The organism is Bradyrhizobium sp. AUGA SZCCT0105, from assembly GCF_018129565.1.
GTDB lineage: Bacteria > Pseudomonadota > Alphaproteobacteria > Rhizobiales > Xanthobacteraceae > Bradyrhizobium.
In genome coordinates this window covers 396,654-454,324 of record NZ_JAFCMK010000007.1, presented here as the reverse complement: position 1 = coordinate 454,324, position 57,671 = coordinate 396,654, and the positions used below count along the sequence as shown (strand labels likewise).

The following is a 57,671-nucleotide window of genomic DNA, read 5'->3' as shown; positions in this document are numbered from 1 at the left end:
AGCAATAATCTGGTCCCTTGTGTTGCTCTCGATCATCCTCACCGTGGCGACCGTCTTCCCAGATGTGGCTGACAGCACAATTCTGAAAATACTGATTGGCGGCTCTTTGCTGGGGCTTTGCGGGTTCGTCTTTTCGTTCGCAGCACGCAAGCGTAGTTATGACGTGCCCGCTGCCGCATATGGCAACGATCAAGATCACCGCTTCGCCAAGATGACGATGCTCGAGCGCCGGAACTGGCGCATGCCGCCGCTTAATCGGCTGCCTGCCCTGCATATGACGTTGATGACGAAGGTCTGGATGGGCGTGCTACGCGGCTATCTTCTGATTGCTGTCGCGCTGATCGGCTTCAAGGTCTTCGTCGCCGCGACCGGCGTCGAGGTCAGCATCCCCCAGATCGGCGGAACGCCAACCAGCAACGACGCTGCTACAAGCAATACCGGCTCGAAGTAGCACGCAAGAAGGCGGGTGACGACGTTGACGCACGGGCGCGAGCACCGACATGTCCGCAATAGCCTCGCGGACGTTGCTATACCCCGCGTCGTCGCCTGCCAACCAAAACGAAAAGGAAACAATCTGAATAGACAAAACTCTTTTGTTCTAACTAGCTGATGGGGGCGCCTCATGTCTGAACAATTCAAGACTCTTCCCGAACGCATCCAGGCGCTTTCCGATGCAACTTCTTGTAGTTCTTTTTCGCTGACCTCAGTCGAGCAGACCAAGGGCTTTCAGATTATCGCTTTTGTCGACAGCTGTTTCGGCGATTCTCAATGCGAGATCGATGCTTGCGGATTGATCGCCGCTATGCTGATCGCTTTTGCCAAAGCGCGCAGCGATCCGTTCACGTTTCATTATTTTGCAACGCGTGCTCTCCATGACGGACTAGAACGTTGCATCGCTATCCTTGTCCAACGCGGCGAAAGGCTGCCCGTTGTCGCCTATGCGCTCATCGCAAATTATATCCGCTGGACGGCTCGACGCCGAGAGATGGCTTTAGCCGCGGCGTTTGAGCGTCTGCGCCTTTATCCGACACTTCCAAACATGTTGATCTGGCCGCCGAAGCGCACGCCAGGATAGCGTGCCAGCGCCTGAGATTCATCGAACAAAAAAAAGCCGTGGCAGATTTTCTCAAAGGAGACCCAAAACAATGAGTAATCAACTATCGCATTGGCCTCCGCCACTTCGGATCCGCCTTCTGCTTTTTGTGGTGTCTCGCATCGAACACTTTCTCCTCTTAAGGTGTCCGAAAGGTCGCATCAGGCGATTGGGATTGGCTTGGGTCGACCAGATTCATGCGCGCGTGCGCAAAAAGCTCAGCCGTGCAGAGCTACCCGAAACGCGTTGATGTTTCTTCCGCGTTCGATCGCGCGTCAAATAGCCTTGAATCAGCGCTGAATGGTGAGGAAGCCTACAAATCTCTTTCCGCGCCGATCGGTCCGTCACCGTGATCTATAATCGACGAGGGCTTCATTGCGCCGCGCCGGTGTTAAACTGTCAAGGAGGGCGTTGGCCTTCTCAATTACCTTGCTGCCGATCTCGCGCTGTTGCCCTTGATTGGCTTTTCGGGCGCCCTCGGCGAACACCGATTCCGCGGGGAGTACCGCCGCAGCAAATGCGGCGGCGGCCAAAACCGATCTAAGAAACATAGGCTACTCTACTCGGCTGGGGTTCATGGCTGCAAAGATGCTATCGTACGTACCGTCCCGTTCAGCCTAACGCCGTGCATGATCCCGATTAAGAAGGATCTCACCCCCCGGATGATCTCCGCGATCGAGGATGTCCATCACCTCCACAACAAATGCATTGAGCGGTCATTGTGCGAGGATCAGACGCTTGCGCAGAGCCGGTCAAGCTCCGCGAGCGTATTGGCGTATCGTGCGTCCGACACCGCCGTTCTCCTGTATTTGCACGCTACACTACTACGTCGATGAATCTTTGTTGAATCGCCCCGAAATCTGGCCCCTTTAATCATCCCCGTCTGGGGAAGGACTGTATCGGCCCCGATAGAAACGGGGCACTATGACAGCATCACACCACAATTCGGAAGGCCTCGCGCGCGGCGCAAGGATGCTGCGCACTGCGCTCGGTCCTGCAATCGCGCGCTATCTTGATGACGCCAGCATCGTCGAGGTGATGCTCAATCCCGATGGGCGCCTCTGGATCGACCGACTCTCCGAAGGACTTTCCGATACCGGTGAGCGGCTGTCACCAGCGGACGGCGAACGTATCGTTCGCTTGGTTGCGCACCATGTCGGAGCCGAGGTTCATGCTGGTGCTCCTCGGGTATCCGCAGAGTTGCCTGAAACCGGCGAGCGGTTCGAAGGCCTGCTGCCACCCGTCGTCGCTGCCCCCGCATTCGCGATCCGTAAGCCCGCTGTCGCGGTGTTCACGCTCGACGACTACGTCGCGGCCGGCATCATGTCAGCGACGCAGGCCGAGATACTCCGCCGGAGTGTCTCCTCACGCGCCAACATCCTCGTCGCCGGCGGGACATCCACCGGCAAGACGACGCTGACAAACGCGTTGCTCGCCGAAGTTGCGAAGACCGCCGATCGCGTCGTCCTCATCGAAGACACCCGCGAACTGCAATGCGCCGCGCCGAACCTCGTGGCGATGCGAACAAAAGATGGCGTTGCCTCACTTTCCGATCTCGTTCGCTCTTCGCTGCGTCTGCGGCCCGATCGCATACCCGTTGGCGAAGTGCGCGGCGCCGAAGCGCTCGAACTGCTCAAGGCCTGGGGCACCGGCCATCCTGGCGGGGTCGGCACCATCCACGCCGGCAGCGCGATCGGCGCACTGCGCCGCATGGAGCAGCTCATTCAGGAGGCAGTCGTCACGGTCCCGCGCGCATTGATCGCGGAAACGATCGACCTCGTTGCCGTCCTCTCCGGTCGCGGGTCCGCGCGGCGACTCTCCGAACTCTCGCGCGTCGAAGGCCTCGGTCTCGACGGCGACTACCGCATCGCGCCGGCCACCACGGATGGCGACGGCAGCTCGAGCTTGTTCGTCCCAGCACCTGAAGGAGAAAGCCTGTGATCCAACGCCTGCGGCGCGCGCGCCATCATCTCGTCTTGACCGTTTCCATCGCCACTCTGTCGGCGGTGATGGCAGCCCCCGCTCACGCTTCCGGTTCGTCGATGCCGTGGGAACAGCCTCTCCAACAGATCCTGCAGTCGATTGAAGGTCCCGTGGCGAAAATCATGGCGGTGATCATCATCATCGTTACCGGCCTGACGCTGGCCTTCGGCGATACCTCCGGCGGCTTCCGCAGGTTGATCCAGATCGTGTTTGGTCTCTCGATTGCCTTCGCCGCGTCGAGCTTCTTCCTGTCGTTCTTCTCGTTCGGCGGCGGGGCGCTGGTCTGATGACGGGCGCTGTCGATCAGGGCGGCGACGTCCCAGGCTATACCGTCCCCGTTCACCGGGCACTGACCGAGCCGATCCTGCTCGGCGGCGCCCCACGGGCTATCGCCATCATGAACGGGACGCTCGCTGGCGCGGTCGGCCTAGGGCTTCGCCTCTGGCTGGTGGGGATCGCGATCTGGGCGATCGGCCACGTCACCGCGGTGTGGGCTGCCAAGCGCGATCCGCTCTTCGTCGACGTTGTGCGCCGCCATCTGCGCGTCCCCGCACACCTTTCGGTCTGAGGGGAGCGCGGCCATGATGAACCTTGCCGAATATCGCAATCGCAACAGCCGCCTGGCCGACTTCCTCCCCTGGGTCGCGCTGGTGGGCTCCGGCATCGTCCTCAACAAGGACGGCAGCTTTCAGCGCACCGCGCGGTTTCGCGGCCCCGATCTCGACAGCGCCGTACAGGCTGAGCTAGTCGCCATCGCCGGCCGCCTCAACAATGCGTTCCGTCGCCTTGGATCAGGCTGGGCAATCTTCGTCGAGGCGCAGCGGCAAGCTTCGAACCTCTATCCCGACAGCCGCTTTCCCGATCCCGCCTCGGCGCTGGTCGACGCCGAGCGCAAAGCGGATTTCGAGGAAGCTGGCGCACATTTCGAGTCGAGCTATTTCCTGACCTTCACCTATCTGCCGCCGGCCGAGGACGCCGCGCGCGCGGAATCCTGGCTCTATGAAGGCCGGGAAAAGTCGGGCCTCGACCCCAACGAGGTGATGACCGGGTTCGCCGATCGCACCGATCGCATCCTGCGCCTGGTCGAAGCCTTCATGCCCGAATGCCGCTGGCTTGATGACGCGGAGACGCTCACCTATCTCCACGGCTGCGTCTCGACCAAACGGCACCGTGTCCGCGTCCCCGAAACGCCGATCTATCTCGACGCGCTGCTCGCCGACCAGCCGCTCACCGGCGGGCTCGAGCCGCGCCTTGGCGCGTCGCATCTGCGCATCCTCACCGTCACAGGCTTTCCAACGGCGACGACACCTGGCCTGCTCGACGAGCTGAACCGTCTCGCATTTCCGTATCGTTGGTCGACGCGGGCGATCCTGCTCGACAAGACCGACGCGACCAAGCTGCTGACCAAGATCCGCCGGCAATGGTTCGCCAAGCGCAAGTCGATCGCCGCGATCCTCAAGGAGGTAATGACCAACGAGGCGTCCGTCCTCGTGGACACCGACGCCGCGAACAAGGCCGCCGATGCCGACATGGCGCTCCAGGAACTCGGCGCCGACTATGCCGGGATGGCCTACGTCACCGCGACGGTGACGGTGTGGGACGAGGATCCGCGCGCTGCCGACGAGAAGCTGCGCCTCGTCGAGAAGGTCATTCAGGGCCGCGACTTCACTGCCATGGCCGAGACGATCAACGCGGTGGACGCCTGGCTCGGATCATTGCCCGGCCACGTCTATGCGAACGTCCGCCAGCCGCCGATCTCCACGCTCAATCTCGCCCACATGATCCCGCTGTCGGCGGTGTGGGCGGGGCCGGAACGGGACGAGCATTTTGCAGCGCCCCCACTGCTCTTCGGCAAGACCGAAGGCTCCACCCCGTTCCGGCTTTCGCTTCACGTCGGCGACGTCGGCCACACGCTGATCGTTGGCCCGACCGGCGCGGGCAAGTCGGTCCTGCTGGCGCTGATGGCGCTGCAGTTCCGACGCTATGCTCGCGCCCAAGTCTTCGCCTTCGACTTCGGCGGCTCGATCCGCGCGGCGGCGCTCGGCATGGGCGGCGATTGGCATGACCTCGGCGGCGATCTCAGTGACGGCGCGACCGATAACGTCAGCCTTCAACCGCTCGCCCGCGTTCACGACGTGCCCGAGCGCGCCTGGGCGGGCGACTGGATCGTATCGATCCTGACCCGCGAGGGCGTGGCGATCACGCCCGAGGTGAAGGAGCATATCTGGACGGCGCTGACCTCGCTGGCATCGGCGCCCGTCGAGGAGCGCACGATCACCGGCCTGGTCGTGCTGCTCCAGTCGAACGATCTCAAACAGGCGCTCAGGCCCTATTGCGTCGGCGGTCCCTACGGCCGGCTGCTCGACGCTGAACGCGAGTATCTTGGCTCGGCGTTCGTTCAAGCGTTCGAGACTGAGGGGCTGATCGGCACCGGCGCGGCGCCGGCGGTTCTCTCCTATCTCTTCCATCGGATCGAAGATCGGCTCGACGGTTCGCCGACTCTTCTCATTATCGACGAAGGCTGGCTGGCGCTGGACGATGACGGTTTCGCCGGCCAGCTCCGCGAATGGCTGAAGACGCTGCGCAAGAAGAACGCCAGCGTCATCTTCGCCACGCAATCGCTCAGCGACATCGACGGCTCGGCCATCGCGCCTGCCATCATCGAAAGCTGCCAGACCCGGCTTCTGCTGCCGAACGAGCGCGCGATCGAGCCGCAGATCACGGCGATCTATCGGCGCTTCGGCCTCAACGACCGCCAGATCGAGATCATCGCGCGGGCAATGCCCAAGCGCGACTATTACTGCCAGTCGCGGCGCGGCAACCGCCTCTTCGAGCTCGGTCTGTCCGATGTCGCGCTCGCTCTGTGCGCCGCGTCATCGAAGACCGACCAGGCGGCCATTGCCCGCATCGTCGCCGAACACGGCCGCGACGGCTTCCTCGCCGCATGGCTCGATCACCGTGAGGTCGGTTGGGCCGCCGATCTCATCCCCACGCTCACCAACAAGGAGACGTCCCAATGAAACTGCGCAATTCCCGCGCAGCGCGTTTTGCTGCCGCGCTGCTGACCGCTCCCGTCGCGCTCGCGCCCATGCTGGCGACGCCCGCTCACGCCATCATCGTATTCGATCCCTCGAACTATGCGCAGAACGTGCTCACGGCGGCGCGATCGCTTCAGCAGATCACCAACCAGATCACCTCGCTTCAGAACGAAGCGCAAATGCTGATCAACCAGGCACGCAACCTTGCGAGCCTGCCGTTCTCGTCGCTGCAACAGCTTCAGCAGTCCGTCCAGCGCACGCAGCAGCTTCTCAACCAGGCGCAGAATATCGCCTACGACGTCCAGCAGATCGACCGGATGTTCCAGCAGAAGTACGGGAACGTCTCGCTGTCCGCTTCGGATCAGCAACTCGTCACCGATGCCCGCTCGCGCTGGCAGAACACGGTCGGCGGCCTGCAGGACGCAATGCGGGTGCAGGCGGGCGTCGTCGGCAACATCGACACCAATCGCACGCAGATGTCGGCGCTGATCGGCCAGAGCCAGGGCGCGACCGGCGCGCTGCAGGCGACGCAGGCCGGCAACCAACTCCTTGCGCTCCAGGCGCAGCAACTCGCGGATCTCACCGCCGTCGTGGCGGCCAACGGCCGGGCGCAGGCCTTGCAGTCGGCCGAGCAGGCCGCCGCCGCCGAACAGGGCCGCGAGCAGCGCCGGCGTTTCCTGACGCCGGGCTCGGGCTACCAGCCCGGCAATGCCCGCATGTTCCCGAACAGCGGCAACTGAGGCTGGCACGATGGACGGCAAGACCCTCGCTCGCGTCGGCGCCATCGTCTTCGTCGCGGTCGCCATCACGGCGACCGCGATCGAGATGAACCGCAAGGACGTTTCGACGGACGTCCTCGCGACGCAGGGCCGTCCGGTCACAACATCGGATCCTCTCGCCGCCGAATTGCTTCGTTGTTCCGAGATCGGCGAGGCCGGCACGCGCGATCCCAATTGCCTGAAGGCATGGGCAGAGAACCGGCGCCGCTTCCTCGGCCAGCCGGCCCCCGTTTCATCACCATCGCCGGTTGCGCCGACCACGCTGTTTCCAAGCGCGCCCGCGTCGGCCGCTCCCATCCACAAAGACAGTGCGCCAGCGGACGTGACCGGGCCTGCGATGCAGGCCGAGCCCGCTCAGCCAGAGGTTCGCTGACATGGGCGGCACCGGTGTCATCGACCATTTCCTCGAGGTCTTCACTCGCTACATCGACGGAGGATTCGGGCTGCTCGGCGGCGAAGTCGGTTTCATCGCCACCACCTTGATCGTCATCGACGTCACGCTCGCCGCGCTTTTCTGGTCATGGGGCGCCGACGACGACATCATGGCGAGGCTGGTCAAGAAGACGCTCTTCGTCGGTGTCTTCGCCTACCTGATCTCCAACTGGAACAATCTCGCCCGCATCGTCTTCGAGAGCTTCGCGGGCCTCGGCCTGAAGGCTTCGGGAACGGGCTTTGCCGTGAGCGATCTCATGCGCCCCGGCAAGGTGGCGCAGACTGGTCTCGATGCCGGCCGGCCGCTGCTCGACTCCATCTCCAGCCTGATGGGCTACTGGTCGTTCTTCGAGAACTTCATCCAGATCGCCTGCATGTTTTTCGCCTGGGCGCTGGTGCTGCTGGCGTTCTTCATCCTGGCGATCCAGCTCTTCGTCACCCTGATCGAGTTCAAGCTGACCACGCTCGCCGGCTTCGTCCTCATTCCCTTCGGCCTGTTCGGCAAATCGGCGTTCATGGCCGAGCGCGTGCTCGGCAACGTCATCTCCTCCGGCATCAAGGTGCTGGTGCTCGCCGTCATCATCGGCATCGGCTCGACGCTGTTCTCCGAGTTCACCTCGGGCTTCAACGGCGCAACGCCATCGATCGACGATGCCATGGCGATCGTGCTTGCCGCGCTGTCGCTGCTTGGTCTCGGCATCTTCGGTCCCGGCATCGCTAACGGCCTCATCTCCGGTGGCCCGCAGCTCGGCGCCGGCGCGGCCATTGGCACTGGTCTTGCCGCCGGCGGCGTTGTCGCAGCAGGCGCGGCCGCTGCCGGCGCCGTCGTGACAGGCGGCGCTGCACTTGCTGGCGGCGCTGCCGCCGCCGCGCGTGGCGGTGCAGCCCTCGCCGGTGGCGCCTCCACCGCCTACAGCCTCGGCGCGGCCGGCCAGGCCGGCGCATCCGGCGTCGCGTCGGGTCTTGGCAGTGTTGCCAGCACCGGCGCGAAGGCGGCCGTCTCACCGCTGAAGCGCGCAGCCGGTCGTGCCGCCGACAGCCTGAAGCAGAGCTATCAGGCCGGTGGCCAGGCCGCGACGGAGATCGCCACCGGCGCATCCGGTGCTGCGACGACCGCCACCGCGGAGGCCGCATCTCCCGGAGCTGCGTCTTCCACCAGCGACGGGCCGCCGGCCTGGGCGAAACGCATGAAGCGCTCGCAGCAGATGTCCCATGGCGTTCAGGCCGCCGCCCACGCCGTGCGTAGCGGCGACAGCCATGGCGGCGGCTCCTCCGTCAACCTCTCCGAAAGCGACTGACCATGTTCAAGCGACCATCCACCCACTACGGCAAAGCCCCTCAGCCCGAGACTCCCTATCAGCGCGCCGCTCAGGTCTGGGACGATCGCATCGGCTCCGCCCGCGTGCAGGCCCGTAACTGGCGCTACATGGCCTTCGGATCATTGGCCCTCGCGGGCGGCCTTTCGGCCGCGCTGGTCTGGCAGTCCGCCAACGGCTCGATCGTGCCTTGGGTAGTGCAGGTCGACCGGCTCGGCCAGGCGCAGGCGATCGCGCCGGCGACCGCCGACTATCAGCCAAACGATCCGCAAATCGCCTTCTACCTCGCGCGCTTCATCGAGCAGGTCCGCTCGATCCCGTCCGACGCCATCATCGTGCGGCAGAACTGGCTGCGCGCCTACGACTTCACGACACAGGGTGGCGCGCTCGCGCTGAACGATTATGCGCGCGCCAACGACCCCTTCACCAAGGTCGGCAAGCAGCAGATCGCGATCGAAGTGTCGTCGGTGATCCGCGCCTCGCCGTCGAGCTTCCGCATCGCCTGGATCGAGCGACGCTATCAGGACGGCTCACTGGCCTCCACCGAACGCTGGTCCGCGATCCTCACCGTCGTCGTGCAGCCCCCACGCGACGCCGACACGCTGCGGAAGAACCCACTCGGAATCTACATCAACGCCATCAACTGGTCGAAGGAGCTTGGACAATGACGCCCGCACTCCGCAAAGCCGCCCCTTGGAGTGCAGGGCTCCCGGCTTTGCTCATCCACGTAGTTCCGGTTTTCCGCAAATCCGCTTTGCCGGGAATCTTGCTCGCCGGTTCGGCGCTGGCAGGGTGCGCCACTCACACCCCGCCGCCGGAGATTTCCTACGACAATGCGGTGCCGGCTGTGCAGACCTCCGATCCGCCAGCGCCCGTCCGGGTGGTGGAGCTTCCCAAACCGCTCCCGCTGCCTGGTCAGTTGAAGCCCATCGGCAAGGACGGCAAGCCCGAGCCGGAACCGTCCGATCCCGCCGCGCGCGTCAACCAGGCCAATGCCGCAGCGCGCGTCCAGCCCGTCCGCAACGGCTTCATCAACTCGATGCAGGTCTATCCCTTCGTCGATGGCGCGCTCTATCAGGTCTACGCCTCGCCGGGGCAGATCACCGACATCGCGCTTCAGCCCGGCGAGCAGCTCGTCGGCTCCGGTCCTGTCGCCGCTGGCGACACAGTGCGCTGGATCATCGGCGATACCGAGAGCGGCGTTGGCGCGGCCAAGCAGGTCCATATCCTCGTGAAGCCAACGCGGGCCGAGCTGATGACCAATCTCGTCATCAACACCGACCGGCGCACCTATCACATGGAGCTGCGCGCGACGCCATCGACCTATATGGCATCGGTGTCTTGGCAATATCCGCAGGACCAGCTCATCGCGCTGCGCCGCCAGAACAGCCAAGCCGAGGCCGCGCAGCCGGTGTCGGGCGGCATCGATCTCGCCCGTGTCAATTTCCGCTACGAGGTGACCGGCGACCGCGCACCGTGGCGGCCGCTGCGCGCCTTCGATGACGGCAAGCAGGTGTTCATCGAATTCCCCCGCGGCATCGGACAGGGCGAGATGCCGCCCTTGTTCGTGGTCGGACCGGAGGGCGACACCTCCGAGCTGGTGAACTATCGCGTGCGCGGCAACTACATGATCGTCGATCGACTGTTCGCCGCCGCCGAACTGCGGTTCGGCGCGGGCAAGAACCAGAAGCGTGTCCGCATCTCCCGCACCGACGGGAGGCCGGCATCGTGAGCGACGAACGCGATCCCGAAAAGGAGGAAGGCCGGACGCCCGGTTCGGCGCCCCAGCCTCAGCCGACCGACGACGACGCTCGGCCGCTGACCGGCGAGCCGGCCGCGACCATGCGGCTGCGCGCCGAGCCGCCGCGTGTGACCCGCCTGTCCCGCAAGGTGCTGGCCGGTCTGGGTCTTGCGGCAAGCCTCGGTGTCGGTGGGGCGCTGATCTATGCGCTCCAGACTCGTCACAGCGGCCAGGGTCAGGAGCTTTACTCTACGGACAACCGCTCGACACCGGACGGTCTGGCTGGATTGCCGAAGGATTATTCCGGCGTCCCGAAGCTCGGCCCGCCGCTGCCCGGCGACCTCGGTCGCCCGATCCTCAACGCGCAGAACGGTGGCACAGTGCCGCCGATCGGCGCACCGGCATCAGGTCCGACGGGACCGAGCCCCGAGGAACAGCGCCGGGCGCAGGAACTGGAGGCGGCTCGGACCGCACGGCTGTTCGCATCCACCGAGACTCGGCCCGCTACGGCTGGAGCTTCGACACAGCCGACTGCGACCGCCACGCCGTCGGCCGATCTCGCCAGCCTCGGCCTTGCGCCGCAGCCAGCGACACCCTCCGCGCAGGATCGTCAGCTCGCATTCCTCAATCAGACGCCCGACAAGCGCACTGTCTCGCCGGATCGCGTTGCCGCGCCAGCGTCGAAGAACGTCCTGCAGGCCGGCGCCGTCATCGCGGCCGCGCTCATCACCGGCATCCGCTCCGACCTGCCGGGTCAGATCACCGCACAGGTGACGGAGAACATCTATGACAGCCCGACCGGCAAGATCCTGCTTGTGCCACAGGGCACGCGCGTTATCGGCCAGTATGACAGTGGCGTCGGCTTCGGTCAGAGGCGCATACTTCTCGTCTGGAACCGGCTGATCTTCCCCAATGGCCGCTCCATCGTTCTGGAGCGTCAGCCTGGTGCGGACGCCGAGGGCTATGCGGGCCTTGAGGATGGCGTCGACTATCACTGGGGCGAACTGTTCAAGGCCGCTGCACTTTCCACGATTCTGAGCATCGGTGCGGAGGCGGGCTCGTCTGGCCAGGACAGCGATATTGTGCGGGCGCTGCGACAGGGTGCCTCCAATAGCGTCAGTCAAACCGGCCAGCAGATCGTCCAGCGCCAGCTCAACATCGCACCGACCCTCACCATCCGGCCAGGCTTGCCCGTCCGCGTCATCGTCACCCGCGATCTCGTTCTCGAACCCTACGGAGGCTGACATGACCAAGCTGAAATTGGGAGCGATCGTCGACGACAAACCGGTGAAGGTCACGGTGGAGTTACCGGCAAGCCTGCATCGCGACCTAACGGCCTACGCAGAAATTCTCGGCCGCGAAGCGAGGCAACCGCCGGCCGATCCCGTTCGCCTCATCGCTCCGATGCTGGAGCGGTTCATAGCCACGGATCGGGGATTTGCGAAAGCGAGGAAGTCAAAAGAACTGCCGAAACCGTCTGAATGATTGTGGCGGCAGCCGAGCGCGACATTGAACGCGCAAGACTGAGGAGGCGGCGCCAGGCCGGGTTATCATTCCGCGGCGACCACACCGCGCAGAACGGCAGAACCTCGCCGGCAAGCTGCCGATAGGCAGTTCCCGGAAACTGAGCCGCCGTCCCGGCCTCGCTCATGACCGTGACGCCTTGGCCGATCGCCACAAGCGACAGGAGATTGTCCCTCCCGACGTATTGGGTATCGATTTCTGGGTGACGCCCAAGATCGGCGAGGCGTTGAACCAAATAGTCGTGAATTTCCGATCCAGGGGCACCGTCACTTACAATGAATCTCTCGTCCACAAGATCACGCCAGCCAAGCTCCGATTTCTCAGAGAGAGGATGATCGCTGGGAAGTACGGCGAATACTCGCTCGGACCAAAGTTGCTCTGTTTCACAGTCCGACCACTGTGTGGTTCCCGTGATAAAAGCCACATCGAGTTGAAGTCGCCGGATCGAGGCAACGTGATCCGCAGGATCGCCGTCAAAAAATTCGACCCGTACACTTGCATGCTCCTTGCCGTAGGCTCCCAGCAGATCGGACAGGAATCCAGACGCGAGCGACGAAAAGATGCCGACCTTGATATGCCCCCGCTCGGAGCGACCTATGGCGGCCACATCCTTCGCGCCGCAGTCGATCTGTTGAAGTGCTTTGCGTGCTCGACGCACAAACTGCTGTCCTGCCAACGTCAGGCAGACGCCGCCGTTGTGCCTCTGAAATAGGGAAGCGCCGAGTTCGTCTTCGAGATCGCGAACGCGACGGCTGATCGCCGATTCCTGTATTCCCAAGGCCAAGGCCGCCTTTCGGAAGCTGCCATATTCGGCCGCCGCAAGAAAATACCGGATCTGGCGGAATTCAAGCATCGGTCAATTGCGACCGAGATCTATTCGAAATGATTCCTGGCCTCGCGACGGTCCATCGTCCGCTCGTTGCGAGCATCGCTCTGTAAGCACCATCTACCACGACCATCGCGCCCCGACCGCAGCTAAGGCAAGACCTCCCGATTCTCACCCTAGAATAGACGGCTACAGACGCTCATTGGCCGATGATCTTATATAGATTCGATATACCAACGTATCTTCGAAATATACCGTGTTCTGAAAGGGGGGGGGTGGCACGCCCGCGCAGATCGCGCACCAGTTCGCGGTGCAGGGGCTCTCCTCTCAGTCGAGATTCAAACGCTCAAACTGTCCGACATTCTAACAAGGTCAATAATCGTCTTGGCCTGCATCTTCTGCATGAGATGGCTACGGCGAACCTTCACCGTGATCTCGCTAACATTCAGGTCGGCGGCGATTTGTTTATTGAGGAGGCCCTTTACAACGAGCTTGAAAACGTCTCGTTCGCCGGGCGTCAATGTCTCCCAACGCGCATTCAAATCCAGCGAACGCGCTTCGCTCTCGCGCCTTCGCCGGTCTTTTTCGATCGCTTGTTGGATAGCATCCAGCAGGTCTTGGTCGCGAAACGGCTTGGTCAAGAACTCGAAGGCGCCATTCTTGATGGCGTTCACGCCCATCGTGATGTCCCCATGTCCCGTGATGAATATCGTCGGCAGATGAATGCCGTATTCAGGCATTTGCCGATGAAAATCGATCCCGCTTTGTCCGGGCATTCTCACATCGAGCAGCAGGCAGCCGGGCGCGTCCGGCATGGAGCTTTCCAGAAATTCGGCAACCGAGCTATACGAGCGCACCTGTAGCCCAACGGATGCGAGCAAATCTTCGAGCGCGGCGCGAACGGACCGATCGTCATCGATGACATAGACGATGGGCTGCGGCCGCGAATCCGCCGTCGGTTCATTTTTCATCAGGCTGCCTCCATGTGGCGCGGCAGGCGCACCTCAAATACGGTCCCGCCTCCAGGGACTGGAGCCGCGGAAATCTGTCCGCCATTCGCTTCAACGATCGTCTGACTGATGGTAAGGCCAAGACCCATGCCTCCCTCTTTCGTCGTCCAGAAGGCGTCAAAGAGGTGCTCACGAGCTCCCGGCGCCAGACCGGTGCCGGAATCGGCCACCGCGAGAACGATCGCATCCCGTCCATCCTGCGAGGCGGCAATTCGCAGACGACGCTCGGGCAATGCGCGGTCCGACATCGCCTCGGTCGCATTGAGGACGAGATTGCTGATGACCTGCTGGATCTGGACCCGATCGGCAAAAACGCGAGGTAGGCCGTCATGCAGGTCCAGTTGCAAGGCGACGCCGCCACGCTCGATCTCGCCGCGCGACAAGGTCGCGATTTCCATGACAGCTTCCCTGAGGTCGAATGGTTGTCGGCGCGGCGCCTCGCCCTTCGAAAGGGCGCGAATGCGCGCGATGACCTGGCTTGCCCGGTTGGCATCGCTGACGATGCGGTCGAGCGCGAGGCGGGCCTTGTCGAGATTTGGCGGCTCCTGGGCAAGCCATCGGGTGCACGCGCCGCCGCTGGCGACGACGGCAGCCAGGGGCTGGTTGACTTCGTGCGCGATCGACGCCGACAGTTGACCGAGCGTCGTGACCCGCGCAATTCGCAAAAGCCGATCGCGCGCCTCCAGCGCCTCGGCCTTCGCAGCCACCATCCTTAAACTGAGATAGGTTGTAACGCCGATCGCAACGATACTAATCCCGGTATTGACGATGCCGACCTCATACGCACCGGAGTGGGTCAAGAAAAAACTGATCAGGGTCAGCGCGACACAAATGCAAGCGAGGGCCACTACAGCCGTGCCAGACAAGATGCGTGTCGCAACGAGAATGACCGCTGTGTAGAATACGGCCGCTGCGATGGCGTAGTCCGTGACCGTATCGGCGATAAAAATGCCGGCCATCGCAACGCCCATCGCGATCAACGTCAGCGCCGATCCGGGACGTATATCATTGGCGATCTTGAGCATTGTTCACCTTCTCGATCAACTTACCTACTTTCAATATTCTTCCCTGGAGAATCTACTCCGCCGTGTACCTAGATAACTATTGCTTCTCGGTCACTCGCCTGGCTCGAACCGCCACCGAGCAGATGTTACCAGCGGCTCCAGACTGAGACGACCGATAATCTGTTCCAAAAGGCGATCCTGCCGAGTGTCGGCTCGCACTGTCGCGCTCACCTGGACTCGGTTTGTGTCCTCGATATTCGTGCTTTCGAGGTCGCGGATGTGCAGCGCACCGGCGAGATCGCGAAGAAGAAGCGCCCGAACATGCGCCTCAGCCTCTCCATGGCAGATGATGCTGATCGCATATGCGCTGTCCAACGGGCTTGCGGCGAATGACTGGCGCTCAACGAGGCGCACGAGCGGGCGCAGAACTGCGTTGACGGCGATGACGAACGTCGTCGCAATCAATGCATGAAAGAAAAATCCGGCCCCACACAGCGCGCCGATCGCGGCGGAGCACCACAGCGTCGCGGCGGTGTTGAGCCCGCGCACATTCAACCCTTCCTTGAAGATGATGCCGGCGCCCATAAAGCCGATGCCGGAAACAATCTGGGCCGCAACGCGCGTCGGGCTCGCCTCGCCGGGGAACAGCCCGGCAAAGAGGACGAAGATGGCCGCGCCGAGCGCGACGAGGGTATTGGTTCGCAGCCCGGCCAGGCGCTGGCGCCATTGCCGTTCGAAGCCGATCAAGCCGCCAAGAAGGAATGCGCCCCCGAGCGTGAGTGCGGTGTGGCCAAGGCTTTGCCAATCCATCTGAATGTGTTCCCATCTCGTTGCGTCGGTCGCGCCCTCCCGAGGCGCAAGCCCGCGCTATTGCTGGAATTGCCACTCCACTCGCTGTCAGAATTCGGCGTGGGCGCGAAGCGACAGAATCGAGGCTGGTCCGCGGTCGGCGTTGTAGGCGGGGTTTGCAACAAACTGATAGTCGAAGGTGACGGTGCTCCAGCCGTTGACCCGCAAGGCGTAATACGCCTCGACGATCGACTCGTGGCCGTAGCGCAGTCTCCCATCACCGATCAGCAACCCCGTGCCTCCGGCGGCGAGGAAGTTACGATGTGCACTCGAGAGGCCGTTGACCGCAGCACCGACTCCGATCGTGTCCGCAGGCCGTCCCCATGCAGAACCCTTTAGGGAGAAACCACCGGAAATGCTGCGGTCGATGTCCGTGAAGGAGAGGATTTCGGTGCGGCCGTCGTTCCAGCTTGCACGGGCGAAAAGCCCGAGGTCAGCTGTCAAAGCCTGTTCGATATTTCCATAAAAGCCATACTTATTCTGATTGCGGCGCAGGGCCGTCATCGCATCGTTGATATCTGTTTGAGGGCTCGCTTGCGCGAGGTTGATAGCGTCGCGATACGCGCCGGTGTAACCACGGTTGATGAAAGCGCCGATCCGAACCTTACCCGGCTGCCCGAACAGGCTGTGCCGTTCCTCGAACTCGACGGCGCCACCGCCGCCCCCATTGAAGACCAAAACATCACTGTTCGGCTCCCTGGGCACTTGGAAGGCCCCGGCTCGCACAGCCCAATCCTTACGATTCAGCTCGATGACCGCACCGCGCGTCATGCCGGGAAGGTCGGCGGGGAAGTCATAGGCCCCCGACGACCAGATTGCCCAATTCATGAAATCCGCGCGCGGATCCTTGGCATAGGCATTCGCGTCGAAGAAATCGCCAACCGCGAAACGACCAACCGTGACAGTGACGCGATCGATATCGCGTCGCCCCGCCAGTTGCAGGGGGCCGTCTGCGACATCCTCCTGCTCGCCACCAAGACCGAATGTCTGCTGAAGATAGTAGCGCTGTGGCCGAAATTTCGGAAATTCAGCGCCGCCTTTTTGCGCTTCTCCATTTGGAAAGCCTGCGAGTCCGAGCGTCCCGTTCAGCCCGAAGCCTTGGGCTAGCTCGGGATTGAAATAGAACGCACCACCGTCCCAAAGCCTCACGCCAAGAAATGCGTCCGCGGTCCACGTCTCACGAACTTGCCCACCACCGGGCAGGCTGGCGCTGGAAGCGTAGGGGGAACGAATCGCGGGATAGCCTTGGGCGATGAATGTGGTCTGGCCATGAATATTCCAGTCCGGCGACATTTCGACAGTTGCCGGTGGTCTTGGGAGTGTCGAGGCCACATCGCCCAGTCGGTAGTTCAGGCCAAGCGTGAACCTCTGGGTTCGGGGGCGGACGGACACATCGCGCAGTCCGGCACCATCGAGTCGATAGGTCGAGGAAGCCAGATCGAGGTAGTCGTACTGGACGCGTGCCGTCCATGGTCCGCCCAAGGCCATTTCGACACCTGCGCCTGCCGTCCACCCAGCGTGCCAGCGCCCCAGTTTTGACAAAACGCTGCCGTCATCGCCATTGATGTCGACGTTCGTTCGTGTCCAAGCGAGGCCTCCCGTTGCATAGGGGAGGAATGGGCCAAAAGCATAGCCGATCCTGCCACGCACCGTCCCCACGACATCCAGGGATGTGTTGAAGGGAGCCGGTATCCGTCGCGTCTCATCGGGCGGGCTCACAAAAGTGACATCGGCTTCCGCGCCGAGCACCCAACGATCGCTGGCCTGAAAGTTGTAGCCTCCCTGAAAGCCGCCGATCATTCCTGTCACCGTAGGCGGCAGGCCAACGGACTGATTCAAGACGGGGTTCGTTCCCGGGCCAAGGCTGCCAGCCCCGAAACCGGTGTGTCCGCCAAAATAGACGCCCGACCAGTCGGGCCCGCCCGATTCCACCTTATTGTCACGCGAGGCCCCCGGTGCCTTCGTTGGCATCGCCAGGATGGGTTGCGGTCCACTAGTGTTGAGCCGTGCCGCATCCGGATGGCCGGGAGTCGTTTGAAGTTCTTGCGCGTGCGCTTTGGTTACCTGAAGAACCGCTACAAGACCGAGCGCCAGCAAGTAGAAAGCGATCACCATCAGTCGGCAAAAAAGAACCCGACGACGCCTGAAAACCTTCAGTCCGGTGGTGATAGTGAAATTGGGAAGTCCGTGGGTCGTAAAATAAGTCATGGGCTACTCCTGGCGTCGGGTTGCGAGAGCGCCCGGCGCCAATAGCCGCGAGCTGCCCTCCTAGTTTTCTCGTGAATTCAAGCGGCGCGAGTTGTTGGTCGCGCCGCGACTAGATGGGTCGTCCATTTGAAGCTCCTTGCTGATCGAAGTCCGGTTCAGGTCCGGGCCTCGTACTTTGGTTCCATGCAAGCGATCGTTTTGCGCTTGTGTGGCTCACCAGCGGCAACGCCGCATTCGCGATATCGCCGCTCTGTTCAACCGTGCGCCGCAACGCAGCAGGAATCTGAGCTTGAAACCGTCCAGCAGACGGCGACGAGCAAGGTGAACGGCCGCATGCGTCACGAACATCGCCAAAACCGCCAAAGCCCAACACAAACGTCTGTCCAACCGATTCCGAAGCGACGACCTGGCATCGCCCGGCTCGCGATTGTGGGGCGGACGCGGCGCTTGTCGCCTCGGCGGTGGCGGCCCTTGTCGCGGGCAGTCTCCAGCCTGCGGCGGCGCAAATCTCAGGATCAACGGTGATGTGGACATGATCAGGACCTCTCATGCGCTTGGCCGTCAGAACCATTGTCCGAACCGGCGGATGTAGACGGTCTTCATCAGTTGAGCGACGAGGCAGTAGCAGAGCAGCGTTCCGGCCAGCCACGGGAAGTAGGCGATAGGCAGGGGCTGCAATCCGATGGCTGCTCCCAGCGGAGAGAACGGCAAATAGATCCCCAGTACGCAGATGACGCTCGACATCAGCAAGACCGGCAAAGCCGCTGTGCTGTTGACGAAGGGAATCTTCTGGGTACGCAGCATATGGACCACGAGCGTTTGAGAAAGCAGGCCCTCGATGAACCAGCCCGACTGAAAGAGCGATTGATGCTCCGGGCTATTGGCGGCAAAGACGAACCACATCAGAGCGAACGTCGTGATGTCGAAGATCGAGGACGTCGGCCCGATCCAGATCATGAAACGACCGATATTCTTGGCATCCCACTTCCGCGGTTTGCTGAGAAACTCCTTGTCCATGTGATCCCAAGGCAGCGCCAATTGGGAAATGTCGTACATCAGGTTTTGCACGAGCAAATGGATCGACAGCATCGGCAGGAACGGAATGAATGCGCTCGCCACCAGCACTGAAAACACGTTTCCGAAGTTCGAGCTGGCGGTCATGTTGAGGTATTTCATGATGTTGCCGAAGGTTTCGCGCCCCTTCAGCACACCCTCCTCAAGAACCATCAGGCTCTTCTCGAGCAGGATGATATCGGCCGACTCCTTCGCAATATCGGCGCCGCTATCGACGGAAATGCCGACATCGGCATCGCGCAGCGCCGGGGCGTCATTGATGCCGTCACCGAGAAATCCGACGGTATGACCGTTAGCCTGAAGCGCCTGCAATACACGCGACTTCTGGAGCGGAGTGAGCTTCGCGAAGATCGTCCGCTCCTCGACCAAAACGCGAAGCGCGGTGTCGTCCAATTTTTCTATGTCGCGCCCGAGTACGGCTTGGCCCGGTTCAAGTCCTACTTCACGGCAGATCTTGGCACTCACGACCGCATTGTCGCCCGTAAGAACCTTGACCTTGACGCCATGCTCCGCGAGCGCAGCGATTGCTGGTCCAGCCGTCTCCTTTGGCGGGTCGAGAAAAGTAAGGAACCCCTGAATCGTGAGATCGGCTTCGTCCGCGATGGCATAATGCGTCTTGGCCTCGGACGCCACAAACCCTCGGGTGGCGACGACCAGCACACGGAATCCGTCCTCGTTGTACGCCCGAGCCATCGCAGCCAGATTCTTGCGCTCAACGTCACCAAGGCGGATCAGATCTTTGCCTCTTCTGACGTGCGTAGAGATCGACAGCATCTCCTCAACCGCGCCCTTGCAGATGAGCAAGTGATCTCCGTCCTCGCCCTCGACGACCACTGAGAGTCGGCGGCGCACAAAGTCGAACGGAAGTTCATCGACTTTTCGGTAGCTCGCGGCCGTGTTCGTGATGGCTGGCTCCGCCCCGGCGAATCGCACGACGGCCTGATCCATCAGGTTCTTCACGCCGCTCTGGTGGTAGCTGTTCAACCAGCCCAACCGGAGAACGTCAGCGTTGGGTTGCCCGGTAACGTCGACGTGGTGCTCCAGAATGATCTTGTCCTGAGTCAGCGTGCCGGTCTTGTCCGTGCAGAGAACATCCATCGCGCCGAAGTTCTGAATGGCGTTGAGTCGCTTCACGACGACTTTGCGCCGCGCCATCGCTACGGCGCCCTTCGCGAGGTTCGAGGAAACGATCATCGGCAGCATTTCGGGGGTAAGTCCGACGGCGACGGCAAGGCCGAACAACAGCGCTTCCACCCAGTCGCCTTTGGTCAGGCCGTTGATGACAAAGACGACAGGAACCATGACGAGCATGAAGCGGATGAGCAGCCAGCTCACACTGTTGATGCCGCGATCGAACGCCGTTTGAGCGCGCGATCCGACGATCGCCTTGGCTAACGATCCGAAATAGGTGCGAGCACCCGTGGCAACGACAAGCGCGGTCGCCGTGCCGCTCACGACGTTGGTGCCCATGAAGCAGACGTTGGGCATGTCGAGCGCGTTCATTTCGCTGGACGCTACGCTCGCCGCGGACTTCTCGGCGACAGACCCGAGCGTGTCATACTTCTCAACAGGGATGGCCTCACCGGTGAGCACTGCCTGGCTCACAAACAGATCGCGGGATTCGATCAGCCTCACGTCTGCCGGGATCATATCCCCTGCTGAAAGACGCACGATGTCGCCGGCGACGATCTCTCGCATCGGGATTTCGAATGCTTCGGGATTTGACGTTGCCGATCCTCGACGAAGAACCGTCGCCGTCGTGCGGACCATCGCCTTCAGAGCTTCGGCCGCAGCGCTCGATCGGTACTCCTGAACGAAGCGCATCAAGGCGCTGGCAAGCACCATCACGATGATGATGGTGACTTTTGTCGGATCCGCATCCTCGCCATGTTGAAGCCGAAGCCAGATGTCCGTTACAGCGCTGATCCCAGCCAGGATCAGCAGCACTGCAATGAACGGATTCTTGAAAGCGCCAAAAAACTGAACAACCGCTGGCAGGCGTCGCTCTTGCGCAACCTCATTGGGGCCGTCTTTTGCCAGCCGTTCGATCGCATCTCGGGCAATCAGGCCGTTGCGGTCGCCTTTGACGTTTTCGAAGGTGTCATCCAACCCATTCTGGGCTTCACGGACCGCCTTCATCGACAGCTTGCGTTCGTCTTTTCCGCGCGGCTTGAGAGCCGCCTTGAGGATGGGGGCATTCATTGGATGAATCTCCTGCCGCAAGCGCCGAGACCATGCGCCTCTCGGCACGGTCTTCGGCGCTTGGGGTCTTGGTCGGCTGAGGGGATAATGAAACCGATGCATCTTCACGACGCTCGGCATTCGGACCGCGCTTGAGCAGCGCAGCCGCTCTTCACCAGGGAGGGTCCGCACCTTCGCGCGACCGTGCGATTCTGCGCGAGTACGGATTGCCGCCCCGGCGGGGGTGAAGCCCGTCCAGGCCGGCGGACACCAGAACCATCGCCGTGCTGGCCTTATGCAGCGTGAGGGAATGCATCACACGCCTCACGCCGCAAAGCGACCATGCTGGTAAACTGCAAGAAGGAGTCCGGCGCGCTCGATCAATCGGCGCAACCCGCCGCCCGTGTCTGGTTCGGCGTCAAGCATCCAGATGCATTCGAGCCGACCGGTCTCGCCATTGACACGCCACGCCGCGACCAGTCGAGTCCGGTTCGTGCGGGGAGACTTCGTGAAAGGACGGTCACGCTCGCATCGCGGGTCGGCGAATGCGGGATTGCGTTTCGGCGAGGCGATCCGCGAAACGCGGAGCGAAGCCGGCAGAGTAAAAAATTGGAGAGTCATGTCTCACCTCCGTGACGAGCCGCTCGGCCGTCACAGGCGAGACTGATGATTCAGACTCGCGAGAACGACCTGAGCGGCACGCTTGCTCGACTACTGTCGCTTGGCATTGCTCGTTGATCCTCATGCGTCGGCAGCGGGTTGGAGCCGCTAGATGACATTGGCTGGATATCACCGTCATTCCTTGAGTGACAGTGTCTTGCGGGGTTGATCCGATATACAAAACAATATCCGGGATATACCATCGTATATTGTAAGGTCTTCGGCGATAACTACCTGCGCAATATCAAGCCGCTTAGACTCACCGGACACGGGCGCGTCGACTTCACTAGCGATGTGATCGCTCTGATTTATTTCGATCCGAGGTCTAGTGTGGGTATCGATATGGTTCTTGTCGAGCGCATCGTCGCGCGAAGCCCTCGTCTTCGGCGATTGCTTTATTCGTTGTCCTTAACCTTTCTGAAAGCGGCGTTTCGGTTTCGCCGCACGGGCTTGGATGCCTTTGCCCGACCGACATTGCGTTTATCGCAGTGTCTCTTTCGTACTGCCTCTTCGCGGATACGACGTCGTTATGCAGCCGAGCCGAAAATGACGTCGGACTCGCGCTTTGTGCTCCGTCGCCTTTCTCTCAAACTTTTGATCGTGCTGATCTTTGCCGGTGCTCAAAGCCCGCTGCCCTGGGGATTCGGGAAAGCGCTTACGATGATGCTGTTTATGAGCGCGGCTATCAGCTGTGCCTTGGCCCTCATGAACCACCAACGATTCAGATTGGGAGTCTTGAGCTACTGGGACGAATCTTTGGCCTTTGTCCTGCTCGGCCAAACCGCGCGGATGGTGTTTCTACGTTGAAGTATTGCGAGTGCGCTATGCCGGGGGCTCTCGTCTTCAAAATACTCGCCAATAACCTGCCACGCGATACGGGAATCGCGAAGGTGGCCGTCGAGGCGAGACGCGGGGCAGCGACAACCGCCTGCGGCGTCGTTTGGTATTGGTTATGACGGAGCGTCGCACCACTCGCCGTCGCCGCACGCTGTTGACGGGGAAGATCATTCTCAATCAGCGATCGTCCGTGATAAGTTGCGTCGTCCGAAACTTGTCGGACACAGGCGCCTGCCTCGAAGTTCCTGCTGCCCTGAACATTCCGGATGCCTTCGAGCTGAAAATAGAACCTGGCGGCGCTTGCTCACAGTGTCGAATAGTCTGGCGGAGCGCTACGCGCATCGGCGTGGCGTTCGATTGACACAAAGCTAGAACGCGCCTTCACTTTCAAGGGCGAGTGTAAAGGCGCTGGCCCGAGATACTGGCCGCGCGCACGGCGCTGCAGGCGTGACGGCTGATATGGCCGGACGGCAGGCTACAGAAATAACAAGGACAATGTGTGGGGGAAAGAGCCAATCTCACAAGGAGAATGGCGCGCCGTACTGGATAAAAGTGCGAACGCATATGTGATTGAATCTGCGATTAATTTATTTTGGGGCATCGTGATCCTCTCATCTTTCAGCGTTCGCCGGCTGCCGCCAATAGCCCCACCCAAACGGGTGCGCCGAACCGAACGCGGAGCTGATATCGGACCAAGTACAAGGTATCCGGTATTTTGCTTCTCCCGGGTCTATGAGGAAATGACTAGCTCTTTCCAAATCTGGGCCGCGTACGCAGTGGCTCTCTCCTAGTCCTGAAGTCCGCGGCATGTGTGATTGGGTACCGCTGGAATACATCGCAGAAAATCCCATTCTGCAGCGATGCAAATATCGAGTGCAAAATCGATTAAAAAATAGAGAGCTCCGCGAACTAGACGGCTCGACCGATGAGGGCACCAATGGTCGCAGTTGAGGCCATGGCGACTGCTCCCCAAAACACGACCCGAAGAGTGGGTTTCCATATGCTGGCGCCGCCAGCGCGAGCGCCGATCGCTCCGAGAACGCCAAGTCCGATGAGGCAGGCAATGGAGACGGTCCAGGTGGCGGTCCAGGCCGGCGACAGGAGAGCGACGGCCAGCGGCAAAGTCGCGCCAGATGCGAAGGTGACCGCCGAAGTGAAAGCCGCTTGAACTGGCTTCGCCATCACATGACTGGTCAGTCCGAGTTCATCCCGCGCATGGGCCCCGAAGGCGTCCTTTGCCATCATCTGCTCGGCGACCTGTCGCGCCAGTTCGGGCGTTACACCACGCTGCTCGTAGATCGCGGCGAGTTCGGCCAGCTCCGCTTCAGGTTGCGTGGCAAGTTCGCGGCGCTCACGCGCCATGTCGGCTTCTTCCGTATCGGCCTGGGAACTGACCGACACATATTCGCCTGCAGCCATCGACATTGCTCCGGCGACGAGCCCCGCTACGCCAGCAACCAGAATTTCGTGGGAAGCGGCGGTCGCGGCGGCAACACCGACGATCAGACTCGATGTTGAAATCAGCCCGTCATTGGCGCCTAGCACCGCTGCGCGAAGCCAACCTATTCGTTCGATCAGATGGTTCTCTTTATGAAGGGCTCGCATGGAACATGGTCCTGAATTACATTTCTAAGGCTTTGTAACGCGGCGCTGAGCACATAGGAAAAGGCGCCTTGCCTTCGAGATCGATCTGGAAACTTGGCCGGTCAGGCTGATCAATGATGCTATCTTCCGATGAAACGCCTACCGTTCCATCGCCACATACGCTGTAGTCCAAAGCCGCATTCAACTTCAATCGCCGGAGTGTTGTCCAGGCCTCTCAACGTGACTTCATTTGCCCTGACACTCATCACCAGATGATATCGTCCGTGGTGCGACATGTAGACCTGATGGAGGCATTTTCCGCTGCTACAAAACGTAAGGCGGTCGCCACATCTGAGTTCATGAAGATGAAGAGCGATGAGACGAACGTTCCCAACGTCAATGAAGCGGCTGAAGCCACGCGTTGTTGTCAATTCATCGCCACATACCTTCCTGTATTTTTGAAGGCCTGCCCGCACTTCCGCCGGCAGGTTTTGCACGTAGAAAGGACTGGGTTGATTGTCATGGACAGGAGAACTTGCGAGCGAGAGGGCCGGCGAGACAAAGAAAAGTGACGTCATAGCGGCTAAGATTGCCACGTCACGGAGCCGATTCGATCTTTTCATGCTGAAACCTCCACTTCCAACGGCTGTTTCTCTCGTTCGACGACGGCTGCGGAGCGGCGCTCCATCCATCGGTAGATCGCCGGCAACAGCAGCAGCGTCAGAACGGTGGACGACAGGACGCCGCCGATGACGACAGTGGCGAGCGGTCGTTGCACCTCCGCTCCCGCGCCCTGTGAAATCGCCATCGGTACGAAGCCGATTCCCGCGACCATGGCGGTCGACAATACCGGACGGAGCCGATCCGTGGCGGCTTGCCGGACTGCCTCGATAACAGGCAGCTTCCGCCGCAACGCATTGATATGATCGATCAGAACGAGACCATTCAGCATCGCGATGCCGGAGACCGCGATAAAGCCGATCGCGGCGGTGATCGAGAATGGCATGTCACGTAGCCAGAGTGCCAGCACGCCACCGGTGATCGCAAACGGAATACCGGTATAGACGACGGCGGCATGACGGACGCTCCCCAACGCCGAATAAACGAGCAAGAAGATCATCAGCAGCGCCGCCGGCACGACGATCATCAGACGGGCTCGGGCCGCTTCTAGCTGACGGAACTGGCCTCCGAACTCGATGCGATAGGATTCAGGCAGCGCAAGCTTGCCGTCGAGGCGTGCACGCGCTGCGGTCACATAACCTTCGATGTCGCTGGTGTTGAGATTGACCATCAAGGCGGCGCGGCGCTTACCATTGTCGTGCAGGATCGGTTCGACCGTTCTCATCTCGCGCAGACTTGCAACGCGGTCCAGCGGCACAAGGCCGGACGCGCCGACGCGCAATGGAAGGGAGAGGATCGATTTTGTGTCCGCGCGTAAGGACTCGGGCATACGAACGACGATCGCGTGTCGATGCTCTCCGTCCGCGATGAAGCCGACCTCGTCCCCACCGATCGCTGACGCAATGGCACGGTTGACCTCGGCGGTTCCCAGCCCCAACCGCACCATCGCGTCGTGATTGATCTCGACCACCACACTGTGGGTGCGGCTGGCCGCTTCGAATGCGGCATTGGCGGTGCCGGGCACGCCTTGCAATTCCTCTCGCGCCTGCGCGGCGAGCCGCTCAAGCACGTCGTAGTCGTCTCCGAATATCTTGACCGACAGATCCGCCCGCGTGCCCTCCAACATTTCGTTGAAGCGCATCTCGATAGGCTGCGCGAAAAGGAATGACTGCTCCGGCGCCAGCGCAGTGGCAGCCTTTTCGATCGCCGCAACCAGCTCGCTCTTGTTGCGCGGCATGTCCGGACCTTGCGGCCATTGGTCGAGCGGCTTGTAGAAGATGTAGAGGTCGTTCTCATTCGGCGGCATCGGGTCGGTCGCAACCGCGCTGGTGCCGATGCGGGAGAAGGTTCGGGTCACTTGCGGAAAGCGACGCAAAATTTCACGCTCGGTTTGCTGCTCGATCTCAAGGCTACGGTCGAGCGACATCCCCACGGGCTTGTAGACCATCGCCGTGATGGAGCCCTCATCGAGGCGTGGCGTAAACTGCGAGCCAAGGGTCAGGAATATCCTCAATGCCACGGCCAACAGGACTGCCGATGGAACGAGAAGGGCAGCGGGATGACGGAGGGCGAAGTCCAGGACGGGACGGTAGCCCCGGATCACGAGGCCGGCGAAGCCACCGTTATGCGTGATGTGGTTGTCGGCGGTTATCTCCGGGAGAGAATCTTCCTTTTCACTGACGCTCGGCTGACGCACCTTCTCGCCTCGTAGCAGCCGGGCGCACAGCGCCGGCACTAGCGTAAAGGTAACGATCAGCGCCGCTGCCAGCGCCAGCATCACGGCTTGCGCCATCGGCTGAAACAGCTTCCCCTCGACGCCGCCCAGGCTGAGTACCGGCACATAAACCAGCGCGATGATGGCCATGCCGAAGAACACGGGCCGCGCCACGCCCCCCGCAGCGTTGATGACGATGCGACGGCGTTCATCGGCCGTCAGCTCGCGCCCCTTGAGGCGCTGTGCCTCGCCCATCAGACGCAATGTGTTTTCCACGACGACGATCGCGCCATCTACGACCAGGCCGAAGTCGAGCGCGCCGAGGCTCATCAGATTGCCCGATATACCGAGCGCATGCATGCCCGAGATCATCATGAGAAAGGCCAGCGGGATGACCGACGCGACGATAAATGCCGCGCGCCAGTTGCCGACCACGATCAGCAATACGACGGCGACCAGCAACGCTCCCTCGCCAAGGTTGCGCTCGACCGTCGCGATGGTGCGATCCACCAATTCTGAACGATCGTACTGAACCTGAAGGATCATGCCTTTGGGCAGCGCGGCGCGCAGGTTCGGCAATTGCGCATCGACGCGCCGGGCAACGTCCCGGCTGTTCTGCCCGACCAGCATCATCACTGTGCCGAGCACGGTTTCCTTGCCGTTGGTGGTCGCGGCGCCATCGCGTGGAGCATGGCCGATGGTCACGGTCGCCAGATCCGCTACAGTCAGCGGCCGCACGCCACCTGCGAATTTCACGGGTAATGCGCGGATCATCTCCGCCGTCGTGACACGCGCTTCGGTTCGGACGGTGAAGCGTTGGCCGTTCTTGGTGATGGTCCCGCCGCCGGCATTGGCGACGTTGGCGCCAACAGCCTGGGCAAGCTCGCTCGGCGTGATGCCCGCTGTCGTGAGCTTCTTCAGATCAGGCTCGATGACAAACTGACGTTCGAGGCCGCCGTTGGAATTGACGTCGGCGACCCCCTCGATCGCGCGCAGCATCGGGCGCACGATATATTCCTGAGCCTCGAACAACTCCATCAGTTGTTGCCGCTCGTCCAAATCGGACGGCGGTTGCGCCCATTCGAGTGTGTAGTACCAGATTTCGCCAAGCCCGGTGGTGATCGGAGCGAGGCGCGGCGATGATCCGGCTGGCAGCATGTCGCGCACTGCGGAAAGCCGCTCGTTGACGAATTGGCGTGCGCGAAGCTGGTCCGTGCCGTCCTGATAGATGAGCGTGACCTGTGACAGTCCGGTCTTGGTGAGCGATCGCATTTCCCGCAGGCCCGGCTGACCACCCATGCTGCGCTCGATGGGCAGCGTCACAAGACGCTCGATTTCCTCTGGCGCCAGGGCAGGAACAGTCGTGTTGATCTGCACCTGCACGCCTGTGATGTCGGGAATGACATCGATTTGCAGATTCACGAAAGACCAGATTCCAAGACCAGCGATCAGCAAAGCGATGATCATCACCGTGGCTGGTCGACCGGTTGTCCATTCCAGAATCCGCCGCGTCATCGGGACACGCCGTCGAAGCTGCGGCCGCCATTGAGCGCCCGAAGTTGAAGCATCGCTTCCATAGCCTCACGTCGCGTGTCGAGCAGAGCCGACAGCGCGTCCAGATACTGGCGCTGCATCTCGACGTAAGTTGCGATCGGGATCGCTCCCTGGCGATAACTATCGGCGGCGGCGGTAGCTGCGGCCGCAAATTTCTCGGTGGCCCCGGCTGGCCAGCCCGCAAGGGCTCGACGCTTCGCCTCGTAGTAGGCTGCCTGTTCGTAAACCTGCCTCGCGATCCGTCGGTTGGCGGCGAGCAGGGCCGCATCGCCCTGGGATTGACGGCTCAACTCCTGTGCGAGGCCAGCAGCCTGGCTATTCCAAAGCGGCAACGTCGTCGTCAGCCGTATGCCGAAATTGGTCTCGCGGCTGTCTGACTTCGCGCGATTGAAGTAGGGACCGACTGAGACGTTCGGCACACGCGCTGCTTGTGCGAGGTCAACGCGCAACCCTTGCTGCTGCAATTGCGCGCGCAGCGACTGAATCTCGAAATTGTTGATGCCAGCTTGTTGCGCCATGCGCTCGACCGACGGAAGGCCGGGCAGCGTGATATCGGGCGGAGCAATGCGGAGCCGCGCTTTGAGCGGCGCGCCGCGAAGTTGATTCAGTTCGTAGACGATCGTGCTGGTCTCGGAATCAGCCATCGCGGCATTTCGCTCCGCCGTGATGGCACCCGCATCCAGAATGGCCGTGTCCAGCGTGGTGGCGATGCCCGCCGGATCCCGCTGCTCCACAACGCGTGCAAGCTCGCGCATCCGCGCGGCAACGTCGCGTGCCGCGGCGGCTTTCCGCTCGGCCGCGAACAAGGCATATCCCAAAGAGCGTGCCCGGCTTGCGAGCGTTGCGTCGAATTGCGCAAGACCGAGCCGCGCCAGCGCGATCTGATGCTCGGCGATGGCGCGACGGAGCGCCCCGCGTCCGGCAAAGTCGAGCGGCTGCATAATCGACAAGCCATATGTCGGCCCGGCGCCTTTCGGTGCACCTGTCAGGCCGTCGGCCATCCGGCGTTCGCCTAACTCGAATGCAGCTTCAGGGTCCGGCAGGCGATCAGCCGCGTCGCGCTCAACACCTGCAAGCCCGATCTGCTGGAAATAAAAGCGTCGTTCGGGGTTACTTGCCACGACGGAATTGGCAAGTGCATCAATCGACAGCACGGCGGCCTGCTGAGCGAAGGCTGGGGTCACCAAGATAATTGTTGATATGCGAACGATTATCAGGAGCAATTTTAACATTGGCACGAGTCTCAACACTGACTTCTAGACGCCTGATTGCCACGCTAGTCTGAACACAAGCTGTCAGCGTAAATGCAGGTTGATCCAGTATCGGACTGCAGCAATCAGGAGACATGACCATTCGCATTCTTCTTGTCGAAGACGATCAGGACATTGGCGCCCGCCTGAAGGAAGGGTTGGCCAGCTTTGGCTTTGTCGTTGAGCATGTGGAAGATGGTGAGCACGCCCTTTCCTTCGCGCTGCAAGAAGAATTCGACGCGATCGTTCTCGATCTCGGTTTACCCGGCCTGTCAGGCATCGAGGTCTTACGGAGGTTGCGACGTACCGGGGCCGCCACACCGGTCCTGATCCTGACGGCGCGCAGCAGCTGGACTGAGAAGGTGGAAGGTCTCAATGCAGGGGCTGATGACTATGTGGCGAAGCCGTTTCACGTCGACGAAGTCGCAGCTCGCCTGCGCGCGCTGATGCGGCGCGTCGCGGGCCAAGCCACCTCCGAATTGCGCCACGGAGATATCGTGCTTGACCCCGTTGCCGGCACCGCCAATGTTGCGGGCCAGCCGATCGAATTGACGGCACAGGAATTTCGCCTGCTCCACCTCTTCCTGCATCGCGTCGGCCGCGTCGTGACGCAAGCCGAGTTGCTCGACCATCTCTACGGCCTGAATGAGGAACGCAGCTCGAATACGATCGAGGTCTATGTCGGTCGGCTGCGACGCAAAATCGGCCGCGATACCATGAGGACCCTGCGCGGTCTGGGCTACAGGTTCGGCTGATGGTCAGAAGTCTGCGCGCCCGGCTGCTGGTTGGCGTTATTCTCACGACCGTGACAGGTATCGCTGTCGCTGGCGTTTCGATTTCCGCGCTGTTCCGGGCGCACGTCACGGAGCTTGTCAATGCCGAGCTGATCGGTCATCTCGACGAGCTCGAAGGTCTGTTGGCCCGCACGGCCGACGGACATGTCGCTCTGGCACAAAGGCTCAGTGATCCGCGCTTCGCGCAGCCCGGGACTGGCTATTACTGGCAGGTGAGCGATCGCAACGGCATCGTCCTACAATCAGCCTCCCTCGAACCGCAACGGCGTTTTCCGCCACCCGCGCGGGGGGCGGATCGGCAGCTTACTCGCTCAGTCGAAGCTGGCCCGGCTGGTGAGCCGATGATCGCATATGAGCGACCGTGGCAGACCGCTGAAAACGGTTACGTGCTTCAAATTGGCGCCGACCAGCGGATCGTCGATGATGTACTGAGACATTTTAATCAGGCGCTGGCCCTGTCACTCGGCACACTGGCAATAGCCCTAATTGGGGCCGGCACGTTGCAGGCCTGGTTTGGTCTGCGTCCCATGCGCCGTCTGCGCGACGCGCTGGGCGACATTCGCGCGGGCAAAGCAGAAACCCTGCCTGGTGACTTCCCGTCCGAAGTTCGGCCGCTGGTCGATGATCTCAACGCTCTGATCGACGCCAATACCCAGATGGTTCGCCGCGCCCGCACGCAGGCGGGCAATCTCGCGCATGGCCTGAAGACACCATTGGCCGTGCTGACGGACGAAGCGCGCCGGCTGCTCGCGAGAGGTGATACCGAGGGCGCCGCGGTCCTGACTCAGCAAACAGGGCGGATGCAGCGCCAGATTGATTTCCAGCTTGCCCGAGCCCGTGCCGCAGCCAACGCCGGCCTGCCTGGCGTCATCACGCAGGTCGAACCTGCCTTCGCATCAATAGCCGCGGCGATGCGGCGGCTCTATGCTCATCGTGAGCTGACGATCGTCCATACAGCCGAGACGGAATTGCTTGCCGCCGTCGATCCCAACGACCTTGACGAGATGGTCGCCAACCTGGTCGATAATGCCTGCAAGTGGGCTCGTGGTGTTGTCTCGATCAAGGCTACGCGCGATACCCCGACGGGGCAGCTCCTTATTACGATCGTTGATGACGGGCCAGGCATCCCGGCTGATGCACTAAACCGCGCGTTCGCCCCAGGCGAGCGGCTCGACGAGGCCAAACCGGGAAGCGGGCTCGGACTCGCAATCGTCCGCGATCTCGCCACACTGCACGGCGGCTCTGTCGAACTATCCAATGGCAGAAATGGAGGCCTTCACGCGGAGTTGCGGCTCCCATCAGCCTGACAAGTTCAACGGCGTCTAGGTTGGGCGAGTTTCATCGTGGCCGCGTCGTCCGCGCACCATTCGACCTGAGCGATTCGGCGCGCTCGAAATCAGCATCCGCGCCGCTCTGATCTCCAGCGTTCGCTTTCATCGTTCCGCGTTCGAACAAGAAGGTCGGATTCTTCGGATCAGCCTTGATGACCAGATCATAATCCGCGATGGCACGATCAAAGAGTCCTTTACGCCCGAGTGCCTTCCCGCGATTATAATAGGCACCGAGGTAGTCAGTCCTCAGTTGTACGGCGCGATCGAAATCAGAAATCGCGCGATCAAGCTCTCCCTTGCTCATTAAAGCAACGCCTCGGTTGTTGAGCGCGACATAGTAGTCGGGGGACAAACGAAGTGCTCGATCGTAATCCTCCATGGCACGGTCGATATCTCCACTCGACCGCAGCGCGACACCGCGATTGTTATAAGCCGCCGCCAACTGGGTGATCATCCGCTCGCCTGCCTGGATAACCGCTGTGCATCCCCGGATCGAGCGATCGGGTACGATTTCGGCCGCATGCACGCACGAGTCCCAATCCTCGTCGCTCAAAGCTGATGTGGGCGACGAGTTAATTGCAAAGTACGCAATAAATATCGTTGTGCTCAATAACGTAAGAGCACAACGCTTCCAGCGGGTGGTTCGCGCTAGGATCGATGCAGTTCGTGTTCTCGTATACAGCGGCGTAATGCAAATGAGCAAAGAGTAGCCTCAAGTACGTGCATTATATTATTCCCAGTTTGTTCTCTAACAATCCTGTCTGAATTTTCCCTGACAATCGACGTTTGAGACATCCGATCTGGTCGCTTCCCGAACGAGAGTACACCCGTCGAGTGCTATAGAGATTACCAAGCGAGCGCCGTGCGTGCCATCCGACAGGGACAGATCCAAGACTCCCGGACTAAGCCTCAGTCTGGTAGCATGAAGACATCAGCGGTGTTTGATGTACTAGCAGCGGCAATCGACGGGACGGGATGGATCCGGACTCGGTCACGGGAGGGCAACGAGGAGCCGCTATCCGGAAGAAATCGTCCTGCAAGAATTGAACATCGCGCTCTGCGGCGCTGCCAACTTGAATGACCTCTGAAATATCTGGAGGTCAATACGGCGAATTGCTCTGCAACGGCGCTCCGCAAATATGCAAGATATCAACCTAATATTAAGTTGGCGCGCCCGACACGATTCGAACGTGTGGCCTCCACCTTCGGAGGGTGGCGCTCTATCCAGCTGAGCTACGGGCGCATCGATATTCAGATAGTGTCCGAGATCGACCACGGTCAATCGCGAATTCTAGAATCGACATGGCTCAAACGACGCGGGCTAAAGCCTCGCCGATCATCGCCATTCGTACTCCACAACCTCCTTTCGGTTTGCTTCCGTGGTGCTTCCGCGACCTCGAATGCGATTTTCGTGCTTCCTTCGAGTTTCGCCAATCGCTTGGTTTCACTCGTTTTTTACGACACCCTCGACCATCAGAAAGAGCTTGCATTTGCCTTCGGAGGGCAACGCTCTATCCAGCTGAGCTACGGGTGCGTACCGGCCACCATTTAGCTGATTGGCTCCGGGTCGGCAACGGCGTTGTCCGGCCGGTTCAGGGCTGTAAACTGCCTGCGCCAATATGACAGGCCTGCCGGAAAGGGCCGTCTTCGAGGGAGTTTGCCCATGCGTCCGCTGGAATTCGGCTGGTATCTGCCCACGCATGGCGACACCACGGCCTATGGCCTGATGGAGGCACAGGTCGCGGGATCGCCGGAACTCTGCGACCGCGTGGTCAAGGCGGCCGAGGACGCCGGGTTCGAATATCTTCTGATCCCGGTCGGCTCGGTGTGCTGGGAGGCCTGGATATCCGGCGCCTTCATGGCGGCGCGCTCGGCGCGGATCAAGCCGCTGATTGCGGCAAGGCCGGGCTATATCAACCCGGTGCTGATGGCCAAGATGATCTCGACCTTCGACCAGATGTCGGGCGGGCGGATCTGCATCAACCTGATCGCCGGGCAGAACGAGAGCGAGGTCGAGGCCGAAGGCGTGCGCTACGCGAAGGAGGAACGCTATGCGCTGATGGAGGAGGAGGTCTCGATCCTGAAGGCGTTGTGGACGACGCGCGGGCCGGTGAACTTCCAGGGCAAGTTTCACACGATCTCGGGCGCGCATATCCGGCCGCGTCCGCTGCAGCAGCCATTTCCAAAATTCTATCTCGGCGGCGGCTCGCGGCAGGCCTGGGAGGTGTCGGCGAAGCATTCCGACGTCCATCTGTTCTGGGGCGACCTGCCGGAGCGCATCGCGGACAACATCGCCGAGATCCGGCGGATGGCGCGGGCGCATGACCGCGAGGACGCGATCGGCTTCGGCATGCGGCTGCAGGTGATCTGCCGCGAGAACGAGGCGGATGCCTGGGAGGCGGCCGACCAGCTAGTGCGTCACGCCACCGAGCGGCAGAAGCAGGAGATGAAGACGCTCTACGTCCGCTCCGAGGCCAACCAGCGCGTGCAGCAGCTCGCGCGCGACTATGGCGATCTCCTGATGCCGCATCTGTGGACCGGGATCACCAGGGTGCGGCCCGGTGCCGGCATTGCGGTTGTCGGTAACCCCGAGCAATGCGCCGCGACCTTGCAGGAGTTCATCGACGCCGGCTGCCACTCGTTCTGCCTGTCCGGCTATCTGCACGACGAAGAGGCCGAGCGTTTCGGCCGCCTGATCCGCCCGATCCTCGCCGCGAACAATCGCGGACGGCTCGCGGCGTGAGGTGTATCCGGAAGCTTTCCGAAAATTCATGGGTGAATCGGCGCCCGACGCGCCATGATCCAGCCGGATTGCATCGTGCCTCGCGGCATTAATGGAGACTGAACCATGCATCACCGAGCCTGGCTTGCGGCGTTGACACTGCTCATCGCGACGGCTCACGCGCCGATCGCGTCGGCAACGCAGGCGCAGATCGAGCGCGACCAGAAGCCGGTCAAGGAGATCGCCGGCGGTCGCATTGCCGTCGGCAGCGCGACCTTTCCGGTTTACCTCTCGGCCGATTGGTCCAATCCGCTGCCGGACGTCACCCGCGCGGTGCTGGTGCTGCACGGAGTGTTGCGCAACGCCGACGACTATTTCCGCGCGGCGCTGAGCGCGCAGGCCGCCGCCGGCGATGTCGGCAAGAGCACGCTGATGATCGCGCCGCAATTTTTGATCGAGCCTGATGTCGAGGCGTTCAAGCTGCCGGCGGAAGCGCTGCGCTGGAGCCTCTATGGCTGGCAGGGCGGCGAGCCCGCGGTCGCGCCCAACCCGGCGAGCTCGTTCGAGGCGCTTGATGCGATCCTGGCCAGGCTCGGCGACCGCAAGCTGTTTCCGAACCTGAAGCAGGTCGTCGTGTTCGGCCATTCCGGCGGCGGCCAGGTGGTGCAGCGCTATGCGATCGCGGTGAAGGGCGATCAGGTGCTGCTGCGCGAGGGCATCGGCGTGCGCTACGTGGTCGCCAATCCGTCCTCCTACGCCTACTTCACCAAGGAGCGGCCGGAGCCCGCGATCGCGGCGAAGTGCGAAGGCTACAACAGCTGGAAGTTCGGCATGGACGACCGTCCGCCCTATCTCGCCGAGCCGACCCCGGCCGCGTTGGAGCAGGCCTATGTCGCGCGCCGCGTGATCTATCTCCTGGGAACGCTCGACACCAACCCCGATCATCCCGCGCTCGACAAATCCTGCATGGCGGAAGCCGAAGGGCCGTATCGCTACGCGCGCGGCCATTCCTATGTCGCGGCGATGCAGGCCCGCGACAACGGCACGCCGAATCACAGCGTGTGGGATGTGTCCGGCGTCGGCCACGAGGGCGGCAAGATGCTCAACTCGCCCTGCGGCCTGACCGCGGTGTTCGACATCCCCGGCTGCGAGGCCGCGCGCTAGAGTTTGCGCGAAAGCCCGCCGATCGCGATGTGGTCGCCTTACGCCGGTACGATCACCTTGCCGATCGGCCACAGCGCGATGCCGGCAAGCTTGAGATGCGCCCAGGCGAAGGGGATGCCGATAATGGTCACCGCGAGCAGGATCGCGGTGATCACATGGCCGATCGCAAGCCACCAGCCGGCCAGGATGAACCAGATCAGATTGCCGATCACGCCGAGCGGTCCGGTTCCGATATCGGACATGCCGGTGACCTCATCGCGCCGCACCGCGCGCGAGCCGAACGGCAGCAGCGTGTAGACCGCGATGTTGAACGCCGCGCGCGCCCAGGGCAGCCCGATGATGGTGACAGCCATGATGACAGCGGCGATCAGCCAGCCGAACGCCATCCAGGCGCCGCCGATCAGGATCCAGAGGATGTTCAGGAGGATAGATACAGGCTGCATGGCTGACACCTTCGCGCCGCTTCGGACGCCCCCAATATAGGCTGATGTCGGGCGTGGCGGTAGGTGCGGCCCGAAAGCGCACTCGCCGCGTTGCATCTCTTTTGATCGCGACTAGAGTTTCGGTTCTGATTGAATCAGAACCGAAGCTCTAGATTCTTGTTTTGATGCGTTTTCTTCACGCGAACCGGGCCCACTTCGCTCGAAAACGCTCTAAGCTCGCGCGGCTGTGCAGGACGATGAGAAGCCTGCATCGGAAAGGGAGAGCAACAATGAGAAAATTACTTGGGGCGGGCGTTCTGGCAGTCCTGGCGTTGACCGCGCCGGGCGCTGCGCGAGCCGAGGACGCCGTGCGGTTCGCGCCGCTCAAGGCCGAGGAACTGTCGCCGCCGCAAGAGGCCTGGGCCGACCTGATCAGCGCGCCGCCGCGCAACGCCAAGTTCACCGTGCCGCCCTACCGCGCCTATATCCGCAACCCCGATCTGGCGCCGAAGCTGTCGAACCTGTCGGACTATCTGCGCTGGAACACCTCGCTGCCGCCGCGGCTGAGCGAAATGGCGATCCTGATCACGGCGCGGCACTGGACCGCTCAATATGAATGGTCCGCGCACTATCCGCTGGCGATGAAGGGCGGGCTCGATCCGAAGATCGCAGACGGCATCGCCAAGGGCACGCGGCCCGAAGGCATGAAGGATGACGAGGCCGCGCTCTACGATCTCGGCATCGCGCTCTATCGCGACAGGAAGGTCAGCGACGCAATCTACAAGGCCGCGCTGGAGAAGTTCGGCGAGCGCGGCATCATGGATATTATCGGCATCATGGGCTACTACGACCTGGTCTCGATGACGCTGATCACGATGCAGGCCGGCTCCGCCAATGAGAGCGTGCCGCCGTTGCCGGTGCTGGAGAAGTAGGGCGGCCTTCTCCCTCGCCCCGTTCTTACGGGGAGAGGGCCGGGGTGAGGGGCTGTCTCCGCGAGTTCCGACCGAGGTGAGACTTGTACCCCCTCACCCGGAACGCATCTGACGATGTGTTCCGACCTCTCCCCGCAGGCGGGGCGAGGTGAAGCGACAACCAGCCATCGCCTGCTTGAAACGAAGTGGTCTTTACCGCCTGAAACCGCTGGCGCGCGAGTAGCTCTGCCGGCCTTCCTGGGCCGGGCGCGACGCCATGCTGGCGCGGGTCTCGCTGGCGACCGGCGTCGCGGGCTTCAGGTCCTCGAGGAAGATCGGCTTGGCGAAGTAAAAGCCCTGAGCGTAGCGGATCTTGGTCGCCGCCTGCAGATAGGTGAGCTCCTCGTAGGATTCGATGCCCTCGGCGATCACGGTCATGCCGAGCGCTTCGCTCAGCGATTCGATCGCGCGCAGGATGCCCTGGCTGCGCGGCCGCTTATGGATGTCGGTGATGAACGAGCGATCGATCTTGATCTCGTCGGCGGTGATGTCGGCGAGCGCCGACAGCGACGAATAGCCGATGCCGAAATCGTCGATCGAGATGCCGACGCCGATGCCGCGCAGGATCGGCAGGATCTGGTCCTGGAAATGCGACCGGGTCACGAACGCGTCCTCGGTCACCTCGATCATGAATCGTTTCGGGAAGCCAGTCTCCTCGATCGCGTGCGCGAAGCGGCGCATGAACTCGACGTTGGAGGCCTGCTTGGCGGCGACATTGATGCTGATCGTCGCCGTGGGGCCGAACGTGTCGTTGATCAGGTCAATTGACTTGACGATCTCCGCCAGCACCAGAAACGTCAGTTCGTCGATCAGGCCGAGCTCCACGGCGAGGTTGATGAAGGTGCCCGGCGCCTGGATCACGCCCTCGTCGTCGCGCAGCCGGACCAGCGCCTCGATGCCCTTGATCTCCTGGGTGCGGATATCGACCTTGGGCTGGAATGCGCAGCAGAAGCGCTTTTCCAGGATCGCCAGCCGCAGCGACTGCTCGATCTTCATCCGCGCCAGCGCCTCGCGCTCCATGCTGTTGTCGAAGAACGCGGTCGCGCCCTTGCCGTTGTTCTTGACGCGGTACATCGCGATGTCGGCGTTCTGGCGCAGCGCCTCGTAGCTCCTGCCATGCATGGGGTGGAGGCTGACGCCGATCGAGGTCGAGGCGAAGATCTCGGAGTCCTCGATGAAGAACGGCGCCTTCAGCCGTTCCTGCATGACGTGGATGAATTCGGCGACCTCTTCATTGCCGCTGATCGGGTTCAACAGCAGCAGGAATTCGTCGCCGGAGATCCGTGACAGGATATCGGTCTCGCGCAGCGCGTGGCCGAGCCGCTTGGACAGTTCGACCAGTAGCGCATCGCCGATCGCGTGGCCGTAATAGTCGTTGATGTGCTTGAAGTTGTCGACATCGAGGAAGGCCAGCGCGAAATGGCTCTCCGCGGAGTCGCGGATCAGGCCGCTGACACGATGCTCGATCACCCGCCGGGTCGGCAGGCCGGTCAGTTCATCGTAATAGGCCGAGCGGAACAGCTGGTCCTCGAACGCCTTCTGCTCGCTGATGTCGGTCGAGGTCGAAATCAGGAGATTGCGCCCGGCGATCTGGACCGGCCGGTGCGCGGTGAGGAACACGTATTTGGACGCGCCGCAGGCGAGGACTTCCTCGAGCACCACCGGACGGCCGCTGCGCAACAGCTCCAAATTGGCGGCGTGGCGTTCGTCGACCGGCGATGGCTCGCTCGCGCCGGCGGCCAACTGCAACTGGCTCGCTGCCGCTTCGTTCACCAGGATGAATTGGCCCTGCTCGTCCTGGACGGTGACGCCGGCCGGCAGCAGCTGGAGAAGATCGCGCAAGATGTGCAATTCATTGCTGGAAATGTCGTCTTGCCCGGTCGCTGCCGTGCCCGCCTGAAAATCGTTTTTGGTGAAACTATGCATGCACCGACCTTGGCAAAGTCCGTTGTAGTTTTGGTTAAGCGGACTTGCGAAATGCCGTGACAGAAAGAGACCCGGGCTGCTTTCGCAAGCCGTCGCGGCAATCGTCATTAACAGAGTATCAATGGCGGCATCGGTCGCCGGTGAAAGCGATTGCGGCGCGCGCGGTTGCATTGACACGCGCAAATAAAGCGCGTGTACCGAAAAGCAGACTTATCAACAGTTGGGCAGATTGCACTGCATGATGCAGTGAACACCGGTCTTCAGGTAACTGATCTCAGTCTTGCCGTCGAACGGCCGCAGCGCCGACTTCAACAGTTTGGTGCCGAAGCCGGCTTCGCCGATGACCTCGACCACCGGTCCCTCGGTTTCGTCCCAGATCACGTTGAGACGCCCATCGTCCACCGTCCATGACACCTGCAGAAATCCGCGCGGCGAGGAGAACGCGCCGTATTTTCCGGCGTTGGTTGCGAGCTCATGGAAGATCAGCGCCAGCGAGACGGCGAGTTTGGCGGGCAAGAACAATTGCTCGCCATTGAGATTGAACCGCACATGGCCGTAGGGGCCGAGCTCGGAGCGCAGCAAATCCTTGATATCGCAGCCATAGCCGTCGACCCGCGCGATCAGATCGTCGGTTGCCGCGAGCGCGCGGATGCGATGGTCGATGCGCTGCCAGACATCGGGCCGGTCCTGCAGCGCCTGATGCAGCACGGCATGAATGGTCGAGGACTTGTTCTTCAGCCGGTGCTGCAATTCGTCGACCACGATCTTGCGGTACTGCTCCTCCTCGATCAGCCGCTTGGAAACCTCGCGCTGCTGCGCGACCAGGGAACGGTAGTGCTCCACCCCCCAGATCGCGATGCCGCACACCACCCAGAAGATCATCAGCAGCGCAAAGCGCGCCGGATCGGCGTGCGCGCCGCTGAAATTGAGCAGGACGCCGAGCAGGCCGCTGGCCAGCGCGGTGGCGATCCCGATCCGGAAGCCGCCAAGGGCGGTCGCGAAGAATACCGCCGGGAAATAGGGCGTGAAGAACACGTCCGGCCTGATCTGGGCGAGCCCGAAGCGCGCGGCCGTGGCCAAAACGAGACAGAACACGGCGAACGCAACCGCAAGCAGCAACGACGGCTGCGCATCGCCCCGCCAACTCGCCCTGAAATCGTCGATCCATCTCGCCATCGGTCGCTCCAGTTCACGTGAACAGGCGACCCAAAATAAGGCCGCTGCGACCGAAAAACCGCAGTTGTGGCCTTCTGGCCACAGGCGGACCTCGCCGGCCGTTAACCGCACCTGCGCTTGCGTTGTCAGGAGCTGCTGGGGAATATCCGCAACATCAAACGTCAAGGGGGATCGGCATGGGACGGCTGGACGGCAAGGTCGCGGTGATTACCGGGGCGACCAGCGGCATCGGGTTACGCACGGCCGAGATCTTTGTCGCGGAGGGCGCGAGGATCGTGATCGCCGGGCGCCGCGCGCCGGAGGGCGAGGCACTGGCGCGCCAGCTCGGCGGCAACTGCATCTTTCGCCAGACCGACGTCACGGTCGAGGAGCAGATGCAGGCGCTGATCGCGCTTGCGGCGGAAAAATTCGGTCGGATCGACTGCCTGTTCAACAACGCCGGCGGCCCGGCGCAGACCGGCGGCATCGAGGGCCTCGACGTCGAGCGGTTCGACGCCGCGATGGCAACCCTGGTACGCAGCGTCATGCTCGGCATGAAGCATGTTGCGCCCATCATGCGCCAACAGGGCTCCGGCAGCATCATCAACAATGGCAGCATCGCCGGACGGCTTGCCGGCTTCTCGTCGTCGATGGTCTACGGCGCCGCGAAGGCCGCGGTGATTCATTTCACCAAATGCGTGGCGATGGAGCTCGGCGAGTCCGGCATCCGCGTCAACTCGATCTCGCCCGGCGCGATCGCCACCGGCATTTTCGGCAAGGCACTGGGGTTGTCGACCGAAGCCGCCGAGCAGACCCCGGCTGTGATGCGCGAGGTCTACAAGGCGGCGCAGCCGATCCCGCGCGCGGGCCTGCCCGACGACATCGCGCATGCCGCGGTGTTCCTGGCGAGCGACGAATCGAGCTTCATCAACGGCCATGACCTCGTCGTCGACGGCGCCATGACCGGCGGCCGCAACTGGAGCCAGCAGCAGGCGGGCTACGTCGCGCTGCGCAAGGCGTTCGATCAGGGAGCAGGGTAGTCGCATCCGTCATTGCGAGCGAAGCGAAGCAATCCATCGTTCCGCTGGCTGGGAAACGGATTGCTTCGTCGCTTCGCTCCTCGCAATGACGTGGGGAGAGCACACGATGGCATACGCAATTGCGATCTGCTGTTGGCCGTGTTTCGCATGAACGCGAAGCTTGAACGCCGGCTGCGCTATCTCGTTGCCGTCATTGTCGCGGGCGCGGTGGCGAGCATCGGAATCAATCTCGTGCAAGGCCGTCATACGCTTGGGCCGCTGGTTGCAGGATTCGCTTATGCCTTCGTGACATGCGTGGCGATCGGAGTGGTCGAACTTTTCATCCTTCAGGGCCCGATGATGGAACGGCTGAATCGCTTGTCCTTCGTCGGGCTTCTCGCTGTACGCAGCACGATCTACGCTGTCATCATCATCGTCATACAATTGCTCCAGGTCGGCGAACGGGTTGCCGGGTTTCCGCTGCAAACCTCGATCGCGGATTTTGGCGTCAGCATCGCCTATTCCGCCGCGGTCTCGGTGCTGCTGAACCTGGGTTTCAGCATCGCCAATCTGATCGGCCCGCGCGTCTTCATGAACTTCGTCTCCGGCCGCTATCACTCCCCGGTCGAGGAGAATCGCTTCGTGCTGTTCGTCGATATCGCGGGGTCGACCGGGCTTGCCGAACGGCTCGGCGGCATCGGCATTCACCGCTTTCTCGATCGTACGTTTCGTCTGCTCACGGAATCTGTCGTGGATTATCGCGGCGAGGTGCTGAACTATGTCGGCGACGAAATCATTGTGACCTGGCCGGAGCACCACGGGGCGATTGATTGCCGGCCGCTGCGCTGCTTCGTGGCGATGCGCGCAGCGCTGCAGAAGGCGGCGTCGCAATTCGAGCGCGAGTTCGGCGCGGCCCCGCGGATCCGCGGCAGCTTGCATTTCGGTCCCGTGATCATCGGCGAGATCGGCGACGTCAAGCCGGCCATCGTGTTCAACGGCGACGTCATGAACACCGCGGCGCGGCTGGAGGAGTTGAGCCGCAAGGTCGACGGCGGCTTCCTCGCCTCGCGCGCGGCAATGGCGCGCTTCGCCGCGCCGCCGCCGTTTCCGGTGAGCGATCTCGGCCGGCTTCCGATCCGCGGCCGTGTCGACGGCATCGATGTGGTGGGGATCGGGGCGGTGGCGTAACGCGTCTGGATTCGCGCGCTGCGACAGAGGAGGGCGGAACGAAGAGCAAAGCTCGGGCAAATCGTGTCGCGAGAACGCGGAGGTATGACTCACCGGCCGCGCCACAAATTCGATGTCGTCCTGGCGAAAGCCAGGACCCATTACCCCGAGCATCAGTCGTTGCGTGACGTTGGAGCCACGATCTCGTTGACAACCAAATGCGGTGGTTATGGGTCCTGGCTTTCGCCAGGACGACGCGGGGAGGGAGGTGTGTGCGCAACTCCATCCCCGTCATACCCGCGTAACGGCTTCGCCGTTGTTGCTGCGCGAGCGTCGCCGGATGACGGGGCAACCAGCCGTACGCGGGCAACGCGACGAACGGCGCAGCGCTCACACCTTCTGCTTCGCCGCTTCCTTTGCGAGGTCGGGCGCATTCACGGCCGGGATCGCGACGCGGCCGGTGCCGGTATGCTGAAGCGCGGCGGCGGCCTTGTCGTTCTGCATGATCTTGGCCATGACAGCCTGGCCGGCGCGCTCGAACACCGCGCGGTTGTCGATCACGAACTGGCGCGACTTGCGCAGGCCGTCGATATAGCCGTTGATCTCCGGCACGACATAACGCGCGACCATGTCCCAGCTGCGGCGGGTGTTTTCGGGGTTGGCCCAGTCATGGGCGAAGCCGATGATCGAGCCGACGCCGCCGGAGACGTCGACCAGGTTCTTGATCATCTTGATCAGGTCATCCGGCGTGCCGATGGTGGACGCAGCACCTTCGACGAAGGCGGTCTTGTCGACGGCTTCGTCCGGCGAGGCGAACGCGGTCAGGCCCGGCCGCATCAAGGTGCCGACGTTATATTCGTTGTGCCAGCGCAGCAGCCCGGCGCCGGCCTCGCGCCGCGCCTGCTCGCGCGTTTCGGCGATGTGCCAGGACAGCAGCACGCGCCAGTTGGCGCGGCTCACCGTGGTGCCGGCCTTCTTGGCGGCGTCCTCGGCGAACTGCCATTGCTGCGGCAGCGCCATCAGGCCCTGGGTCGACATCGAGCCGAGCGAGATGATGCCGATGCCGTATTTGCCGGCGAGCGTCATGCCCGACGGCGAGATCTGCGAGGCCACCACGAACGGCATGTCCTCCTGCAGCGGCAGGATCTGCAACGCAGCATCGTGCATCTCGAACCAGTCGGTCTTGGCGGTGACGCGCTCGCCGTTGAACAGGCGGCGGATCACCGCGATCGCCTCGTCCTGGCGGTCGCGCTGGGTCATCGGGTCGATACCGAGCGTATGGGCGTCGGAGGCGAGCGCGCCCGGGCCGGAGCCGAAGATGGCGCGGCCGCCGGTCATGTGGTCGAGCTGCACCATGCGCTGCGCAACGTTGAAGGGGTGGTGATAGGGCAGCGAGATCACGCCGGTGCCGAGCTTGATGCGCTTGGTGCGCTCGCCGGCGGCGGCCAGGAACATTTCCGGCGAGGCGATCGTCTCCCAGCCTGAGGAATGGTGCTCGCCGCACCAGAATTCGTCGTAACCGAGCGCGTCGAGCTGCTCGACGAAATCGAGGTCGCGGCGGAATTGCAGCATCGGATGCTCGCCGATCGGGTGATGCGGGGCGAGGAAGGCTCCGAACTTGAGGCGCGCCATTGGTCGTTCTCTCCGGATGATTGTTGTCGGGGGCTTTCCGCCAACCTACGGGGTGGCCGGAGGCAAGGCAATGCTCTGGGGTTGCGGCGCCCGCATGGTTGTTGCGCAAATCGGTGACGATTGCCGCCCTCCGGAATGTTTCCCAGCGCATCAACGCAAATTGGCGCCGGTGCTGCGGATGGGAGGACGGGCCGTGGATGACGCACCCGTGAATGAACGCCTACGTCTGAGGTAATCGATGGGATGACCAGAATCTGCGGATGTCGGCCGCAACGTCATTTCGGGCAGGACCACAGCATATGCACCAGATCGTTTCGACGCGCGCGGAGACCTCCCGCCGCTGGTGGGTGCTTGCGATCGTCGTCGCCGCGCAGTTCATGTTCGGCGTCGATGCCTTCATCGTCAACGTCGCGATCCCGACGATCGCGGCGGAGCTGCACGCGACGCCGGCGCAGATCGAGGCCGTGATCGCGATCTATCTGATCGCCTATGCCACGCTGGTGGTCACCGGCGGCCGGCTCGGCGACATCCACGGCACAAGGAACGTGTTCATCGCCGGCGTCGCGGGCTTCTCGGTGACCTCGCTGTGGTGCGGTCTCGCGCAGTCCGGACCCGAGCTGATCATCGCACGGCTGGCACAGGGCGCGACGGCGGCGCTGATGGTGCCGCAGGTGCTGGCGACGCTGCATCTGCTGTTCTCCGATGCCGCCCGTGCACGGGCGTTCGGCATCTACGGCATCGTGCTGGGGCTGGCCGGCGCAGCCGGCTTCCTGCTCGGCGGCGTCTTGGTGACGCTCGATCTCGCCGGCCTCGGCTGGCGCGCGGTGTTCTTCGTCAACGTGCCGTTCGGCGTCATCATCATCGCAGCCGCGCTGAAGATCATGCCGACGGTGCCGCGCAGATCCGGCACACGGCTCGATATCCCCGGCGCGATCGTGCTGTTTCTGGGTCTGTTGTGCCTGATCGGCCCACTGCTGTTCGGCCACGATCTCAATTGGACGGCGTGGATCTGGCTGGTGATGGCGGTGGGCGTCGCCGTCATCGCGGCCTTCGTGCGGCTCGAGCGCAGCGTCGCGCGCCGCGGCGGCATGGCGCTGATCGACCTGTCGCTGTTGTCGGATCGCGCCTTCATGCGCGGCCTGGTCGCGGTGTTTTTCTTCTTCTTTGCCAACCTGTCCTTCTACCTGATCATGACCATGTTCATGCAGAAGGGCTTGCAGATCCCGCCATTGCAGGCCGGGCTGGTGTTCGTGCCGCTGGCGCTGACCTTCGTGATCGCCTCGCGCCACAGCGGTATGCGCGCGAGGCACCGCGGCACGCTGGTGCTGATCGAGGGCTGCGCGCTGCAGATCGTCGGCCTCGGTGTGCTGGTCGCGACGATTCAGACGATCGCATCGCCATCGGCGCTCCTGCTCGCGCTGGTGTTGATGATCTTCGGCTACGGTCAGGGCCTGGTGATGGCGCCGCTATCGAGCGCGGTGCTCTCGAGCGTGAAGCCTGCGAGTGCCGGCGCCGGCTCCGGCATGTATGGCACGACGACGCAGATCGGCAACGCGGCCGGCGTCGCCGCGATCGGTGCGGTGTTCTTCGCCGTCGAAAGTGCGACATCAGCACGTCTGGCGCTGTTTGCGGCATGCGCATTGTTTGTGCTGTCGATCATTATTTCAGCCGCATTTCTGTCATGGATGCGCCGCGCGAGCGTATGAATCCGCAGGGATCTGGCGCCGATTTTCGAAAAGTTCACGTTCGAACAAGGTGCTACGGCAACTATTTCGATCGGTCCTCGGTGCGATCACGCGTTAACGCCGATTCTCACATTTCCGCAGGGAAAGACAGCGCACGATCTTTTCATTTTGCAGTGCAGCAATTATCTGATCGGGTGACACGGAAGAACAAATCACCTCAGGAGTTGCTGTTGTCCCTGGTCAACAACGTCGAATTTTTGCGTCATCTGCCCAAGATGAACGCGTTCAACGGTCTCGGCGCGCTTGCGCCGGCCGTGCCGACGCCGCTCGTCGAGACGACCGAATTCGGCGTCAACCCCGGCGATCTGAAGATGTACTCGTTCGTGCCCGCGCAGCTGGCGCGGTCGCCCGCGCTCGTCGTGGTGCTGCATGGCTGCGGCCAGACCGCTGCGTCCTATGATCTCGGCGCCGGCTGGTCGACATTGGCGAAGCATTACGGCTTTGCGCTGCTGATGCCGGAGCAGCAGGCGATCAACAACGGCAACACCTGCTTCAACTGGTTCAATCCGCAGGATATCGCGCGCGGGCAGGGTGAAGCCGCTTCGGTCCGGCAGATGATCGCGCACATGGTCGGCGCGCATCAGATCGACCCGCGGCGCATCTATGTGACGGGGCTGTCCGCCGGTGGCGCGATGGCCTCGGTCATGCTCGCGACCTATCCGGATGTGTTCGCGGCGGGCGCCGTCATTGCCGGCCTGCCGTTCGGCGTCGCCACCGATCTGCGCGAGGCGCTCAATGCGATGATGCATGCGAGCGCACTGTCCGCGCCCGAGCTCGGCGGTCTCGTCCGCAACGCATCGACGCATAGCGGCGCCTGGCCGCGGATTTCGGTGTGGCACGGCAGCGCCGACCGCACCGTGCATCCCGGCAACGCCGATGCGATCGTCCGGCAATGGCTCGACGTGCACGGCCTGCCGCTGGCTGCGATGTCGAAGGCGGATGTCGACGGCCATCCGCGCGAGGTCTGGTGGAACGTCGACGGCGAAACGCTGGTCGAATCGTTCAGCATCACCGACATGGCGCATGGCACACCGCTCGGGCTGGCCGACAATGACGAGCGCTATGGCGTGGAGGGCGCCTTCCTGATCGAGGTCGGGATCTCCTCGTCGTATCACATCGCGAGCTTCTTCGGCCTGACCGACAAGATCCGTCAGCCGCATATCGCGCCGACCGGAATCCCGCGCGAGCGCGCCGACACGATCTCGATGACGATACCGGTGCCTGCCGAAGCGCCCGAGGCTGTATCCGGCCGCAAGAGCGACCGGCCGCGCAAGCGACGGAGCAAGGGTGTCGACGTCGGCGGCGTCATCACGCGGGCGCTGACCGCCGCAGGCCTGATGAAGTAACGGTTGATGAAGTAGCTACATCTCGCCGGTCAGGAACGGATTCGTCATCCGCTCCTGGCCGATGCTCGATCCGGCGCCATGGCCGCAGATGAAGCCGACATCGTCGCCGAGCGGCAGCAGCTTCTCCTTGATCGACTTGATCAGTTCCGGATGGCTGCCGCCGGGCAGGTCGGTGCGCCCGACCGAGCCGGCAAACAGCACGTCGCCGACATGGGCGAAGCGCAGCTCCTTGTTGAAGAACGCCACGCTGCCCGGTGAATGGCCGGGGCAGTGCAGGATGTCGAAGGTGAGGTCACCGATCGAGACCTGGTCGCCCTCGTCGAGCCAGCGATCCGGGCCGAAATTGCGCACCCCGGTCATACCGAAGCGCTCGCCGCTCGAGACCACGTTGTCGAGCAGATATTTGTCCGCGATATGCGGGCCCTCGATCTTGACCTGCAGCGCATCGCGTAGGTCGGCGGCGCCGCCGACATGATCGATATGGCCGTGGGTCAGCCAGATTTTCTCGACCGTCACGCCGGTCTGCTTGATCGCGGCCTGGATCTTCGGCACGTCCCCACCAGGGTCGATCACCACGGCCTTCTTGGTCGGCTCGTGCCAGATGATGGTGCAGTTCTGCTCGAACAGCGTCACCGGCACGATGATCGCGCCGGCCTTCGGTTTGGTGTCGGTTGTCTCGTTCATGGGGGCACCATAGGCTACCGGAAAATGCCGTCAACACGCTCGGGAAATGCTTTTGCCCCGGCGTGTGATCCCAAAACGGACCGTGATAAGGTCACCTCCAGCAGAACACCTTCGTGAGCAGGCCGGTACGCGGCTGCTCTCGATCATGCGTTAAGTCCTCGCAGTCCGGAACTTCATGACCCAGGCCCCCAACTCACCGCTCGGCGGACCCCGGACCACCGCCCGCGCCTTCTTCGTCGCGGACCGCATCAACACGTCCGGCCTCGAGCGCGGCGACGTGCTGGCCACGACGCCGCTGGCGTTTCGCGTCAACGACAATGGTGTGGCGATCCTGTTCCGCTATGGCGTCGTCGTCCTGATCGGTCTCAACGCGCTGGAGGAGGATGAATTCCTGCGCAGCCTGCAGTCGCGCATGACCGGATTGTTCACGCGGCGCGAGGAGGAGATCGCGATCATCGAACTTGCGGCTGACAGGGAAGACCAGATTCCGCCGGGCGGCCCGATCTATCTGCAAAGCCTGTCGCCGGAGCGGCTGATCCTGGTCGGCGAAGCGCTGGCCAAGAGCGTGGTGCTGGCGCGGCATGAGCGTGAGGTTCGGGCCGTCTTCGACACGACCGAGCCGTTGGCACGCGAGCTCGCCAAGGGCGGCCAGGTCCGTGGCGGCCGCGTCGCGATCCTCAAGCACATCGGCAACGCGCTGTTGGTGCGGCATCGCGTGGCCGGACCGGTCGAAGTGTCGGAGAAGCCCGACATCCTCTGGGACAAGCCGCATCTCGAGCGGCTCTATGCCCGGCTTGAGGACGAGTACGAATTGAAGGAGCGTGCGGAATCGCTGAACCGCAAGCTCGCCGTCGTGGCCGAGACCGCGCAGGTGCTCACCGATATCATCGACACCAGCCGCTCGCTGCGGCTGGAGTTGATCATCGTCTTCCTGATCCTGTTCGAGGTGCTGATCACGATTTATCAGCTCGCAATCGCCCGCCACTGACGCATTGCAGCCATTTTTCCGTCCCGAATTGTGCGTCATCCCTGAACCGACAGACCGCCCCGGGGCGCGGGGCGGCCTGGACCGGGCTGCGAGCTTGGGGGGACGGGATGGATCGGGACGACAGGGACTGGTGGCGACGTGGCATCTTCTATCAGATCTATCCGCGCTCGTTCGGGGATAGCGACGGCGATGGCGTCGGCGATCTCAGGGGCATCATCGCGCGGCTGCCCTATCTGACGCGGCTTGGCGTCGACGCGGTCTGGCTGTCGCCGATCTTCACCTCGCCGATGGCCGATTTCGGTTACGACATCTCCGATTACACCGGCATCGACCCGCTGTTCGGGACCATGGAGGATTTCGACGAGCTGGTCGCTGCCGCACACGATTCCGGCCTCAGGCTGATCCTCGACCTGGTGCCGAACCATACGTCCGATCAGCATCCCTGGTTCATCGAGGCGAAGAGTTCGCGCGATAACCCGAAGCGCGACTGGTACATCTGGCGTGATCCGGCGGCGGATGGCGGTCCACCCAACAACTGGCTATCGGAGTTCGGCGGCAGCGCCTGGGCGTATGACGAGGCTTCCGGCCAATATTACTATCACGCCTTCCTCGCGCAGCAGCCCGACCTGAACTGGCGCAATCGCGAGGTCAGGGACGCAATCTACGACGTGATGCGCTTCTGGCTGCGCAAGGGCGTCGACGGCTTTCGTGTCGACGTGATCTGGCATCTGATCAAGGATGCCGAATTCCGCGACAATCCGCCGAACCCGCATTATCGCGAAGGACGACCGCCGCACGAGAAGGTGCTGACGCAATATTCGACCGATCAGCTCGAAGTCCATGCTGTTATCACCGAGATGCGCCGCGTCACCGAGGAGTTCGACAACCGCGTGCTGATCGGCGAGATCTATCTGCCGCTGCACCGGCTGGTCGCCTATTACGGCAACGATCTGCGTGGCGCGCAGATGCCGTTCAATTTCGCGCTGCTGTCGACCTTGTGGAGCGCGCGCTCGGTCGAGCACATCATTGCCGATTATGAGAAGGCGCTGCCGCCGGGGGCGTGGCCGAACTGGGTGCTCGGCAATCACGACCGGCCGCGGGTGGCGAGCCGGGTGGGGCCCGCGCAGGCGCCGGTCGCCGCAATGCTGCTGCTGACGCTGCGCGGCACTCCGACGCTCTACTACGGCGACGAGATCGGCATGCGCCAGGTTGCGATTGCCCCTAGCGAGGTGCGCGATCCCTTCGAGAAGAACGTGCCTGGCATCGGCGTGGGCCGCGACGGCTGCCGCACCCCGATGCAATGGAGTGCCGAGCGCTATGCCGGCTTCTCGACAACAAGGCCGTGGCTGCCGCTGGCGCAGGATTTCGCACGCGGCAATGTCGCGAGCCTGGAGGCGGAGCGGGCGTCGATCCTCAACTTCTACAAGGCGCTGATCGCGCTACGGCGAAAGCTGCCGCAGCTCGTCCACGGCAGCTACGAGCCGGTGACGGCGCACGGCGATGTCCTGCTCTACCGGCGGCGCAGCGCCGAGGGCGTGGTCGTGATCGCGCTGAATTTCGGCGCGGCCCCCGCGTCGCTCTCCTCCAGCGCCATCGGCTTCAGCAACGAGGTCCTGCTGTCGACCTCGATGGACCGCCAAGGCGAGAAGGTCGAAGGCGTGCTCGATCTGCGCGGCAATGAAGGCGTGATCCTCGGGCCGCATCGGGATGACTAACCGTGCCTGCGGGGCTCGTTGGTATCGATATCGCTGCGCTTGAGCAGATAGTCGAGCCCGCCGACCCGGTACCAGCGATAGCCATAGGCTTCGATCAGAAGCTTGTGACGGCCGCCATCGTCGGCGCGGCTGTGATCCTCGGTCAGAAGGTTGACGAGGTGATTGCCGGCGTCGTCGGGCAGCCCAACGTCGAACGATATCTCGAGCGGCTTTTCCGCGAAATTGTGTACGAACAGCACCGAGTTGTTGCGCCAGTCGTAACGAATGATCAGGACGGCAGGATTTCGGGTTGCGATAATCTTGAAGTCTCCCCAGCCAACCTCGGGGACTTCCTTGCGCATGCGGATAATGCGCTCGGTCCAGTTCAACATCGAATTGGGGTCGCGTCGCTGCTTGGCGGCGTTGACGTGTTTATAGCCGTAGGGTCCCTTGTCGATCACTGGCACGCATGGCCGATCGCTTTCGGTAAAGCCGCCGTGCGGCTCGGTCGACCATTGCATCGGCGTGCGCGCGCAAGCGCGCTCGGGCAGGTCGAGATTATCGCCCATGCCGAGTTCGTCGCCGTAGCGGATCACGGGCGTGCCGGGGAGCGTGCACATCAAGCTATAAGCGAGCTCCAGACGTCGGCGATCGCCGCCCAGCATGGGCGCAAGGCGCCGACGGATGCCGCGGTCGTAGAGCTGCATGCTCTTGTCAGGTCCGAATGCCTTGAACACCGTCTCGCGCTGCGCCTTGGTGAGGCGACCGAGGTCGAGTTCATCGTGATTGCGCAGGAACAGGCCCCATTGCGCGGTCGGGGGGCGTGGCTTGGTCGCCGTCAGTGCTTTCGCCAATGGTTTCGAATCCGCTGACGCCAGCGCGTAGAACAGATGCTGATTGACGTGGAAATTGAACATCATTTGCATGCGGTCGCCGTCGCGACCGAAATACTCCATGTCCGTCTCGGGCAAGACATTGGCTTCGGCGAGGATGATCGCGTTGCCCTGGCGCCATTGCAGGAATTCGCGGAACGATCGCAGCATGTCGTATTGCTCGACGGGCTTGCGCACGGAAGCGCCCTTGGTTGCGATCACGAAGGGCACTGCGTCCATGCGGAAGCCCGAGACGCCGAGCTGGATCCAGAACCCCATGATCTTGAGGATCTCGGCCTGTACGTGCGGGTTCGACGTGTTGAGGTCCGGCTGGAAATCGTAGAAGCGATGGAAGTACCAGGCGCCTGCCTGCTTGTCGCGCGTCCAGGTCGATTTCTGGACCCCGGGAAACACCATGCCCGTGTTGGCATTGGCAGGCTTCTTGTCCGACCAGACGTACCAGTCGCGGTAAGGCGAGTCCTTTGCGCTGCGCGCCGATCGAAACCAGGCGTGCTGGTCCGAGGTGTGATTGACGACGAGGTCGATGATCACGCGGATGCCGCGTTGCCGGCAGCCATGGGTGAATTCGACGAAATCGCCCAGCGTGCCGTAGCGCGGATCGACGCCGTAATAGTCCGAAATGTCGTAACCGTCGTCCCTGCAGGGTGAAGGCTGAAACGGCATCAGCCAGATCGCAGTGATGCCGAGCCCGTGCAGATAATCCAGGCGCCGCAGCAGGCCGCTGAAATCGCCGATGCCGTCGCCGTTGGCATCCATGTAGGTGCCGACGGAGAGGCAGTAGATCACGCCGTTCTTGTACCAAAGGTCGTCGATCACCAGGCAGCCCTCATCGATCCGCCGATGGTGGCGGCCGTGGGATAAGCGGCGAGGCGGCGGCGGGTTCCTGGCCGGAGCGCCGCTGCACTTTTCCGGATCATGCTCTCGCGGAATCGGCTATTCTGGAGCGATGGAATCGTCCGCCCGCCAGATCGCGCTTGTGCCCGCGCCCGACCGACGCCAGTCGGAGACTGCGCTGGCGATCGCGCGCGGCACCGCGCGACTTCTGAGATCGCTGGGATTCTCCTGCATCGGCGAATTGCCGCTGCCGTCCGGCCGCCGCGCCGATCTGGTCGCGCTGAACGAACGCGGCGAGATCTGGATCGTCGAGATCAAGTCATCGCTCGAGGATCTGCGCGCCGACCAGAAATGGCAGGACTATCGGATGCATTGCGACCGGTTGTTCTTCGCCTTCACGCAGGATCTGCCGTGCGAGATTTTTCCCGCGGACACTGGCCTGATCGTCGCCGACGCCTATGGCGCGCATCTGCATTGCGAGGCGCCGGAGCACCGCCTGCCGGCGGCAACCCGCAAGGCGATGACGGTGCGCTTTGCGATGGCGGCAGCGCAGCGGATCAACCGGCTGGTCGATCCGCAAGGGCATGAGTTTTAAGAGCAAGCACTATCGTGATCCGTCATCCTGAGGAGCGCGTAGCGCGTCTCGAAGGATGCACGGCCACCAGCCGGGCCGTCCATCCTTCGAGGCTCGCTGCGCTCGCACCTCAGGATGACGGGTTGAAGTTACGTAGCCCGGATGGAGCGCAGCGCAATCCGGGTGAGTCTTGCCGCGGATCGCGCTGCCCCGGATTTCGCTTCGCTCCATCCGGGCTACAGGAGATCGAATGCTACGAAACGACAAAAGCAAATGGCCGGGACAAAGCCCGGCCATCGTAAAACCATATGAAACGCCGCTTAGCGTGGCGCGCGCTTGGCCAGGATGCGCTGCAAGGTCCGGCGGTGCATGTTGAGGCGGCGCGCGGTCTCCGAGACGTTACGGTTGCACATCTCGTAGATGCGCTGGATGTGTTCCCAGCGCACGCGGTCCGCCGACATCGGATTGGCCGGCAGCTCGGACTTCTCGGTGCCGGTCGCGAGCAGCGCGGCGACGACGTCATCGGCGTCGGCGGGCTTCGAGAGATAGTCGACGGCGCCCATCTTCACCGCGGTGACGGCGGTCGCGATGTTGCCGTAGCCGGTCAGCACGATCGCGCGCGCCTCGGGGCGCTTGCGCTTCAACGCCGAGACGACGTCGAGGCCGTTGCCGTCGCCGAGCCTGAGGTCGACGACCGCAAAAGCGGGCGCGGCGCGGCCGATCTCGGCGAGACCGTCGGACACCGTGTCGCATGACTTCACCGCGAATCCCCGCGTCTCCATCGCGCGCGACAGGCGTTCCAGGAACGGCTTGTCGTCCTCGACGATGAGGAGCGAGCGGTCGGCATGGTCATTCAGTTCAGTGATGGCGTTCACGGTCCATTTTTCCCTGTGGCAGACACCTATTATATGGGGTCCTACTGCGGCGCTGCCAAGGCAGCCGAAAGTCGCGTGCAACTCTGGAGAGAGCGATGCATCCGGTATGCCAGAGTTGCGATTAAGAATCGTTCTTAGGCGTCGGTTTCGTCGGCCGGCGCGGCTTCCTCGAAACGCTCGCGGGGCCAGACGATCTGCACCACGGCGCCGTGATCGGGGAACGTGCGATTGGTAAACGACACCTTGGCGCCGGTGCGTTCCAGCAGCGTCCTGGCGATGAAGACGCCCAGACCCAGGCCGCCACGGGCATTTTGGGCCTCATCTGCGCCCCGGCGGCGCGACAAATACGGCTCGCCGATCCGCTTCAGCATGTCAGGCGCGATGCCCGGGCCGTCGTCGGAGACGACGATCTCGATGGTTTCGGCGTTCCACCACGCGTTCACCTCGACGGTCTGGTGCGCGAAATCGACCGCATTTTCGAGAATGTTTCCGACGCCATAAAGGATTGCCGGATTGCGCGCGGCGACCGGTTCGCGCGTTGCTGCGACAGCAAGCCGCACCTTGATGTTGATGCCGAAATCGCGATGCGGCGCCACCGCCTCCTCAATCAGGGTCGACAGCTTCATGGTGTCGAACGGCGCGCCGCTCGATGACAATTGCGCAATCTTGCTCAGGATGTCGCGGCAGCGCTGCGCCTGCTCGCGCAGCGTCTTGAGGTCGTCGGCGATCGCCGGGTCGTGCACCGTCTTCTCGAGCTCGCGCGATATCAGGAAGATCGTCGACAGCGGCGTGCCGAGTTCATGCGCGGCGGCGGCGGCAAGACCGTCGAGCTGGGTCAGATGCTGCTCGCGCGTCAGGATCAGCTCGGTCGCGGCAAGCGCATCGGAGAGCTGGCGGGCCTCCTCGGTCACCTGGAATGCATAGAGGCTGGTGACGCCGATCGCGAGCAGGATCGAAAGCCAGACGCCGATCAGATAGATCGGCGGCAGCACCAGCGGATCGTCGCCGTCCCACGGCAGCGGCAGATGGTAGAAGAACAGCGCCGAGGCGCAGGCGACCGCAAGGCAGCCGAGCGCGATCGTCAGGCGGATCGGCAGCACCGTGGCCGAGATCAGGACCGGCGCCAGAAACAGGAACGAGAACGGGTTCTGCAAGCCCCCGGTGAAGTACAGCAGACCGCCGAGCTCGACGATGTTGAAGGCGAGCAGGGCCGCGGCATAGGCTGGCTCCAGCCGCTGCATCGGGTTGAACGCGATCTGCAGTGCCAGATTGAGCAGCGCCGAGAACGTCACGATGATGACGCAGGGGACGATCGGAACGTCGAATTCCAGTCCCTGGGCCACGATGAAGATCGCGACGAGCTGGCCGAGCGCGGCGAGCCAGCGCAGCCGCAGGATCGTATCCAGGCGGACATAGCGGCGAGGTTGGCGGAAATCGGAAGCGAAGTCGGTCATCTCTGGACTTTAGCTGTGCCGTGGGCGGCGCACAAATTCGCGACTTAGCGCAAGCACGCCGGGCAAGCCTTGCGCTTATTGTCGCAATGGCTCAATGACGGCCATATGCAACAGCGCGGGACAGGTCAGGCGCAAGCGCCTGCGGCCAATCAAGCGGCCAACCAGGCGCCCGCGGCCGATCAGGACGGATCGGCCGCGATCGACGTTGCGCATCTGGTCAAGGTCTACAAGACCACCCGCGCGGTCGACGATATCTCCTTCCGGATCGCGCGCGGCAGCATCACCGGCCTGCTCGGCGGCAACGGCGCCGGCAAGACCACGACGATCGCGATGATCATGGGGCTGGTGCTGCCGACCTCGGGCAGCGTCACTGTGCTGGGCGCGAAAATTCCCGACCAGCGCTACGACGTGCTCGGCCGGATGAATTTCGAGAGCCCCTATGTCGACATGCCGATGCGGCTCACGGTGCGGCAGAACCTGACCATCTTCGGCCGCCTCTATGCTGTAAAGCATCTGCGCGAGCGGATCGAGCAGATCGCGGCCGATCTCGATCTCAAGGAATTCCTCGACCGCTCCAACGGCAAGCTCTCCGCCGGGCAGAAGACCCGCGTCGCGCTGGCGAAGGCGCTGATCAACGAGCCGGACCTGCTGCTGCTCGACGAGCCGACCGCATCGCTCGACCCGGATACCGCCGACTGGGTGCGGCAGCATCTTGAGACCTACCGCAAGACCCATAACGCGACCATCCTGCTGGCCTCGCACAACATGCTGGAGGTCGAACGCCTCTGCGACCGCGTCATCATCATGAAGCGGGGCAAGATCGAGGACGACGATAGCCCCGAGGGCATCATGGCGCGCTACAACCGCGACACGCTGGAGGAGGTGTTTCTTGACGTGGCGCGCGGCCGCCTCCGGGAGGGCGCGCCAGAGGACACACCATGAGCGAAATGGTCAGCCATCAGCCGCGCGGCATTTCACTGCAACGCATCAACGCGATGGTGCTGCGCTATTGGTATCTCTTGATGTCGTCATGGCCGCGGCTGCTGGAGCTGGTCTACTGGCCGGCCTTGCAGATCATCACCTGGGGCTTCCTGCAGAACTACATCTCGCAGGCATCCGGCTTCTTCGCCAAGGCGGGCGGCACGCTGATCGGTGCCGTGATCCTGTGGGACATCCTGTTTCGCGGCCAGCTCGGCTTCTCCATCTCGTTCCTGGAAGAGATGTGGGCGCGCAATCTCGGCAACCTGATGATGAGCCCGCTGAAGCCGATCGAATTCCTGCTCTCGCTGATGATCATGAGCCTGATCCGGCTCGCCATCGGCGTGATCCCGATGACGCTGCTGGCGCTGTTCTTCTTCGGCTTCAACTTCTACGCCATCGGGCTGCCGCTGATCGCGTTCTTCTGCAATCTGATCTTCACGAGCTGGTCGGTCGGCGTGTTCGCCTCGGGTCTTGTGCTGCGCAACGGGCTCGGCGCCGAGAGCATCGTCTGGACGCTGATGTTCGCGGTCATGCCGCTCGCCTGCATCTACTATCCGGTCGAGGTGCTGCCGGTCTGGCTGCAGTATGTCGCCTGGACGTTGCCGCCGACCTACGTGTTCGAGGGCATGCGGTCGCTGCTGATCGATCACGTCTTCCGTGCCGACCTGATGGCATGGGCGCTGGTCATCAACGCCATCCTGTTCGTTGCCTCTTTTGCAGTCTTCCTTGCCCTTTTGCAGAGCGCCAAGCGCAACGGATCGCTGCTCGGGGGTGGTGAATAAATGTCACTTTCACGTGGATTCTCGGTGTTTTAGCCCGATATCGCCCCTACATTCGGCTAGCGTCGCATTGACGCATTGTTACGCATTGGTCAGTATGCTGCGACGCAAAACAGGGGTCTGAAAACGTTATGCCCATCGGTGAATTTGGCGGTGCCCCGCCACTAGCGGCGGAAGGCAGCCCGGCACTCACGACGCCGCTGTACTGGATGTATGAGATGGCGCATGCGTCGCTCAATCCGGTACGCGCCGTGACCGACGCCACCAAGATCCTGTTTCAGAATCCGCTCAATCCGTGGACGCACACCGAGTTCGGCAAGTCGGTCGCCGCCGGCTGCGAATTGTTCGAGCGCACCACGCGCCGCTACGGCAAGCCGGATTGGAACCTGCCGACGACCGAGGTCAATGGCATCCGCACGGCGGTCGAGGTTCGCACCGTCTGGGAAAAGCCGTTCTGCCGTCTGCTGCATTTCGATCGCAAGCTGACGCGTCCGCTGCGCTCGCCGCAGCCGCGGGTGCTGATCGTGGCGCCGATGTCGGGCCATTATGCGACGCTGCTGCGCGGCACGGTCGAGGCGTTCCTGCCGACGCATGAAGTCTACATCACCGACTGGGCCGATGCGCGCATGGTGCCGCTCGCGGAGGGCCGGTTCGATCTCGACGACTATGTCGACTACGTGATCGAGATGCTGCACGCGCTTGGCGGCAACATGCACGTCGTCGCGGTGTGCCAGCCCTCGGTGCCGGTCGTTGCGGCCGTCTCCGTCATGGAAGCCAACCACGACCCGTTCGTGCCGCTGTCGATGACGCTGATGGGCGGCCCGATCGACACCCGGCGCAACCCGACCGCGGTCAACAACCTCGCGGGAGAGCGCGGCATCGAATGGTTCCGCAACAATGTCATCACCAAGGTGCCGTTCCCGCATCCGGGCGTGATGCGCGACGTCTATCCGGGCTTCCTGCAGCTCAACGGCTTCATCAGCATGAACCTGGATCGGCACATGGACGCGCACAAGGCGTTGTTCGCCAATCTGGTGAAGGGTGACGGCGATCTCGTCGATAAGCACCGTGAATTCTATGACGAATATCTCGCGGTGATGGATCTCACCGCCGAGTATTATCTGCAGACCGTCGACCTCGTCTTCGTCAAGCATGCGCTGCCGAAGGGCGAGATGACCCATCGCGGCAAGCCGGTCGATCCGTCGAAGATCCGCCGCGTCGCGCTGATGACGGTCGAAGGCGA

Annotated in this window: 50 protein-coding genes and 1 tRNA gene (2 of these 51 cut by a window edge); 30 read left to right on the top strand and 21 right to left on the bottom strand. The window is 62.6% G+C overall.

From position 1 onward, the window contains the following. On the top strand, window positions 1-451 hold the 3' portion of the coding sequence (locus JQ573_RS31050; RefSeq protein ID WP_006022591.1) for an NRAMP family divalent metal transporter. It extends 1,316 nt beyond the left edge of the window; only the last 451 of its 1,767 coding nucleotides appear in the window; the start codon falls outside the window, past its left edge; the stop codon is at window positions 449-451. A gap of 171 nt (window positions 452-622) precedes the next feature. Then, on the top strand, window positions 623-1,075 hold the full coding sequence (locus tag JQ573_RS31045; protein ID WP_006022590.1) for a hypothetical protein: 453 nt from the start codon (window positions 623-625) through the stop codon (window positions 1,073-1,075). Between the two features lie 362 nt (window positions 1,076-1,437). On the opposite strand, the gene JQ573_RS31040 is transcribed toward JQ573_RS31045, so the two are convergent. After that, entirely contained in the window at window positions 1,438-1,644 is a 207-nt protein-coding gene (locus JQ573_RS31040) for a hypothetical protein (RefSeq protein ID WP_006022588.1), read from the bottom strand. Between the two features lie 373 nt (window positions 1,645-2,017). Between JQ573_RS31040 and trbB the strand changes: the two genes are divergently transcribed. The 11 genes from trbB to JQ573_RS30985 are packed head-to-tail and all read left to right on the top strand — an operon-like array spanning window position 2,018 to window position 11,867. Next, a complete protein-coding gene (gene trbB / locus JQ573_RS31035) occupies window positions 2,018-3,034 on the top strand; it encodes a P-type conjugative transfer ATPase TrbB (protein WP_024343194.1) in 1,017 nt (338 codons plus the stop codon). Then, complete coding sequence (locus JQ573_RS31030; protein ID WP_006022586.1) at window positions 3,031-3,363, top strand: TrbC/VirB2 family protein; 333 nt, start codon at window positions 3,031-3,033, stop codon at window positions 3,361-3,363. Before trbB ends, JQ573_RS31030 begins: the two co-directional genes overlap by 4 nt. After that, entirely contained in the window at window positions 3,363-3,644 is a 282-nt protein-coding gene (locus tag JQ573_RS31025; protein WP_006022585.1) for a VirB3 family type IV secretion system protein, read from the top strand. The genes JQ573_RS31030 and JQ573_RS31025 overlap by 1 nt, the downstream gene beginning before the upstream one ends. Before the next feature lie 13 nt (window positions 3,645-3,657). After that, a complete protein-coding gene (gene trbE, locus JQ573_RS31020; RefSeq protein ID WP_006022584.1) occupies window positions 3,658-6,096 on the top strand; it encodes a conjugal transfer protein TrbE in 2,439 nt (812 codons plus the stop codon). Continuing rightward, window positions 6,093-6,854, top strand: a complete 762-nt coding sequence (gene trbJ / locus JQ573_RS31015) for a P-type conjugative transfer protein TrbJ (protein WP_006022583.1) — start codon at window positions 6,093-6,095, stop codon at window positions 6,852-6,854. The genes trbE and trbJ overlap by 4 nt, the downstream gene beginning before the upstream one ends. A 10-nt stretch (window positions 6,855-6,864) precedes the next feature. Further along, the gene (gene trbK-alt / locus JQ573_RS31010) at window positions 6,865-7,266 is read left to right on the top strand and encodes a putative entry exclusion protein TrbK-alt (RefSeq protein ID WP_006022582.1); all 402 of its coding nucleotides are present in this window, start codon (window positions 6,865-6,867) and stop codon (window positions 7,264-7,266) included. A gap of 1 nt (window position 7,267) precedes the next feature. Beyond that, window positions 7,268-8,623 carry a P-type conjugative transfer protein TrbL gene (trbL, locus tag JQ573_RS31005; protein WP_006022581.1) on the top strand — a complete coding sequence of 452 codons (1,356 nt, stop codon included), beginning with the start codon at window positions 7,268-7,270 and terminating at the stop codon, window positions 8,621-8,623. Window positions 8,624-8,625: 2 nt separating this feature from the next. Then, window positions 8,626-9,309 carry a conjugal transfer protein TrbF gene (trbF, locus tag JQ573_RS31000; RefSeq protein ID WP_006022580.1) on the top strand — a complete coding sequence of 228 codons (684 nt, stop codon included), beginning with the start codon at window positions 8,626-8,628 and terminating at the stop codon, window positions 9,307-9,309. Further along, window positions 9,306-10,373, top strand: a complete 1,068-nt coding sequence (gene trbG / locus JQ573_RS30995; protein ID WP_006022579.1) for a P-type conjugative transfer protein TrbG — start codon at window positions 9,306-9,308, stop codon at window positions 10,371-10,373. Before trbF ends, trbG begins: the two co-directional genes overlap by 4 nt. Beyond that, window positions 10,370-11,626 (top strand): TrbI/VirB10 family protein, encoded by a 1,257-nt coding sequence (locus JQ573_RS30990; RefSeq protein ID WP_006022578.1) that lies wholly within the window; start codon window positions 10,370-10,372, stop codon window positions 11,624-11,626. The genes trbG and JQ573_RS30990 overlap by 4 nt, the downstream gene beginning before the upstream one ends. A 1-nt stretch (window position 11,627) precedes the next feature. After that, complete coding sequence (locus JQ573_RS30985) at window positions 11,628-11,867, top strand: DUF2274 domain-containing protein (protein WP_006022577.1); 240 nt, start codon at window positions 11,628-11,630, stop codon at window positions 11,865-11,867. Here the strand turns inward: JQ573_RS30985 and JQ573_RS30980 are convergent. The 7 genes from JQ573_RS30980 to JQ573_RS30950 all read right to left on the bottom strand — a co-directional run bounded on the left by JQ573_RS30980 (window position 11,800) and on the right by JQ573_RS30950 (window position 21,679). Beyond that, window positions 11,800-12,759: a LysR family transcriptional regulator gene (locus tag JQ573_RS30980; RefSeq protein ID WP_024343196.1), complete on the bottom strand. Its 960-nt coding sequence runs from the start codon at window positions 12,757-12,759 to the stop codon at window positions 11,800-11,802. The two genes, JQ573_RS30985 and JQ573_RS30980, sit on opposite strands and share 68 nt — an antisense overlap. Before the next feature lie 311 nt (window positions 12,760-13,070). Further along, complete coding sequence (locus JQ573_RS30975) at window positions 13,071-13,703, bottom strand: response regulator transcription factor (RefSeq protein ID WP_006022575.1); 633 nt, start codon at window positions 13,701-13,703, stop codon at window positions 13,071-13,073. Next, entirely contained in the window at window positions 13,703-14,767 is a 1,065-nt protein-coding gene (locus JQ573_RS30970; protein ID WP_006022574.1) for a sensor histidine kinase, read from the bottom strand. Before JQ573_RS30970 ends, JQ573_RS30975 begins: the two co-directional genes overlap by 1 nt. A gap of 90 nt (window positions 14,768-14,857) precedes the next feature. After that, window positions 14,858-15,556 carry an MgtC/SapB family protein gene (locus tag JQ573_RS30965; protein WP_006022573.1) on the bottom strand — a complete coding sequence of 233 codons (699 nt, stop codon included), beginning with the start codon at window positions 15,554-15,556 and terminating at the stop codon, window positions 14,858-14,860. An 87-nt stretch (window positions 15,557-15,643) separates the two neighbouring features. Continuing rightward, entirely contained in the window at window positions 15,644-17,803 is a 2,160-nt protein-coding gene (locus tag JQ573_RS30960) for a carbohydrate porin (protein WP_006022572.1), read from the bottom strand. Between the two features lie 561 nt (window positions 17,804-18,364). Next, window positions 18,365-21,079 carry a magnesium-translocating P-type ATPase gene (mgtA, locus tag JQ573_RS30955; protein WP_006022571.1) on the bottom strand — a complete coding sequence of 905 codons (2,715 nt, stop codon included), beginning with the start codon at window positions 21,077-21,079 and terminating at the stop codon, window positions 18,365-18,367. Between the two features lie 303 nt (window positions 21,080-21,382). Further along, a complete protein-coding gene (locus JQ573_RS30950; RefSeq protein WP_006022569.1) occupies window positions 21,383-21,679 on the bottom strand; it encodes a hypothetical protein in 297 nt (98 codons plus the stop codon). Between the two features lie 369 nt (window positions 21,680-22,048). Between JQ573_RS30950 and JQ573_RS30945 the strand changes: the two genes are divergently transcribed. After that, window positions 22,049-22,525: a hypothetical protein gene (locus JQ573_RS30945; protein ID WP_124810153.1), complete on the top strand. Its 477-nt coding sequence runs from the start codon at window positions 22,049-22,051 to the stop codon at window positions 22,523-22,525. Between the two features lie 145 nt (window positions 22,526-22,670). Then, window positions 22,671-22,916, top strand: a complete 246-nt coding sequence (locus tag JQ573_RS40955) for a PilZ domain-containing protein (protein WP_080655009.1) — start codon at window positions 22,671-22,673, stop codon at window positions 22,914-22,916. Window positions 22,917-23,464: 548 nt separating this feature from the next. On the opposite strand, the gene JQ573_RS30935 is transcribed toward JQ573_RS40955, so the two are convergent. From JQ573_RS30935 to JQ573_RS30925, 3 genes are all read right to left on the bottom strand, one after another. After that, window positions 23,465-24,160: a VIT family protein gene (locus JQ573_RS30935; protein ID WP_006022566.1), complete on the bottom strand. Its 696-nt coding sequence runs from the start codon at window positions 24,158-24,160 to the stop codon at window positions 23,465-23,467. 598 nt (window positions 24,161-24,758) lie between these two features. Continuing rightward, window positions 24,759-27,989, bottom strand: a complete 3,231-nt coding sequence (locus tag JQ573_RS30930) for an efflux RND transporter permease subunit (RefSeq protein ID WP_006022564.1) — start codon at window positions 27,987-27,989, stop codon at window positions 24,759-24,761. After that, window positions 27,986-29,260 carry a TolC family protein gene (locus JQ573_RS30925; RefSeq protein ID WP_006022563.1) on the bottom strand — a complete coding sequence of 425 codons (1,275 nt, stop codon included), beginning with the start codon at window positions 29,258-29,260 and terminating at the stop codon, window positions 27,986-27,988. Before JQ573_RS30925 ends, JQ573_RS30930 begins: the two co-directional genes overlap by 4 nt. Before the next feature lie 119 nt (window positions 29,261-29,379). Here JQ573_RS30925 and JQ573_RS30920 point away from each other — a divergent pair, with 119 nt between their 5' ends. After that, window positions 29,380-30,033, top strand: coding sequence for a response regulator transcription factor (locus tag JQ573_RS30920; RefSeq protein WP_212312947.1), 654 nt, complete (start codon window positions 29,380-29,382; stop codon window positions 30,031-30,033). Next, on the top strand, window positions 30,033-31,379 hold the full coding sequence (locus JQ573_RS30915; protein WP_006022561.1) for a HAMP domain-containing sensor histidine kinase: 1,347 nt from the start codon (window positions 30,033-30,035) through the stop codon (window positions 31,377-31,379). Before JQ573_RS30920 ends, JQ573_RS30915 begins: the two co-directional genes overlap by 1 nt. Window positions 31,380-31,410: 31 nt before the next feature. Here JQ573_RS30915 and JQ573_RS30910 read toward each other — a convergent pair whose 3' ends face one another. Then, window positions 31,411-31,929: a tetratricopeptide repeat protein gene (locus JQ573_RS30910; protein WP_223806705.1), complete on the bottom strand. Its 519-nt coding sequence runs from the start codon at window positions 31,927-31,929 to the stop codon at window positions 31,411-31,413. Between the two features lie 640 nt (window positions 31,930-32,569). Beyond that, window positions 32,570-32,646, bottom strand: a tRNA-Arg gene (locus JQ573_RS30905). A gap of 420 nt (window positions 32,647-33,066) precedes the next feature. Between JQ573_RS30905 and JQ573_RS30900 the strand changes: the two genes are divergently transcribed. Both JQ573_RS30900 and JQ573_RS30895 read left to right on the top strand, forming a co-directional pair. After that, a complete protein-coding gene (locus tag JQ573_RS30900; protein ID WP_212312141.1) occupies window positions 33,067-34,146 on the top strand; it encodes an LLM class flavin-dependent oxidoreductase in 1,080 nt (359 codons plus the stop codon). A gap of 105 nt (window positions 34,147-34,251) precedes the next feature. Beyond that, a complete protein-coding gene (locus JQ573_RS30895) occupies window positions 34,252-35,289 on the top strand; it encodes an alpha/beta fold hydrolase (RefSeq protein ID WP_212312134.1) in 1,038 nt (345 codons plus the stop codon). A gap of 38 nt (window positions 35,290-35,327) precedes the next feature. Here JQ573_RS30895 and JQ573_RS30890 read toward each other — a convergent pair whose 3' ends face one another. Continuing rightward, window positions 35,328-35,732, bottom strand: a complete 405-nt coding sequence (locus JQ573_RS30890) for a YccF domain-containing protein (RefSeq protein WP_212312132.1) — start codon at window positions 35,730-35,732, stop codon at window positions 35,328-35,330. Between the two features lie 269 nt (window positions 35,733-36,001). On the opposite strand from JQ573_RS30890, the gene JQ573_RS30885 reads away from it, so the two are divergent. Further along, window positions 36,002-36,643, top strand: a complete 642-nt coding sequence (locus JQ573_RS30885) for a carboxymuconolactone decarboxylase family protein (protein WP_212312130.1) — start codon at window positions 36,002-36,004, stop codon at window positions 36,641-36,643. 192 nt (window positions 36,644-36,835) lie between these two features. On the opposite strand, the gene JQ573_RS30880 is transcribed toward JQ573_RS30885, so the two are convergent. Together JQ573_RS30880 and JQ573_RS30875 are read right to left on the bottom strand one after the other, a co-directional pair. Continuing rightward, entirely contained in the window at window positions 36,836-38,608 is a 1,773-nt protein-coding gene (locus JQ573_RS30880; RefSeq protein ID WP_212312128.1) for a bifunctional diguanylate cyclase/phosphodiesterase, read from the bottom strand. A 213-nt stretch (window positions 38,609-38,821) separates the two neighbouring features. Then, window positions 38,822-39,784, bottom strand: coding sequence for a sensor histidine kinase (locus JQ573_RS30875; RefSeq protein ID WP_092120417.1), 963 nt, complete (start codon window positions 39,782-39,784; stop codon window positions 38,822-38,824). A 176-nt stretch (window positions 39,785-39,960) separates the two neighbouring features. On the opposite strand from JQ573_RS30875, the gene JQ573_RS30870 reads away from it, so the two are divergent. Together JQ573_RS30870 and JQ573_RS30865 are read left to right on the top strand one after the other, a co-directional pair. Continuing rightward, the gene (locus tag JQ573_RS30870; RefSeq protein ID WP_212312119.1) at window positions 39,961-40,803 is read left to right on the top strand and encodes an SDR family NAD(P)-dependent oxidoreductase; all 843 of its coding nucleotides are present in this window, start codon (window positions 39,961-39,963) and stop codon (window positions 40,801-40,803) included. Between the two features lie 147 nt (window positions 40,804-40,950). Continuing rightward, the gene (locus JQ573_RS30865) at window positions 40,951-41,970 is read left to right on the top strand and encodes an adenylate/guanylate cyclase domain-containing protein (protein ID WP_212312118.1); all 1,020 of its coding nucleotides are present in this window, start codon (window positions 40,951-40,953) and stop codon (window positions 41,968-41,970) included. A 369-nt stretch (window positions 41,971-42,339) separates the two neighbouring features. On the opposite strand, the gene JQ573_RS30860 is transcribed toward JQ573_RS30865, so the two are convergent. After that, window positions 42,340-43,581, bottom strand: a complete 1,242-nt coding sequence (locus JQ573_RS30860) for an LLM class flavin-dependent oxidoreductase (RefSeq protein WP_212312116.1) — start codon at window positions 43,579-43,581, stop codon at window positions 42,340-42,342. A 299-nt stretch (window positions 43,582-43,880) separates the two neighbouring features. On the opposite strand from JQ573_RS30860, the gene JQ573_RS30855 reads away from it, so the two are divergent. Both JQ573_RS30855 and JQ573_RS30850 read left to right on the top strand, forming a co-directional pair. After that, window positions 43,881-45,287: an MFS transporter gene (locus JQ573_RS30855; protein WP_212312108.1), complete on the top strand. Its 1,407-nt coding sequence runs from the start codon at window positions 43,881-43,883 to the stop codon at window positions 45,285-45,287. Between the two features lie 209 nt (window positions 45,288-45,496). Beyond that, window positions 45,497-46,672 (top strand): PHB depolymerase family esterase, encoded by a 1,176-nt coding sequence (locus JQ573_RS30850; protein WP_212312106.1) that lies wholly within the window; start codon window positions 45,497-45,499, stop codon window positions 46,670-46,672. 15 nt (window positions 46,673-46,687) lie between these two features. Here JQ573_RS30850 and JQ573_RS30845 read toward each other — a convergent pair whose 3' ends face one another. Further along, window positions 46,688-47,356, bottom strand: coding sequence for an MBL fold metallo-hydrolase (locus JQ573_RS30845; RefSeq protein ID WP_212312099.1), 669 nt, complete (start codon window positions 47,354-47,356; stop codon window positions 46,688-46,690). Window positions 47,357-47,531: 175 nt separating this feature from the next. Here JQ573_RS30845 and JQ573_RS30840 point away from each other — a divergent pair, with 175 nt between their 5' ends. Continuing rightward, window positions 47,532-48,344, top strand: a complete 813-nt coding sequence (locus JQ573_RS30840) for an RMD1 family protein (RefSeq protein ID WP_092120381.1) — start codon at window positions 47,532-47,534, stop codon at window positions 48,342-48,344. Between the two features lie 107 nt (window positions 48,345-48,451). After that, entirely contained in the window at window positions 48,452-50,059 is a 1,608-nt protein-coding gene (locus JQ573_RS30835; RefSeq protein WP_212312097.1) for an alpha-amylase family glycosyl hydrolase, read from the top strand. Here the strand turns inward: JQ573_RS30835 and JQ573_RS30830 are convergent. Then, window positions 50,056-51,747 (bottom strand): alpha-amylase family protein, encoded by a 1,692-nt coding sequence (locus JQ573_RS30830; protein WP_212312095.1) that lies wholly within the window; start codon window positions 51,745-51,747, stop codon window positions 50,056-50,058. The genes JQ573_RS30835 and JQ573_RS30830 overlap by 4 nt on opposite strands. A 130-nt stretch (window positions 51,748-51,877) precedes the next feature. Here JQ573_RS30830 and JQ573_RS30825 point away from each other — a divergent pair, with 130 nt between their 5' ends. Next, entirely contained in the window at window positions 51,878-52,360 is a 483-nt protein-coding gene (locus JQ573_RS30825) for an MmcB family DNA repair protein (protein ID WP_212312093.1), read from the top strand. Window positions 52,361-52,659: 299 nt separating this feature from the next. On the opposite strand, the gene JQ573_RS30820 is transcribed toward JQ573_RS30825, so the two are convergent. Both JQ573_RS30820 and JQ573_RS30815 read right to left on the bottom strand, forming a co-directional pair. Beyond that, window positions 52,660-53,214 carry an ActR/PrrA/RegA family redox response regulator transcription factor gene (locus tag JQ573_RS30820; protein WP_016845514.1) on the bottom strand — a complete coding sequence of 185 codons (555 nt, stop codon included), beginning with the start codon at window positions 53,212-53,214 and terminating at the stop codon, window positions 52,660-52,662. Window positions 53,215-53,348: 134 nt separating this feature from the next. Further along, window positions 53,349-54,668 carry an ActS/PrrB/RegB family redox-sensitive histidine kinase gene (locus JQ573_RS30815; RefSeq protein WP_212312091.1) on the bottom strand — a complete coding sequence of 440 codons (1,320 nt, stop codon included), beginning with the start codon at window positions 54,666-54,668 and terminating at the stop codon, window positions 53,349-53,351. A gap of 105 nt (window positions 54,669-54,773) precedes the next feature. Here JQ573_RS30815 and JQ573_RS30810 point away from each other — a divergent pair, with 105 nt between their 5' ends. The 3 genes from JQ573_RS30810 to JQ573_RS30800 form a co-directional block, all read left to right on the top strand. Further along, a complete protein-coding gene (locus JQ573_RS30810) occupies window positions 54,774-55,610 on the top strand; it encodes an ABC transporter ATP-binding protein (RefSeq protein ID WP_212312089.1) in 837 nt (278 codons plus the stop codon). After that, complete coding sequence (locus JQ573_RS30805; RefSeq protein WP_212312087.1) at window positions 55,607-56,431, top strand: ABC transporter permease; 825 nt, start codon at window positions 55,607-55,609, stop codon at window positions 56,429-56,431. Before JQ573_RS30810 ends, JQ573_RS30805 begins: the two co-directional genes overlap by 4 nt. Window positions 56,432-56,559: 128 nt before the next feature. After that, a protein-coding gene (locus JQ573_RS30800) for a polyhydroxyalkanoate depolymerase (protein ID WP_207834434.1) crosses the window boundary here: on the top strand, window positions 56,560-57,671 show its 5' portion. It continues 217 nt past the right edge of the window; the window shows 1,112 of its 1,329 coding nt (coding positions 1-1,112); its start codon is at window positions 56,560-56,562; its stop codon lies off the right edge, out of view.

Excerpts from the sequence above, each read along its gene's own strand:
- JQ573_RS30845 (WP_212312099.1), bottom strand. The coding sequence starts at position 47,356 with ATGAACGAGACAACCGACACCAAACCGAAGGCCGGCGCGATCATCGTG.
- trbG (WP_006022579.1), top strand. The coding sequence starts at position 9,306 with ATGACGCCCGCACTCCGCAAAGCCGCCCCTTGGAGTGCAGGGCTCCCG.
- JQ573_RS30840 (WP_092120381.1), top strand. The coding sequence starts at position 47,532 with ATGACCCAGGCCCCCAACTCACCGCTCGGCGGACCCCGGACCACCGCC.
- JQ573_RS30825 (WP_212312093.1), top strand. The coding sequence starts at position 51,878 with ATGGAATCGTCCGCCCGCCAGATCGCGCTTGTGCCCGCGCCCGACCGA.
- JQ573_RS30925 (WP_006022563.1), bottom strand. The coding sequence starts at position 29,260 with ATGTTAAAATTGCTCCTGATAATCGTTCGCATATCAACAATTATCTTG.
- trbK-alt (WP_006022582.1), top strand. The coding sequence starts at position 6,865 with ATGGACGGCAAGACCCTCGCTCGCGTCGGCGCCATCGTCTTCGTCGCG.
- trbJ (WP_006022583.1), top strand. The coding sequence starts at position 6,093 with ATGAAACTGCGCAATTCCCGCGCAGCGCGTTTTGCTGCCGCGCTGCTG.
- JQ573_RS30970 (WP_006022574.1), bottom strand. The coding sequence starts at position 14,767 with ATGCTCAAGATCGCCAATGATATACGTCCCGGATCGGCGCTGACGTTG.
- JQ573_RS30900 (WP_212312141.1), top strand. The coding sequence starts at position 33,067 with ATGCGTCCGCTGGAATTCGGCTGGTATCTGCCCACGCATGGCGACACC.
- JQ573_RS30975 (WP_006022575.1), bottom strand. The coding sequence starts at position 13,703 with ATGAAAAATGAACCGACGGCGGATTCGCGGCCGCAGCCCATCGTCTAT.
- JQ573_RS30985 (WP_006022577.1), top strand. The coding sequence starts at position 11,628 with ATGACCAAGCTGAAATTGGGAGCGATCGTCGACGACAAACCGGTGAAG.
- JQ573_RS30810 (WP_212312089.1), top strand. The coding sequence starts at position 54,774 with ATGCAACAGCGCGGGACAGGTCAGGCGCAAGCGCCTGCGGCCAATCAA.
- JQ573_RS30880 (WP_212312128.1), bottom strand. The coding sequence starts at position 38,608 with ATGCATAGTTTCACCAAAAACGATTTTCAGGCGGGCACGGCAGCGACC.
- JQ573_RS30890 (WP_212312132.1), bottom strand. The coding sequence starts at position 35,732 with ATGCAGCCTGTATCTATCCTCCTGAACATCCTCTGGATCCTGATCGGC.
- JQ573_RS30860 (WP_212312116.1), bottom strand. The coding sequence starts at position 43,581 with ATGGCGCGCCTCAAGTTCGGAGCCTTCCTCGCCCCGCATCACCCGATC.
- trbB (WP_024343194.1), top strand. The coding sequence starts at position 2,018 with ATGACAGCATCACACCACAATTCGGAAGGCCTCGCGCGCGGCGCAAGG.
- JQ573_RS30865 (WP_212312118.1), top strand. The coding sequence starts at position 40,951 with ATGAACGCGAAGCTTGAACGCCGGCTGCGCTATCTCGTTGCCGTCATT.
- JQ573_RS30915 (WP_006022561.1), top strand. The coding sequence starts at position 30,033 with ATGGTCAGAAGTCTGCGCGCCCGGCTGCTGGTTGGCGTTATTCTCACG.
- trbE (WP_006022584.1), top strand. The coding sequence starts at position 3,658 with ATGATGAACCTTGCCGAATATCGCAATCGCAACAGCCGCCTGGCCGAC.
- JQ573_RS30930 (WP_006022564.1), bottom strand. The coding sequence starts at position 27,989 with ATGACGCGGCGGATTCTGGAATGGACAACCGGTCGACCAGCCACGGTG.
- JQ573_RS30935 (WP_006022566.1), bottom strand. The coding sequence starts at position 24,160 with ATGCGAGCCCTTCATAAAGAGAACCATCTGATCGAACGAATAGGTTGG.
- JQ573_RS30950 (WP_006022569.1), bottom strand. The coding sequence starts at position 21,679 with ATGACTCTCCAATTTTTTACTCTGCCGGCTTCGCTCCGCGTTTCGCGG.
- JQ573_RS30855 (WP_212312108.1), top strand. The coding sequence starts at position 43,881 with ATGCACCAGATCGTTTCGACGCGCGCGGAGACCTCCCGCCGCTGGTGG.
- JQ573_RS30835 (WP_212312097.1), top strand. The coding sequence starts at position 48,452 with ATGGATCGGGACGACAGGGACTGGTGGCGACGTGGCATCTTCTATCAG.
- JQ573_RS30965 (WP_006022573.1), bottom strand. The coding sequence starts at position 15,556 with ATGGATTGGCAAAGCCTTGGCCACACCGCACTCACGCTCGGGGGCGCA.
- JQ573_RS40955 (WP_080655009.1), top strand. The coding sequence starts at position 22,671 with ATGACGGAGCGTCGCACCACTCGCCGTCGCCGCACGCTGTTGACGGGG.
- trbL (WP_006022581.1), top strand. The coding sequence starts at position 7,268 with ATGGGCGGCACCGGTGTCATCGACCATTTCCTCGAGGTCTTCACTCGC.
- JQ573_RS30895 (WP_212312134.1), top strand. The coding sequence starts at position 34,252 with ATGCATCACCGAGCCTGGCTTGCGGCGTTGACACTGCTCATCGCGACG.
- JQ573_RS30805 (WP_212312087.1), top strand. The coding sequence starts at position 55,607 with ATGAGCGAAATGGTCAGCCATCAGCCGCGCGGCATTTCACTGCAACGC.
- JQ573_RS30960 (WP_006022572.1), bottom strand. The coding sequence starts at position 17,803 with ATGACTTATTTTACGACCCACGGACTTCCCAATTTCACTATCACCACC.
- JQ573_RS30875 (WP_092120417.1), bottom strand. The coding sequence starts at position 39,784 with ATGGCGAGATGGATCGACGATTTCAGGGCGAGTTGGCGGGGCGATGCG.
- JQ573_RS30815 (WP_212312091.1), bottom strand. The coding sequence starts at position 54,668 with ATGACCGACTTCGCTTCCGATTTCCGCCAACCTCGCCGCTATGTCCGC.
- mgtA (WP_006022571.1), bottom strand. The coding sequence starts at position 21,079 with ATGAATGCCCCCATCCTCAAGGCGGCTCTCAAGCCGCGCGGAAAAGAC.
- JQ573_RS30980 (WP_024343196.1), bottom strand. The coding sequence starts at position 12,759 with ATGCTTGAATTCCGCCAGATCCGGTATTTTCTTGCGGCGGCCGAATAT.
- JQ573_RS30870 (WP_212312119.1), top strand. The coding sequence starts at position 39,961 with ATGGGACGGCTGGACGGCAAGGTCGCGGTGATTACCGGGGCGACCAGC.
- trbF (WP_006022580.1), top strand. The coding sequence starts at position 8,626 with ATGTTCAAGCGACCATCCACCCACTACGGCAAAGCCCCTCAGCCCGAG.
- JQ573_RS30885 (WP_212312130.1), top strand. The coding sequence starts at position 36,002 with ATGAGAAAATTACTTGGGGCGGGCGTTCTGGCAGTCCTGGCGTTGACC.
- JQ573_RS31045 (WP_006022590.1), top strand. The coding sequence starts at position 623 with ATGTCTGAACAATTCAAGACTCTTCCCGAACGCATCCAGGCGCTTTCC.
- JQ573_RS31025 (WP_006022585.1), top strand. The coding sequence starts at position 3,363 with ATGACGGGCGCTGTCGATCAGGGCGGCGACGTCCCAGGCTATACCGTC.
- JQ573_RS31040 (WP_006022588.1), bottom strand. The coding sequence starts at position 1,644 with ATGTTTCTTAGATCGGTTTTGGCCGCCGCCGCATTTGCTGCGGCGGTA.